Annotated in this window: 56 protein-coding genes (2 of these 56 only partly in view); 31 read left to right on the top strand and 25 right to left on the bottom strand. The window is 71.2% G+C overall.

All coding sequences use genetic code 11. The annotated features are described in order from the left end of the window. From O7617_RS14780 to O7617_RS14765, 4 genes are all read left to right on the top strand, one after another. Positions 1–1,378, top strand: partial view of a plasmid pRiA4b ORF-3 family protein gene (locus O7617_RS14780; RefSeq protein ID WP_282264206.1) — the 3' portion only. It extends 179 nt beyond the left edge of the window; only the last 1,378 of its 1,557 coding nucleotides appear in the window; its start codon lies beyond the left edge, outside the window; it ends in the stop codon at positions 1,376–1,378. Further along, a complete protein-coding gene (gene rhuM / locus O7617_RS14775) occupies positions 1,375–1,944 on the top strand; it encodes a RhuM family protein (RefSeq protein ID WP_282264205.1) in 570 nt (189 codons plus the stop codon). The genes O7617_RS14780 and rhuM overlap by 4 nt, the downstream gene beginning before the upstream one ends. After that, complete coding sequence (locus O7617_RS14770) at positions 1,944–2,195, top strand: hypothetical protein (protein WP_282264204.1); 252 nt, start codon at positions 1,944–1,946, stop codon at positions 2,193–2,195. The genes rhuM and O7617_RS14770 overlap by 1 nt, the downstream gene beginning before the upstream one ends. Positions 2,196–2,332: 137 nt before the next feature. After that, positions 2,333–3,019 carry a DUF4232 domain-containing protein gene (locus tag O7617_RS14765; protein ID WP_348774180.1) on the top strand — a complete coding sequence of 229 codons (687 nt, stop codon included), beginning with the start codon at positions 2,333–2,335 and terminating at the stop codon, positions 3,017–3,019. 10 nt (positions 3,020–3,029) lie between these two features. Here the strand turns inward: O7617_RS14765 and O7617_RS14760 are convergent, their stop codons facing one another. Both O7617_RS14760 and O7617_RS14755 read right to left on the bottom strand, forming a co-directional pair. After that, on the bottom strand, positions 3,030–3,893 hold the full coding sequence (locus O7617_RS14760; protein WP_282264202.1) for an ABC transporter permease subunit: 864 nt from the start codon (positions 3,891–3,893) through the stop codon (positions 3,030–3,032). Next, positions 3,893–6,757, bottom strand: a complete 2,865-nt coding sequence (locus O7617_RS14755; RefSeq protein ID WP_282264201.1) for an alpha/beta fold hydrolase — start codon at positions 6,755–6,757, stop codon at positions 3,893–3,895. The genes O7617_RS14760 and O7617_RS14755 overlap by 1 nt, the downstream gene beginning before the upstream one ends. Before the next feature lie 373 nt (positions 6,758–7,130). Between O7617_RS14755 and O7617_RS14750 the strand changes: the two genes are divergently transcribed. From O7617_RS14750 to O7617_RS14715, 8 genes are all read left to right on the top strand, one after another. Continuing rightward, positions 7,131–8,309 (top strand): hypothetical protein, encoded by a 1,179-nt coding sequence (locus O7617_RS14750; RefSeq protein WP_282264200.1) that lies wholly within the window; start codon positions 7,131–7,133, stop codon positions 8,307–8,309. Continuing rightward, complete coding sequence (locus O7617_RS14745; protein WP_282264198.1) at positions 8,296–10,857, top strand: nitrate- and nitrite sensing domain-containing protein; 2,562 nt, start codon at positions 8,296–8,298, stop codon at positions 10,855–10,857. The genes O7617_RS14750 and O7617_RS14745 overlap by 14 nt, the downstream gene beginning before the upstream one ends. Next, positions 10,854–11,330, top strand: a complete 477-nt coding sequence (locus tag O7617_RS14740; protein WP_197699335.1) for a roadblock/LC7 domain-containing protein — start codon at positions 10,854–10,856, stop codon at positions 11,328–11,330. The genes O7617_RS14745 and O7617_RS14740 overlap by 4 nt, the downstream gene beginning before the upstream one ends. Next, positions 11,327–11,812: a DUF742 domain-containing protein gene (locus O7617_RS14735; RefSeq protein WP_282264194.1), complete on the top strand. Its 486-nt coding sequence runs from the start codon at positions 11,327–11,329 to the stop codon at positions 11,810–11,812. The genes O7617_RS14740 and O7617_RS14735 overlap by 4 nt, the downstream gene beginning before the upstream one ends. After that, positions 11,790–12,548 (top strand): ATP/GTP-binding protein, encoded by a 759-nt coding sequence (locus tag O7617_RS14730; protein ID WP_282264192.1) that lies wholly within the window; start codon positions 11,790–11,792, stop codon positions 12,546–12,548. The genes O7617_RS14735 and O7617_RS14730 overlap by 23 nt, the downstream gene beginning before the upstream one ends. A 39-nt stretch (positions 12,549–12,587) precedes the next feature. Beyond that, complete coding sequence (locus O7617_RS14725) at positions 12,588–13,094, top strand: hypothetical protein (RefSeq protein WP_282264191.1); 507 nt, start codon at positions 12,588–12,590, stop codon at positions 13,092–13,094. A 36-nt stretch (positions 13,095–13,130) separates the two neighbouring features. After that, the gene (locus O7617_RS14720) at positions 13,131–15,341 is read left to right on the top strand and encodes an AAA family ATPase (RefSeq protein ID WP_282264190.1); all 2,211 of its coding nucleotides are present in this window, start codon (positions 13,131–13,133) and stop codon (positions 15,339–15,341) included. A 93-nt stretch (positions 15,342–15,434) separates the two neighbouring features. Further along, entirely contained in the window at positions 15,435–16,364 is a 930-nt protein-coding gene (locus tag O7617_RS14715; protein WP_282264189.1) for a superoxide dismutase, read from the top strand. A 189-nt stretch (positions 16,365–16,553) separates the two neighbouring features. Here the strand turns inward: O7617_RS14715 and O7617_RS14710 are convergent, their stop codons facing one another. The 6 genes from O7617_RS14710 to O7617_RS14685 all read right to left on the bottom strand — a co-directional run bounded on the left by O7617_RS14710 (position 16,554) and on the right by O7617_RS14685 (position 21,655). Then, complete coding sequence (locus O7617_RS14710) at positions 16,554–17,063, bottom strand: GNAT family N-acetyltransferase (RefSeq protein ID WP_282264188.1); 510 nt, start codon at positions 17,061–17,063, stop codon at positions 16,554–16,556. 104 nt (positions 17,064–17,167) lie between these two features. Next, a complete protein-coding gene (locus tag O7617_RS14705) occupies positions 17,168–18,028 on the bottom strand; it encodes a hypothetical protein (RefSeq protein WP_282264187.1) in 861 nt (286 codons plus the stop codon). Between the two features lie 163 nt (positions 18,029–18,191). Further along, positions 18,192–18,620 (bottom strand): DUF3263 domain-containing protein, encoded by a 429-nt coding sequence (locus tag O7617_RS14700; protein ID WP_282264186.1) that lies wholly within the window; start codon positions 18,618–18,620, stop codon positions 18,192–18,194. A gap of 104 nt (positions 18,621–18,724) precedes the next feature. Then, complete coding sequence (locus O7617_RS14695; protein WP_282264185.1) at positions 18,725–19,741, bottom strand: ABC transporter permease subunit; 1,017 nt, start codon at positions 19,739–19,741, stop codon at positions 18,725–18,727. Further along, positions 19,738–20,748 carry an ATP-binding cassette domain-containing protein gene (locus O7617_RS14690; RefSeq protein WP_282264184.1) on the bottom strand — a complete coding sequence of 337 codons (1,011 nt, stop codon included), beginning with the start codon at positions 20,746–20,748 and terminating at the stop codon, positions 19,738–19,740. Before O7617_RS14690 ends, O7617_RS14695 begins: the two co-directional genes overlap by 4 nt. Positions 20,749–20,869: 121 nt before the next feature. Further along, complete coding sequence (locus tag O7617_RS14685) at positions 20,870–21,655, bottom strand: DeoR/GlpR family DNA-binding transcription regulator (protein WP_282264183.1); 786 nt, start codon at positions 21,653–21,655, stop codon at positions 20,870–20,872. Between the two features lie 200 nt (positions 21,656–21,855). Here O7617_RS14685 and O7617_RS14680 point away from each other — a divergent pair, with 200 nt between their 5' ends. From O7617_RS14680 to nagA, 3 genes are read left to right on the top strand one after another with little or no spacing between them, the layout of a single operon-like run. Further along, a complete protein-coding gene (locus tag O7617_RS14680; protein ID WP_282264182.1) occupies positions 21,856–22,785 on the top strand; it encodes a sugar isomerase in 930 nt (309 codons plus the stop codon). Continuing rightward, a complete protein-coding gene (locus O7617_RS14675) occupies positions 22,782–23,750 on the top strand; it encodes an ROK family protein (RefSeq protein WP_282264181.1) in 969 nt (322 codons plus the stop codon). The genes O7617_RS14680 and O7617_RS14675 overlap by 4 nt, the downstream gene beginning before the upstream one ends. Further along, positions 23,747–24,856 carry an N-acetylglucosamine-6-phosphate deacetylase gene (gene nagA, locus O7617_RS14670; RefSeq protein WP_282264180.1) on the top strand — a complete coding sequence of 370 codons (1,110 nt, stop codon included), beginning with the start codon at positions 23,747–23,749 and terminating at the stop codon, positions 24,854–24,856. The genes O7617_RS14675 and nagA overlap by 4 nt, the downstream gene beginning before the upstream one ends. A 396-nt stretch (positions 24,857–25,252) precedes the next feature. On the opposite strand, the gene O7617_RS14665 is transcribed toward nagA, so the two are convergent. Continuing rightward, positions 25,253–26,476: a DUF4032 domain-containing protein gene (locus O7617_RS14665; RefSeq protein WP_282264179.1), complete on the bottom strand. Its 1,224-nt coding sequence runs from the start codon at positions 26,474–26,476 to the stop codon at positions 25,253–25,255. Positions 26,477–26,596: 120 nt separating this feature from the next. Between O7617_RS14665 and O7617_RS14660 the strand changes: the two genes are divergently transcribed. Both O7617_RS14660 and O7617_RS14655 read left to right on the top strand, forming a co-directional pair. Continuing rightward, on the top strand, positions 26,597–27,334 hold the full coding sequence (locus tag O7617_RS14660; protein ID WP_282264740.1) for a phosphatase PAP2 family protein: 738 nt from the start codon (positions 26,597–26,599) through the stop codon (positions 27,332–27,334). A gap of 11 nt (positions 27,335–27,345) precedes the next feature. Further along, a complete protein-coding gene (locus O7617_RS14655) occupies positions 27,346–28,596 on the top strand; it encodes an APC family permease (RefSeq protein ID WP_282264177.1) in 1,251 nt (416 codons plus the stop codon). A gap of 8 nt (positions 28,597–28,604) precedes the next feature. Here the strand turns inward: O7617_RS14655 and O7617_RS14650 are convergent, their stop codons facing one another. The 6 genes from O7617_RS14650 to O7617_RS14625 all read right to left on the bottom strand — a co-directional run bounded on the left by O7617_RS14650 (position 28,605) and on the right by O7617_RS14625 (position 36,244). Beyond that, positions 28,605–29,360, bottom strand: coding sequence for an ABC transporter permease (locus tag O7617_RS14650; RefSeq protein WP_282264173.1), 756 nt, complete (start codon positions 29,358–29,360; stop codon positions 28,605–28,607). Positions 29,361–29,386: 26 nt separating this feature from the next. Continuing rightward, positions 29,387–30,376, bottom strand: a complete 990-nt coding sequence (locus O7617_RS14645; RefSeq protein ID WP_282264172.1) for an ATP-binding cassette domain-containing protein — start codon at positions 30,374–30,376, stop codon at positions 29,387–29,389. Positions 30,377–30,406: 30 nt separating this feature from the next. Further along, a complete protein-coding gene (locus O7617_RS14640) occupies positions 30,407–33,256 on the bottom strand; it encodes a BTAD domain-containing putative transcriptional regulator (RefSeq protein ID WP_282264170.1) in 2,850 nt (949 codons plus the stop codon). Between the two features lie 68 nt (positions 33,257–33,324). Next, entirely contained in the window at positions 33,325–33,798 is a 474-nt protein-coding gene (locus O7617_RS14635) for a GNAT family N-acetyltransferase (RefSeq protein WP_282264169.1), read from the bottom strand. Between the two features lie 44 nt (positions 33,799–33,842). Continuing rightward, positions 33,843–34,133, bottom strand: a complete 291-nt coding sequence (locus O7617_RS14630) for a DUF1778 domain-containing protein (protein WP_282264167.1) — start codon at positions 34,131–34,133, stop codon at positions 33,843–33,845. 53 nt (positions 34,134–34,186) lie between these two features. Continuing rightward, positions 34,187–36,244, bottom strand: a complete 2,058-nt coding sequence (locus O7617_RS14625; protein WP_282264166.1) for an NAD-binding protein — start codon at positions 36,242–36,244, stop codon at positions 34,187–34,189. Positions 36,245–36,339: 95 nt separating this feature from the next. Between O7617_RS14625 and O7617_RS14620 the strand changes: the two genes are divergently transcribed. The 4 genes from O7617_RS14620 to O7617_RS14605 all read left to right on the top strand — a co-directional run bounded on the left by O7617_RS14620 (position 36,340) and on the right by O7617_RS14605 (position 40,328). Then, on the top strand, positions 36,340–36,822 hold the full coding sequence (locus O7617_RS14620) for an MSMEG_6728 family protein (protein WP_282264164.1): 483 nt from the start codon (positions 36,340–36,342) through the stop codon (positions 36,820–36,822). A gap of 27 nt (positions 36,823–36,849) precedes the next feature. Next, positions 36,850–38,403 (top strand): FAD-dependent oxidoreductase, encoded by a 1,554-nt coding sequence (locus O7617_RS14615; RefSeq protein ID WP_282264162.1) that lies wholly within the window; start codon positions 36,850–36,852, stop codon positions 38,401–38,403. A 66-nt stretch (positions 38,404–38,469) separates the two neighbouring features. Further along, on the top strand, positions 38,470–39,672 hold the full coding sequence (locus O7617_RS14610) for a hypothetical protein (protein WP_282264160.1): 1,203 nt from the start codon (positions 38,470–38,472) through the stop codon (positions 39,670–39,672). A 212-nt stretch (positions 39,673–39,884) separates the two neighbouring features. Next, a complete protein-coding gene (locus O7617_RS14605) occupies positions 39,885–40,328 on the top strand; it encodes an HNH endonuclease (RefSeq protein ID WP_282264158.1) in 444 nt (147 codons plus the stop codon). 69 nt (positions 40,329–40,397) lie between these two features. On the opposite strand, the gene O7617_RS14600 is transcribed toward O7617_RS14605, so the two are convergent. Both O7617_RS14600 and O7617_RS14595 read right to left on the bottom strand, forming a co-directional pair. Further along, complete coding sequence (locus O7617_RS14600; protein WP_282264155.1) at positions 40,398–42,035, bottom strand: serine/threonine-protein kinase; 1,638 nt, start codon at positions 42,033–42,035, stop codon at positions 40,398–40,400. Positions 42,036–42,132: 97 nt separating this feature from the next. Further along, positions 42,133–42,906, bottom strand: coding sequence for an enoyl-CoA hydratase/isomerase family protein (locus tag O7617_RS14595; protein WP_282264154.1), 774 nt, complete (start codon positions 42,904–42,906; stop codon positions 42,133–42,135). Positions 42,907–43,157: 251 nt separating this feature from the next. On the opposite strand from O7617_RS14595, the gene O7617_RS14590 reads away from it, so the two are divergent. Next, complete coding sequence (locus O7617_RS14590; protein WP_282264153.1) at positions 43,158–43,703, top strand: hypothetical protein; 546 nt, start codon at positions 43,158–43,160, stop codon at positions 43,701–43,703. Here the strand turns inward: O7617_RS14590 and O7617_RS14585 are convergent. The 5 genes from O7617_RS14585 to O7617_RS14565 all read right to left on the bottom strand — a co-directional run bounded on the left by O7617_RS14585 (position 43,691) and on the right by O7617_RS14565 (position 46,754). Then, complete coding sequence (locus tag O7617_RS14585; RefSeq protein ID WP_282264152.1) at positions 43,691–44,335, bottom strand: histidine phosphatase family protein; 645 nt, start codon at positions 44,333–44,335, stop codon at positions 43,691–43,693. The two genes, O7617_RS14590 and O7617_RS14585, sit on opposite strands and share 13 nt — an antisense overlap. A 68-nt stretch (positions 44,336–44,403) precedes the next feature. Next, positions 44,404–45,069 carry a DUF998 domain-containing protein gene (locus O7617_RS14580; RefSeq protein ID WP_282264151.1) on the bottom strand — a complete coding sequence of 222 codons (666 nt, stop codon included), beginning with the start codon at positions 45,067–45,069 and terminating at the stop codon, positions 44,404–44,406. Between the two features lie 11 nt (positions 45,070–45,080). Continuing rightward, positions 45,081–45,500 carry a VOC family protein gene (locus O7617_RS14575; RefSeq protein WP_282264149.1) on the bottom strand — a complete coding sequence of 140 codons (420 nt, stop codon included), beginning with the start codon at positions 45,498–45,500 and terminating at the stop codon, positions 45,081–45,083. Positions 45,501–45,535: 35 nt separating this feature from the next. Beyond that, positions 45,536–45,937, bottom strand: a complete 402-nt coding sequence (locus O7617_RS14570; RefSeq protein ID WP_282264148.1) for an AraC family transcriptional regulator — start codon at positions 45,935–45,937, stop codon at positions 45,536–45,538. Between the two features lie 466 nt (positions 45,938–46,403). Next, entirely contained in the window at positions 46,404–46,754 is a 351-nt protein-coding gene (locus tag O7617_RS14565; RefSeq protein WP_282264147.1) for a hypothetical protein, read from the bottom strand. A 1,227-nt stretch (positions 46,755–47,981) separates the two neighbouring features. Here O7617_RS14565 and O7617_RS14560 point away from each other — a divergent pair. Next, positions 47,982–49,679 (top strand): Eco57I restriction-modification methylase domain-containing protein, encoded by a 1,698-nt coding sequence (locus tag O7617_RS14560; protein WP_282264146.1) that lies wholly within the window; start codon positions 47,982–47,984, stop codon positions 49,677–49,679. On the opposite strand, the gene O7617_RS14555 is transcribed toward O7617_RS14560, so the two are convergent. Continuing rightward, entirely contained in the window at positions 49,640–50,491 is an 852-nt protein-coding gene (locus tag O7617_RS14555) for a PaeR7I family type II restriction endonuclease (RefSeq protein WP_282264145.1), read from the bottom strand. The genes O7617_RS14560 and O7617_RS14555 overlap by 40 nt on opposite strands. A gap of 670 nt (positions 50,492–51,161) precedes the next feature. On the opposite strand from O7617_RS14555, the gene O7617_RS14550 reads away from it, so the two are divergent. Further along, positions 51,162–51,725: an HD domain-containing protein gene (locus tag O7617_RS14550; RefSeq protein ID WP_282264144.1), complete on the top strand. Its 564-nt coding sequence runs from the start codon at positions 51,162–51,164 to the stop codon at positions 51,723–51,725. Here O7617_RS14550 and O7617_RS14545 read toward each other — a convergent pair. Beyond that, complete coding sequence (locus O7617_RS14545; RefSeq protein WP_282264143.1) at positions 51,713–52,183, bottom strand: NUDIX domain-containing protein; 471 nt, start codon at positions 52,181–52,183, stop codon at positions 51,713–51,715. The two genes, O7617_RS14550 and O7617_RS14545, sit on opposite strands and share 13 nt — an antisense overlap. 4 nt (positions 52,184–52,187) lie before the next feature. Further along, complete coding sequence (locus O7617_RS14540) at positions 52,188–52,946, bottom strand: XRE family transcriptional regulator (RefSeq protein WP_282264142.1); 759 nt, start codon at positions 52,944–52,946, stop codon at positions 52,188–52,190. Between the two features lie 176 nt (positions 52,947–53,122). On the opposite strand from O7617_RS14540, the gene O7617_RS14535 reads away from it, so the two are divergent. From O7617_RS14535 to O7617_RS14505, 7 genes are all read left to right on the top strand, one after another. Beyond that, positions 53,123–53,443, top strand: coding sequence for a hypothetical protein (locus O7617_RS14535; protein ID WP_348774179.1), 321 nt, complete (start codon positions 53,123–53,125; stop codon positions 53,441–53,443). Positions 53,444–53,723: 280 nt separating this feature from the next. Then, positions 53,724–54,599, top strand: a complete 876-nt coding sequence (locus O7617_RS14530; RefSeq protein WP_282264140.1) for a hypothetical protein — start codon at positions 53,724–53,726, stop codon at positions 54,597–54,599. A gap of 86 nt (positions 54,600–54,685) precedes the next feature. Beyond that, entirely contained in the window at positions 54,686–55,558 is an 873-nt protein-coding gene (locus O7617_RS14525) for an FtsK/SpoIIIE domain-containing protein (RefSeq protein ID WP_282264139.1), read from the top strand. Next, positions 55,555–55,764 carry a hypothetical protein gene (locus O7617_RS14520; RefSeq protein WP_282264138.1) on the top strand — a complete coding sequence of 70 codons (210 nt, stop codon included), beginning with the start codon at positions 55,555–55,557 and terminating at the stop codon, positions 55,762–55,764. Before O7617_RS14525 ends, O7617_RS14520 begins: the two co-directional genes overlap by 4 nt. An 85-nt stretch (positions 55,765–55,849) precedes the next feature. Then, entirely contained in the window at positions 55,850–56,290 is a 441-nt protein-coding gene (locus O7617_RS14515) for a hypothetical protein (protein WP_282264137.1), read from the top strand. Then, positions 56,287–56,589: a hypothetical protein gene (locus O7617_RS14510; protein WP_282264136.1), complete on the top strand. Its 303-nt coding sequence runs from the start codon at positions 56,287–56,289 to the stop codon at positions 56,587–56,589. The genes O7617_RS14515 and O7617_RS14510 overlap by 4 nt, the downstream gene beginning before the upstream one ends. Next, positions 56,586–56,797: the 5' portion of an RRQRL motif-containing zinc-binding protein gene (locus tag O7617_RS14505; protein WP_282264135.1), read on the top strand. The gene runs 193 nt beyond the window's last position; the window shows 212 of its 405 coding nt (coding positions 1–212); its start codon is at positions 56,586–56,588; its stop codon lies off the right edge, out of view. The genes O7617_RS14510 and O7617_RS14505 overlap by 4 nt, the downstream gene beginning before the upstream one ends.

Here is a 56,797-nt window from a genome sequence, read left to right as displayed (position 1 = left end):
GACAGATGACCCCATCGAGGCCGAGCTGTTCGCCGCGACGTTCCTGGCCGCCGGCGACCTTGCCGGCGAGGACTTCACCGAGGCCCTTGACGACGGGATGCTGCCGGCCTTCGCCGAGGTCGGCACGCCGGAGGCGCTCGCGGTGCTGCTCGCGGTCGACGCCGTCCGCACGGGCACCATCGCCGGAGCCGCCGCCCAGCGGCTGATCGACGAGGGCGTTGCGGCCCCGGGTTGGGCCGACGAGCTGCGCCAGCCGGTGCGGGTCGGCCCGTGTCGGCGGCTTGCCGACCCGGCGGGCGACGGGTCGATGCTCGTCTGCTCCTTCGAGCGAGCCGGGCGTTCGTACGGGTTCGTCGTCCACGTCGACCACCTCGACTGTGACGCGGCGGCCGACATCGTGCTCTTCCCCGCTGACGCCATGGACCAGGTTGTCACCACCATCCGGCAGAACGCAGATCGGGTCGGCCTGACGATCGCCGAGGAGGTGTTGGACCCTGACGAGTTCCGGTGGCAGGTCGAACGGGCCCTCGACGCCCGCGCCGACCACGACCGGGAACTCGACCCCTCGGAGTTCGACGACGACCTCGACGACGAGGCCGGGGCGAGCTACCACATGCTGGCGGTGCTGTTGCGCGCCCGGGTCCGTACGCTGCCCGAGCCGACCCGCCCACCAGCCGAGCACGCCGCTGGCGGCCGTCCACCCACCCTCGACCTGCTGGACATGATCTCCCAGATCGCCGGGCAGGCACAGCAGATCCAGAACCGTGGGCGACGGGCTGTCGGGGCGCGGAAGCTGCCGTCCAAGCGGAAGAAGTCCGCGCCACCGGCGCCCATCTACCAGATCAAGGTGGGTCTGCGCGGGGCGAAGCCGCCGATCTGGCGGCGACTGGAGCTGCCCGCCGACACCAGCCTGGCCGACCTGCACGACATCATCCAGGTGGCCTTCGGCTGGTACGACTCGCACCTGCACGTCTTCAACACGCCGTACGGCGATTTCGGGATCGCCGACCGAAAGTTGGGTCACCGCGCCGAGGCACCGGTGACCCTGGAACAGGTCGCGCCCGAGGTCGGTGACCGGTTGCGATACACGTACGACTTCGGCGACGACTGGGAGCACGAGATCACGGTCGAAAAGGTGCTGGATCGCCAGCCGGTCGGCTATCCGCGCTGCACCGGCGGTCGGCGTGCGGCCCCGCCGGAGGATTGCGGCGGCGTCTGGGGCTACGCCGAACTTGTCGAGGTGTTGGGCGATCCCGACCACCCCGAACACGGCGACCGGCTGGAATGGCTCGGACTCGCCTCGGCCGCCGAATTCCAGCCCGCCCGTTTCGACGCCGCCGAGATCACCCAAGCCCTCACCGGAAGGGGCCACAGGTGACCGATCCGGCGGGCGAGCTGATCCTCTACCGCGCCGACGACGGCGGCTCCGTCGTCCAGCTGCGGGCAGCCAAGGGGACGGTCTGGCTGACCCAGGCTCAGATGGCGGAGCTTTATGGCACCTCGGTACAAAACATCGGGCAGATCGTGTCTCGGGTGCTGGCCGACGCGGAGGTGACCGAGGCAACTATCAACTCTGAGTTGATAGTTCGCATCGAGGGCACACGGCAGGTGCGGCGTGAGGTCAAGGTCTACAACCTGGAGATGATCCTGGCTGTCGGCTACCGGGTCACCACACCTCGCGCCGTGCAGTTCCGGCAGTGGGCGACGACAGTGCTGTCGGAGTACCTGGTCAAGGGCTTCGCCATGCAGGACGAGCGACTCAAGGACGTCGCGGCGGCGGACTACTTCGACGAGCTGCTGGAACGCATCCGCGACATCCGCGCGTCGGAGAAGCGCTTCTACCAGAAGGTTCGTGACATCTTCGCCACCACCGAGCTGAACAGCCTGACGACGATGTTTCTCGACTTCGCCGAAGATCGGGCCCGCCGTCGGCAGCAGATTTGATGGCGGAGTGGGTTCAGCGAGCCGATGCGTTCCTGACCTTCAATGAGCGGCAGGTGTTGGGTGGTGCTGGTCGGATATCGTCGGCTGCCGCCGAGGCGCGGATAGGGCCGGTGTACGCCGAATACGACCATCGGCGCCGCGCTGTGCAGGCTGAGGAGGCACGCCGGCAGGAGGAGCAGGACCTCGCCGAACTATTGGAGCTCGAACGGCGCGACCGCCTCAATGAAGGATCACCAGACGGCGTTCCGTGATCCGGCGAGCAACGCGGCAAACTATTCAGCTCCAGGGCCAGGAGAGGTGCCCCGCCAGCACACGTGTGGGCGCAGGGAGAGCCGGCGAAGCCGAGGCCGGGCGGCGGTGCGCCGCTCACGTGCGCGAGGATCACCAGATGATCTTCCGCGACACGGCAGCGCTGCGACGCATCACCGCGACTGTCGCGATGACTCTCGTACTTGGCGGCTGCACTCGTGACCATCAGGGCCAGTCCGGAGACCCGAGCCGGCCTCCCCCCGGGTCGAGGGCGGAAGCAGGCCCAACCGCCAGCACCGAGCCGCCGGCCGAGTGCCCGACGAGCGGCGTGCGGATCCGGTCCACCGGCGGGGACGCCGCGATGGGCCTGCGCGCCCTCGGTCTTGAGCTGGTCAACTGCGGCGACCGCCCCTACCAGCTCAACGGTTACCCGATCCTGCACGTGTTCGACGAACAGCGCGAGCCGATCATGTTGCGCGTCGTCAACGGCGCCGGGGAGATCACCTCGGGCTTCGACCAGCCGGCCCGGCCGGTCGATCTCGCCCCCGCCGAGCGGGCCACGGCCGTGGTGCTCTGGCGCAACCTGGTCACCGACTCGACAGTTGTGGCCACCAACGGCGAGTTCCTGACCGTGGCGCCCGCCGCTGGGCAGCCTGCCGAAGAGGTCGACCCGGACGGGCCGATCGACCTGGGCAACACCGGTCGGATCGGTGTCAGCGCCTGGAAGAAGGCCGACCCGGCCACGCCGGTGCCGACGCGTCCGGCCCGGCCGCCGGCGCCGAGCGCGGTGCCGTCGTCGGTGAGCCCACCCGACAGCCGGCTGTGAGCCGACCCGGCTACGACGTGATGTCCTTGCGGGTGAAACGCCAGAACGCCAGCCCCCAGAACAGCGTCGCATAGCTGATCGCCGAGACGCAGCCTCGTACCACGTCGTCAGTTTGCACCGGGGTCGACAGCAGCCCCAGCCAGGCGGTGCTGAAGTGGGTGGGCAGGAAGTCGCGTACCGCGCCCAGGGCGGTGATCTGGTCCAGGATGCTGGACAGGATCCAGAGCAGTACCGCGCCACCCACCGCGCCCAACGCGGCGTCCGTGGTCACCGACAGCAGGAACGCCAGCCCGGCCACCACCAGGAGTACGACGGCCAGGTAGCCGAGCACCGCCAGCAACCGGAGCAGCCCCTCGGTGGGTTCCAGCTCGGCGGCGACGGTGCTGCGCAGCGGCGACCAGCCGTACCGCAGGGTCCCGACCAACAACGCGGTGCCGGCCAACAACAGCAGGGCCAGCCCCGAGTACGCGAGCGCGACCACCAGCTTCACCGCCAGCAACCGAGCCCGGGGCACCGGGATCGCCAACAGGTAGCGCAGGCTGCCCCAGCTCGCCTCGCTGGCCACCGTGTCCCCGCAGAAGAGCGCGACGACGACCACCAGCAGGAACGACGCCGACACGAAGATGGAGAACAGGGTGAAGTTGAGGCCGCCGGAGGTGGCCAACTCGACCAGGCTGGAGAACTCGTTGCGGCCGTTGTCGTCGTCGCCCGAGTCGAACTGGAACGCGATCAGGATGATCAGCGGCAGCAGCACCATGAAGCCGAGCGCCAACTGGGTCCGCCGCCGGGACGCCTGCCGCCGGAACTCCGCCGCGAAGGGCAGGGTGGCCGACGGCCGGTAACCGCGGGCCTCGCCCGCTTCGGACACCACCATCACCGGTCACCGCTTCCCCGAGAGTTCTCGCCCACCAGGGCGAGGAACGCGTCCTCCAGGCGGCGCCGGGGCACCACCCGGTCCACCCCGATGCCGGCGCGCACCAGCTCGGCCACCACCTCGCTGCGGGCCGTGCCGTTGGTGTCGACGACCAACTGCCCGTCGCTCTCCGGGAGCACCCGGACGCCGTGCAACCGGTCCAGCACCGCCCGTGCCGCCTCCGGGTCGGTGACGTCGAACAGCACGCTCGGCGACTCGCCCACGATCTCCTCCACCGGCCCGGACGCCACGATCCGCCCCTTGTTCACCACCACCGCGTGGGTGCAGGTCTGCTCCACCTCGGCCAGCAGGTGACTGGAGACCAGCACCGCCCGCCCGTCGGTGGCATAGCGCTGGAGCACCCGGCGCATCTCGGCGATCTGCGGTGGGTCGAGCCCGTCGGTGGGTTCGTCCAGCACCAGCAGCTCGGGGAGGCCGAGCATGGCCTGGGCGATGGCCAGGCGCTGCCGCATGCCGTGGCTGTAGTTCTTGATCCTCCGGTGCACCGAGTCACCCAGGCCGGCGATCTCCAGCGCCGCGTCGAACTGCGCGTCGTCCCACGGCCGCCCGGTGGCTCGCCAGTACGCCTTGAGGTTCTCCAGGCCGGAGAGGTGCGGCAGGAACCCGGGCCCCTCCACCAGCGCGCCGATCCTCGACAGCACCGGCGATCCGGGCACCAACCGGCGACCGAAGACGTAGATCTCCCCGGCGGTCGGCTGGGTCAGCCCCATCAGCACCCGCAGGGTGGTGGTCTTACCGGCGCCGTTGGGCCCGAGCAGACCCACCACCTGACCCGGGTGCACCTCGAAGTCCACGTTCGACACGGCGACGAAGCCGTCCGCGTACTCCTTGCGTAGTGAGCGCACGGCCAGCGGCGTGTCCGCGTACTCCGGATGCACGGAGCGGTCCTGGCGGCGGTGTCGGCGGCGGACCACGGCGACGACCACGACGAGCCCGACCGCGACGGCGACGAGCAGGCCGGCGAGCACCCAGCGCCAGAGGGTCGCGGCGGTCGGGATCGGCTCGCCGCTGACCGTGGGCACGGTGACCGCGCCGTCCGCCGCCACCGTGTAGACGGTCGGTTGCGCGGGGGTGGTGTACGCCTGGTCGGAGGTGGCCACCACGAGGCGCAGCCGGTGGCCCGCCTCCACCCGTCGGACGATCGCGGGCAGCGTCACGGTGACCGGCCGGGCGTCCTGCACCCGCTGCGGCAGGCCGGTGAGCCGGATCGGGGCGACCAACCCGTTGGGCAGGGTGGCCGCGCCGTCCGGGTCGACGTCGTAGAGCTTGACGAAGAGCACCGCCTCGCCGGTCGGCGACGCGGCCCGCACGGTGACGGTGGGTGCCCCGGCCACGTCGACCGCCTCGGTCAGCGGTGCCGACTCGAACCGGGCGTGCTGACCCGGCACGTCTCCGGCCACGCCGTCCAGCAGCGAGGCGAGACCACCGGCGAACGGGATCGAGGAGATGGCGGCCGGGTTGCCGTCGGGCGGGTTCGCGACCGGCTGGGCCGGACCGGCGACCTGGATCTCCCGGCGTTCGTCGCCGGCCAGGCCGGGGTAGTCGGCGCGACGGAAGGCGGTGGCGACGAGCCCTCGGTCGAGCGCGTCGAACCCGGCGATCCGGGACCAGGTGAAGTCGTCGCCGGGCGCGTCGCCCTCGCCCTTGACGTAGTGGTCGAGCCACTGGACCGTCAGGAACTTCACCCGGTCCTCGTCAGAGCGGGGTCCAGTGCCACCGTCGTGTCCGCCGGTGAACCAGGCGACGCGCACCGGGGTGCCGTTGGCGGCGATGCCGCGTGCGTTAGCGTCCGCCTCGCCGAGCGGGAAGAGCGTGTCCGCCTCGCCCTGCACCAGCAGGGTGGGCGCCTTGATCCGGTCCAGTACGCCGGCCGGGCTGGATCGGCGCAGCAGGTCCACGGCGGCCTGGTCGGCTCGACCGGTGGTGGCGATCCGCAGGTACGCGGCGCACACGTCGGCGGCGAAGCGACCGCAGGACGGGTCGGCGGCACCGGTCGGGGCGCCGGCGGGCCCGTTGCCCGGGCCCGCGCCGGGCTCGGGGCTGGGCGGTCCGGCCGACGCGGGTGCGCCCTGCGGAGCGGCGGCGGTCGCACCGGAGAGCCCGGCCGGCCCGGAGCCCACGCTGCCCCCACCACCGAAGAAGAGACCGGCCCAGCCCTTCTTGAACACGCCCTCGGTCGGCGCTCCGCCGGTGCTCTCCGGCAGGAAGGCCCTCGACAGGTCGTTCCACGTGATCATCGGGACGATCGCGTCGACCCGGCTGTCCTGGGCGGCCAGGAGCAGGGCCAACCCACCGCCGTACGAGCCGCCGACCACACCGACCTGGGGGTCACCGGCGGCGTTGGTGCGTACCTCCGGCCGGGCCGCCAACCAGTCCAGCAGCCGCTGGGCGTCGCGCACCTCGTAGTCCGGGTTGTCCAGATGGATCTGACCACCGCTGCGGCCGAAGCCCCGCGCGGTCCAGGTGAGCACCGCGTAGCCGCGCCCGGCGAACTCCTCCGCGTCGAAGCGGACCGACTCCTTCGTGCCGCCGAACCCGTGTGCCAACAGCACCGCCGGCACCTTCCGCCCGGACGACGCGTCGTCCGGCAGGTAGAAGGTCGTGTCCAGGTCGACCGGCTGGTCACCGGCCGGTCCGGAGCGGACGGTGAGCATCGCGTTCTCGGTGCGTACGTCCGGTCCCTGCGGCCACACCGCCCAGGTCACGGCGGCGGCCAGGAGCACGACGACCGCCGCCGCGGCGATCGCGCGACGGCGGGTGGGCAGGGCACGCCGGAACCACGCGGCCGGCGACGGCGATGTCATGCGGCACACGGTACGGCCCACAGCCTGAGCGTTGGCTGAGATCCGCCGTACGTCCGTCCGGTTGCCCCGATCGGTGGCGACCGGCGGTGCGAGCGCGCATCGTCCGACGCGACCCAGTGAGTTGACTTCGGATTCCGTGAATTCCGATCTTTTCGCGGATATCCATCTCGATCCCTCCATGTCACACCCATCGACGCGACGGAGCGTGCCCGGGACGCGGACAAATGGTGACATCGCTCGAAGTGACGCGAACCTGACTCGCCGACCGAGGTCGGACGAGTGGGGGGGTCGATTAGTTTTCCGGTCCGGTGCACGGGACTGTTCGGCTACCCGCGACCGCGCCAATCCGCGCCCACGCCGGAGGAGACAACACATGACAGTCCCCGCGCCGCGGGCCCGCCGACGGCCGTCCACCATGGGCCGTCTGCTGCCGCTGCTGCTCATCGGGGCACTACTCGCGCCGGTGGGTCTGCTGGTCACCTCCGCCTGGCGGCAGACCAGCGACGACCGTACCCTGGCCGCCCGCGAACGGCTCGGCGTGCAGTACCTCGCCGCTCTGGCCGGAGTCACCGACGCCCTGGTGGAGGCCGAGTCCGCAGCGGTCAACGGTCGCCCGGTCGCGCGGGAGGCGTTGGACCGGGCGGTCGAGGAGGCCGCCGCGGTGGACGCCCGCATCGGCGTCGAACTGCTCAGCCAGGAGCGCTGGGCCGGCGTACGGGCCAAGCTGGAGGCGCTGCGTGGACGCGGCACCGCCGACCCGGAGGCCGCCTACACGGCGTACGGCGAGGTCTCCGACCTTCTGCTGGCCCTGCACCGCAAGGTCCGGGAGAGTTCCGGGCTGGTCCGCGACCCCGTCGCCGACTCCTTCTTCCTTCAGGACAGCGCCGGCCAGGAGCTGCCCGAGGCGGTGGTGGCCGCCGGTCGGCTCGCCGACCTGGGTGCACTGGTCGCCCGCCGCCCCGCCGCCGAGCAACCGCGTGGCCTGATGGAGCTGAGCGGCCTGCGGGTGGCCGCGCTGGCCCCCGCCGGCGACCTCGTCGACAACCTCCGCGCCGCGGTGGACGGCTCGGAGAGCACCGACCTCGGCGCCAACGTGCTGACCCCGCTCGACACCTACCAACGCTCGGTGGAGGCGCTGGCCGCGTACTCGATCCCGGCGAAGGACACCGGTGTCGTGGACCAGGCCCAGTTGGCCGCGGCCGGGCTCAACACGCACCGCGCGGCGCGGCAACTCCAGCCGGTCATCCTCGCCGAACTCGACGCCCTGTTGGTCGAGCGCATCGACGAACTGGACCGGGATCGCTGGTTGATCACCGGGGCGGGGGTCGTGGCCGTGCTGATGCTGGGCTGGCTCGCCGCACTGCTGGTCAACGCCGCCGCCCGGGCCCGACGCCGGGCCGCCCGGGCCGCGAGCCACACCGACAGCCCGGACAGCGCGGTACGCGCCGATCCGTGGCAACCGCCGGTCGGCGAGCCGCGCGGGCTGCAACCCGCAGGCGCCGTCCGGGAACCGGAGACCGCGCAGTGGGGGGCGTTCGATGCTGCTCGGTAGGCTCCGCATCCGCGGCAAGCTCGCCCTGCTCGTGGTGATCCCGCTGCTCAGCATGGTCGGACTCGCCGTGCCGGTCATGCTCGACCGGGTGGCCGCGGCCCAGCGGGCCGGTGACACCGCCGAGCGGGTACGACTCGCCAGCCGGGTCGGCAGCCTGGTCCAGGACCTCCAGCAGGAACGCATCCTCTCGGTCGGTTACCTGCTCGGCCGGGTGGAGCGAAGTGAGCTGGTCCGCAAGTCCGCCGACGTGGACGACCGGGTGGCCGACCTGCGGGCCGCTCAGAGCGACGCGTTGACCGACCAGGTCGACCGGGCCCTCGACCGCGTGTCCGGCCTCGTCGACCTGCGGACGGCCGTGCTGGCCCGGACGGCAAACCCGGGTCAGGTGATGGACACCTTCGGCCCGGTCAACAAGGGAATCATCGAGTCGTTGCGGCTGCCGTTCAGCGTGGACACCAACACGTTGCCGGGTCGGCAGGTGCTCGCCCTCGACGGGTTGCTCCGCGCCGACGAGGGCCTGGGCGCCTGCGCCACCCTGAGCCTGCTGGTCAAGGCGTTCGGCAACCCGGATACCACCGCCGGGTACGTGGCCTGCATCGCCGCGCTCATGGTCGACAACGCCCGCTTCCGCAGCCTGATCACGCCCGAGCAACTCACGGTGTCCCAGCTCAACGAGGCGGCCGTGGCCGCGCGTACCAGCCCCGACTTCCTGGTGACCAGCGCCCGGGATCCGGCCGGCGCGGTCCGTGACGTGCCGATGGAGGCGCTCTTCCCGGCCGTCCGCACGATGATCCGGCTCGGCCAGTTCGTCGAGAAGAAGCTGGTCGCCGACGTCCTCGCCGAGGTGACGGCCGAGCAGCGGCGGGCACTGACCGCCGCGTACCTGGTCGGTGCCGCCGCGGTGTTGATCCTGACGTTGGTGGTGCTGCTCAGTGTGGCTGTCGCGCGGACGGTGGCGCGACCGTTGACCCGCCTCACCAGCTCCGCCGACCGGGTCGCCCGGGTTGCCGAGGCCGAGCTGGTCCGGGTCACCGACGACGAGACGGAGAGCCCACAACCGGTCCGGTTGGAACCGGTGGACATCCGGGCCAACGACGAGATCGGCGACCTGGCCCGCGCCTTCGACCGGGTGCAGAACACCGCGGCCCGGCTGGTCGAGCGGCAGGTCGCCGGACGGCGCAACGTGGCGCAGATGTTCGGTCACGTCGGGCGGCGCACCCAGAACCTGGTGGGTCGGCAGATCGCGCTGATCGACCAGCTGGAGCAGCAGGAGGCCGACCCGGGTCGGCTGGAGCACCTGTACCGCCTCGACCACATCTCCAGCCGGCTGCGCCGCAACGCGGGCAGCCTGGTGGTGCTGTCCGGCGCGGCCGGGGCCGACGCGCACACCGCGCCGGTGCCGCTCGCCGACCTGGTCCGGTTGGCGCTCGGCGAGATCGAGGACTACACGCGGGTCGAGGTACGGGTGCCGGCCGGCATCTCGGCCGCGCCGGCGGTGGTCGGCGATCTCATCCTGGCGTTGGCCGAGCTGATGGAGAACGCCACGGTCTTCTCACCGCCGCACACCCGGGTGCTGGTGGCCGCCGAGACGGCCGGGCTCGGCGCGCGGATCACCGTGGTGGACCACGGCATCGGCATGAGCGAACAACGACTGGCCGAGGAGAACGCCCGGCTCACCCGCCGGGAACGGCTCGACCTGGCCCCCACCGAGGTGCTCGGTCTCTTCGTGGTGGGTCGGCTGGCTCGGCGGCACGGCTGGGAGGTGGGTCTGGCCGCCACCACCGGCGGCGGGGTGACCGCACACCTGGAGATCCCGTCGACGTCGCTGGTGCTGCGCCGCGCCGACCGGGCCGGAGCTGCCGTGGCCAGGGCCACCGTGCCGGAACGGGACCGGCGTACGGCGTCGGCGGCGGAGACCGAGCAGGACGCCCGGTCCCGCACGGCGGCCATCGCCGCGCCGGCTCGATTCGACTCGGATCTGCTCACCCGAGCCACCCGCAGCCTGGAGGCCGGCCCGTCCTGGAACGCGTTCGGCCACAGCCGGCCCGAGCAGGCCGCACCCCCCGCACCTCCGGCACCGGAACCGTCGGCGACCCCGACCGGGCGGGTTCGGCAGCGGGTGCCCGGGGCCAGCCTCGGGACGTCCACCGCACCGACCCGGCCGGTGGACGCCACCGGGGCGGACCCCGCCGCGGCCCGCGCGTTGGTCGAGGCGTTCCAGGCCGGTGTACGGCGAGCCGAGGCGACCGGTGTCCGGTCGAACGTGGTCGACCCGGGCGAGACGGTCGATCTGCCGAGCACACCGGGAGGCGCGGGCCCCACGGTGAGCAACGGTGGCCCGTCGGACGGCACGCCCGGCCGTCCCCGGCTGAGCCGACGGGTGCCGGGGGCGAACCTCACCGCCGTCCCGGCCTGCCAGCCACCCAGTACACACCTCGGTGACCCGGCCGAGGTCCGGAACCTCATCAGCGAGTTCGAGGCGGGCGTTGCCCGCGCTCTGCGCGAAGTCAGCCCAGACCACCGGAACGAAGAAGGATCATCACGGTGACCAGCCCCTTCCTGCACGACAACGTCGAGCACCAGAGCCAGCCCGCCGCCAGTGGGGACCTCAGCCCGGAGGCCCGTACGTTCAACTGGCTGCTTGATTCCTTCACCTCCAGCACCGCCGGGGTCCTGGAGGCGATCGCGGTCTCCTCGGACGGCCTGCTGATGGCCATGTCGGCGATCAAGGACCGGTCCAACGCGGAACGCCTGGCGGCTGTCGTGTCCGGGATGACCAGCCTGGCCGGTGGGGCAGCCAGCTGGTACGCGCTCGGCGGCCTGAACCGGGTGATCGTCGACATGGCCGACGGCTACCTGCTGATCAGCGCGATCAGCAGCGGTTCCGTGCTCGGGGTGGTCGCCGACCGGTCGGCGAACCTGGGCACCGTCGCGTACGAGATGACGCTCTTCGCCGGGCGGGCCGGCGGTGCCCTGACCCCGCGGTTGATCGTCGAGTTGAAGAACGCCGTCCAGCAGTGACCCCCGAGGTCGCCGGCGAGGATGCGGACCCCGACCCGCGGGTCCGGATCCGCCCGTACCTGCGCACGCCGCCCTCCGCTGTGGACGGCGCGGCGACACCGGCGCTGCCCGAGCCGGAGGTGGGCGAGAGTGGGCCGGCAGGTCCGCGTCCGTTCGTGCTCACCTCCGGGCGGGTGGCGGGTGCCGACCCGGCGATCGGGCTGGAGACCCAGGTGACGGTCCGTACGGACAGCGGCTGGTGGGCCGGTGCGCCGGACGCCGTGACGACACCGGAGCTGCAGGCGATCATCGCGCTGTGCGCCGAGCCGATCTCGGTGGCCGAGATCTCGGCCCGGACCCGGCTGCACTTCGGTGTGACGCGGGTCCTGGTCGGTGACCTGCGGGCGGCCGGGCACCTGGACGTACACGTCACGGACACCGACGACGCCCTCGACCCCAACCTCATCCTGCGAGTGATTGATGGACTCCGTGCGATCTCCTGAATGGCCGGTCGCCCCGCTCGGCGGGGCCTCCGCGAACAGCGCAGCCGCCCGTTACGGCACGTCGCCGGGTACCGGGCCGATAGTCGGGCGGGCCGGTCCGCCGCCGACCGCGCCACCGCCGCCGTACCAGCCCTCGTCCGCCGCGCCGCCGACCCCGTCGGTCGGCAAGCCGGCCGCACCGCCGATCCCGGTCAAGATCCTTGTCGCCGGGGGCTTCGGGGTGGGCAAGACCACCACAGTGGGCGCGATCTCCGAGATCGCACCGCTGACCACCGAGGCGGAGATGACCAGCGCCGGGATCGGGGTGGACGACCCGGGTGCCCGGTTGACCAAGACGACCACCACGGTGGCGATGGATTTCGGTTGTGTGACCATCGACCGCAGTCTCAAGCTCTACCTGTTCGGCACGCCGGGGCAGTCCCGGTTCGGTTTCATGTGGGACGACCTCTCCCGGGGGGCGCTCGGCGCGCTGGTGGTGGTGGACAGCTCCCGGCTGGACGACTGCTTCCCGGCGATCGACTTCTTCGAGCGGGCCGGGCTGCCGTTCGTCGTCGGGGTCAACGCCTTCGACGGGCGGTTGGCCCTGGAACTCGGCGAGATCCGCTGGGCGCTGGCCATCGGCGACCAGGTGCCCCTGGTGCAGTTCGACGCCCGGGACCGGCTCTCGGTGCGGGACGCCCTGCTGGTCGTCCTGGACCGGGCGCTGGACCGGGCCACGCGGGACCGGAGGGCCTGAGCCGACCGGCTCCGGCCGTGGCGGGAAGGGAGTGATGTGGTGAGGGGTGACCTCGACGAGACGTTGGCCCGACTGGCCCGGCGCGAGGAGGCGCAGCGCCGACGGGTCAACGACCAGGACGACACCACACCGCCGTCGGGTCAGCCGGTCCTCGGGCGCGGCAACGCCCGATCCGGCCGGCACGATCCCCGCCACGCGGGGGCGGATCCCTCGGGCGACACCACCGGGTGGGGGCCGGTCGAGGAGGTGGCCGAGGCGGTACGCCAGGTCGTCGGCGCCCATCCGGGCCTGGCGGTGACCGTGCACGTGGAACACGACGGGCGGACGTACCCGATGCGGGTGTCCTGGGACGGGCCGGACGTCACTGTCGGCCCGGTGCCCCCGACGGCCCCGGTGGAACCCCCACCGACCTGGCCGCTGTCCGGCCGGACGGTGCCCGCCTGGGCTCCCGGCCCGGTCGGGTTGACCCCGGACCCGGCGGCCCGGTTGGCCGAGCTGATCCGCCGGGACCCGTCACTGTTGGACGAGTTGGATCCGCGGCGCTGACCGGCGGAGCTGGCTGACGACAGCTACGGTCGGGCGGTGGCGCAACCCGACCTGACCTTGACGGCGAGCCTACGACCGGCCGCGCTGGACGCCCGACGGGGCATCGTACGGCTGCACCCGGAGGCGATGACCGCCCTGGGCCTGCGCCCCGGTGACCCGGTCCGGCTGGCCGGTCGCCGGGAGACGGCCGGGATCGTGGCGGCTGCTGCCCCGGGCGCGAGCAGCGCCCTGCTCTACGCCGACGACCTGGTCCTGGGCAACCTGGGCCTGCGCGACGGTGGTCAGGTGCGGGTCAGCCCCGCACCGCTGACCCCGGCGGGTCGGGTCGTCCTGGCCGGGCCGGTGGGGGTGGTCGCGGCGGTCGGCCCGGAGATGCTCCGGCTCGCCCTGCTGGGCAAGGTGCTCACCGCCGGTGACGACGTGTCGCTGTTGCCGCAAGACGTGCTGCCGGACGCGTCGGTGCGTGGCCTGGTCGAGGCGGCTCGGCGCAGCCTCGCCAACACCGTCGGTTTCGCCTGGACCAGCACCCTGCTCAGGGTGGTCGCGGTCGAGCCGGCCGCCGGCGCGCTGGTCACCATGAACACGGCGGTCGCCTGGGAGCACGGCGCGACCACCCACGGGCCCGGCCCGGTCGGCGTCACGCCGCCGCAGCCACCCGGGGCGGCCGACGCGGTCGGGGTGGACGACGCCCCGGACGTGGACGAGCTGCCCGGGCTGCGGGCCCAGGCCGAGGAGCTGACCGAACTGCTCGACCTCGGCTTCCACCACCGGGAGGTGCTGGGCCGGCTGGGCACCACCATCTCGTTGGGGGTGCTGCTCGTCGGCCCGGCGGGCTCCGGGAAGTCGGCCCTGGTCCGGGCCGTCGCCGCCCGGGTCGGTGCCCGCGTCCACCCGCTCTGGGCACCGGAGGTGGCCGCGCTGGCCAACCAGGCCGCCGCCGACCGCCTGCGCGCCGCGACGACGGCGGCCCGCACCGCCGGACCGGCGGTGCTGCTGGTCAGCGACGTCGATGCGCTCGCACCGGCGGACGAGCCCGGCCCGGTCGCGACGGTGTTCCGGCAGGTGCTCGCGGAGAGCATCCGGGCCGGCGTCGCGGTCGTCTGCACCACCAGCCGACCGGAGGCGGTCGACAGTGCGCTGCGCGCCCCGGACCTGTTGTCGCTACGGATCAGCATCCCGCTCCCCGACCAGGCGCTCCGCCGCGAACAGCTCACCGTGCTCACCCGGCAGGTGCCACTGGCCGACGACGTCCGACTGGACGAGGTGGCCGCGCGTACCCCCGGGTTCGTCGCCGCGGACCTGGCCGCGCTGGTCCGGGAGGCCGGGGTACGCGCCGCGCTGCGACAGAAGTCCGCCGAGACGCCGACGGTGTCGATGACCGACTTCGCCGCCGCCCTGGAGGTGGTCCGGCCGACCACGATGGCGGCATCCACCCTGGACCTCGCCTCGGTGACCCTCGACGACGTGGGTGGTCTGGACGAGGTCAAGCAGACTCTCACCGAGTCGGTGTTGTGGCCCTTGACGTACCCGGACACGTTCGCCCGGCTCGGGGTGCAGCCGCCGCGTGGCGTGCTGCTCTACGGGCCGCCCGGGTGCGGCAAGACGTACCTGGTCACGGCCCTGGCCGGGTCGGGGCGGGCGAACGTGCTGTCGGTGAAGGGCGCCGAACTGCTCTCCAAGTGGGTCGGCGAGAGCGAGCGCGCGGTCCGGGAGTTGTTCCGCCGGGCCCGGGAGGCGGCCCCCACCCTGGTCTTCCTGGACGAGGTGGACGCGCTGGCCCCGGTACGCGGCCAGGCCACCGACGGCGGCACCACGGACCGGGTGGTCGCCGCGCTGCTCACCGAACTGGACGGGGTGGAGACGCTGCGCAACGTGGTGGTGGTCGGCGCGACGAACCGGCCGGACCTGGTCGACCCGGCGCTGCTGCGGCCGGGCCGGTTGGAGCGGCCGGTCTACGTGCCGCCGCCGGACGGGCCCGCCCGCGCGGAGATCCTGCGGGCCGCGTCCCGGCACGTGCCGCTGGCCCCGGACGTGGACGTGTCGACCCTCGGCGACGAGCTGACCGGCTTCTCCGCCGCCGACTGCGCCGCGCTGATCCGGGAGGCGGCACTGGCCGCCATGCGTGAGTCGCTCGCCGCCGCCACGGTCACCGCCGAGCACGTGGCGACCGCGCGGGCGCGGGTACGCCCGTCGCTGGACCCAGCCCAGGTGGCCTGGCTGGCCGCGTACGCCGCTGACCGACAGTGAGTGGACCGGCACAACCTTTCGTCGCATCCCAGCCGTCCGTAGAACGTCATGGTCCTCGGTGGAGTCGTCCACTCCGACGTCAGGCGGTGCTCCTTGCACAGACTCTTCTCTCTCCTCGTCGTCCCGCTGCTGGCGGCGGCGACCCTGTCCACGGTCGGCGCGGCGGCGGCGCACCCGCCGAAGCCGTTCCCGGCCCGGATCGCCCTGCCCGACGGCTTCACGCCCGAGGGGTTGACGATCGGCCACGGCACGACCGTCTACGTGGGCTCGGTCCTCGACGGCGCGGTGTGGCGGGGTGACCTCCGCACCGGACGCGGCTCGGTGCTGATCCCCGGCACACCGGGTATGCCCAAGGCGGGCCTCGAACTCGACCGGCAGGGTCGGCTCTGGACCGCCGACTTCTACACCGGCGGAGCCGGCGTGTACGACCCGCGCACCGGTGCCCGCCTGGCCCACCACCAGTTCAACGACGGGTCGAACACCCTGGTCAACGACCTGGTCATCACCGAACGGGCGGTCTACTTCACCGACTCGATCCGGCCGGTGCTGTACGTGGTGCCGCTGGCCCCCGGCGGTCGCCTGCCGGCCCACACCGCGTTCCGGGTGCTGCCGCTCACCGGTCCGGCCGCGACGCCGGACGCGTTCAACAACGGGATCGTGGCGCTGCCGAACGGCGATCTGCTCGTCGCGCAGATGCTGACCGGGCGACTGGTCCGCGTCGACCCGCGTACCGGCGGCAGCGCCCTCTTCGACCTCGGCGGCTACTCGGTGGACCGGGCCGACGGGCTGGTACTGCGGGGGCGCACCCTGCACGTGATCCGCAACCTGTCCAACGTCATCGCGGTGGTGCGGCTGAACTCCGGGTACACCGCCGGGGTGGTGCAGCGGGAGATCACCGGGCCGCAGCTCCGGTCACCGGCCACCGGTGACCTCTTCGGCTCGGCGTTGTACGTGGTCAACGGCCGCTTCGACGTCGAGTCCACGCCGAGCACCGACTACGACATCGTCCGCGTACCGGCCTGAGCGTGACGGTCGGCGGCGGCCTGCCCGGTCGCCGCCGACCTGACGACCATTCCGCCGAAACCGGTTCCAAACCTCTCGGCGAAAGGGGCCGACGCCGATCCGGAAAGGCGTGACGGGACGCCTCAGAACGGACCTCATGCGCCCTCCACCAGGGAGAACAACAGAAAAGGGGAAGCGCCTGAAGGAGCGTCAGAATGCGGGAGGCGTCGAATCCAGACTGATTTCGGCGCGCACCTTCCCAGCCTGCTCGTGCAATTTCGCGCCGCATTTTTCGAGGACGGCGACAGCGCCTACGTTGTCCGGAGTCGTCTCCGCCACGACGACTCGCATGCCCGCTCGCGCCGCGGCGTTCAACAACTCCCGCAGGGCGGCCGCGCCGATCCCCTGCCCGCGCGCCGAGCGACCGAGCCACATCCCGGTCTCCACCGTGTCGGGCTCGTCACAGCGCGTCATCCGCACCATGCCCACCACCTCGCCACCGGCGAGGATCGCGTACATCTGGGAGCGGGTCGGGCCGTCCAGCCCGCCGAAGCTCGCCCGGTGGAACTCCCGGAACGCCTCACGACGGGCGAGCGACCAGCCGGCGGGCGCCTCGACCGGCGGCATGACATCGCCGGGCTCCGCCTCGGCAGCCGCTACGGAGAGCAACGGCTCCAGGTTTCGCTCGTCCACCGGCTCCAGCCGGACCGCACCCGCCACGTGCCGCAGTCTGCCGCCCCCATCGGCCGAAGTCCACCCCAATGGCGATGCACTGGCGGTCCGGCTACCGGTCCCGGCCGGTCGGGCGGCCTGGGTGTTCCTCATCACGCTCTGTCGTCACCCGTTGGTGGTCGGCCGGTCGGCTCGAACTCGCAGAACACCACCGAGGCATCGTCGGTGGCCTTGTGCCGGCGCAGCCGATCGGGGTGGTCGCGCTCGGCGGCCCGGACCCGGTCGATCAACCCGCCCGGACCGTCCGCGCCCAGCAGGTCCAGCAGACCGGGCCAGTCGGTCAACCCGAACTGCTCCACCGCGCTGGACGCCCCGTCGCTGAGCAGAGCCGCCCGGCGTAGCGCCGTCGGGCCGTGCCGGGGCAGGGTCCCGGTCACCGCGTGGAAGGCCGCGTCGGGGTCCGCCGCCGCCACCCAGTAGCCGTGGGTGCGGTTCATCCGCTCCCGCTGGAGACTCACGGCGTGCCGGAACCGGGTGACCGGGTCCTCCGTCCCACCCGGCAGCGCGGCGACCGTCTCCCGCAACTCCGCCATCGCCGTGTCCAGCCGGTTGTCGGTCACCACGCTGACCTGACCGCCGCAGTCCAGGACCAGGGGGCTGTCGCAGAGCACCAGGTAATCGACCTGGTCACCACAGTCGCGCAGGAGGCAGACCGTACTGGACGGGGTGCCGGGATGGTCGAGGTCGCACTGCTCGCCGTGGTCGGCGCGCACGGCGAGGATGGCGGCGGCCAGGTTGCTGATCAGCCGGGCCGCCGGGCGGACCGCCTCCGCCACGCCCAGCCGGGCGGCCAGGTGCCGGACGTACCACTCCGGCCCGTGCACGCAGCCGGTGTCGAAGCCCTCCGGCACTGTCGCGCCGTCGAGGACGCCGACCAGGGGGCCGATCCGGAACACCAGGTCCTCGTTGACCGATCGGCCCGGGGCCGGCGCGGACGCGGATCGTACCCGCATCACCGGCACACCTGCCGAGGGTTGACACCCGTCACCGCCCGCTCCCTCCGTCGCCTACCGTCCAGCCACCAGCGATGCCGGATCGCCGGCCGCGTACCCCCTGGGTCGGGTGACATTCCTGGCCGGACGGCTCACTCAGGTGTCGAACGACCAGCGGAACCGTTCAGCGGCGACGGTTGCGGGCCCGTGACGAACGCAACCGGCGGAGTCGACCGATCAGCACGGGGTCGGCGGCGAGTGCGGCCGGATTGTCCAGCAGCCCGTTGAGCAGTTGGTAGTAGCGGGTCGAGGAGACCCCGAAGGTGTCCCGGACGGCCTGCTCCTTGGCCCCGGCGTGCCGCCACCACTGCTGCTCGAAGGCGAGGATGGCGCGTTCCCGCTCGGTCAACCCGGCTGCCGGGTCGACCGGCTGGACGTGCGCGGACTCGACCGGCGGCGCCGACTCGTCGGCGGTCCCGACCGGCTCGACGGGCAGCGCCGCTTCGTCGGCGGTCTCGATCGACGGAGCCGACCGGGGAGTCGGAACGGTCGCCCCGACGCCACCCGGACGAGCGTCGGCGGACGGCTCCGGGGTGGTGGCGTCGGCGGACATTCGCTCAGCCTAGCCAGCGAGGACCACCGTCGCAGCAGCCGGCGCGGCGGTGCCCGGACGCGCGAAGGCCCCCGGCGTGCGCCGAGGGCCATCGCAGGTGGATCTCAGGAGATGTCGCGGCGGCGCATCGCCCAGAGCGCCGCCCCGAGGATCACCACCAACCCGACCGAGAACAGCACTGACGACTGCTGCCAGGTGATGTCCATCGTCTCCGGCTTGCACTCGCCGTAGTAGGTCGCCTCGCAGGAGTTCCAGTTCTGCAGGGTGACCGTCTTCGTCATCCAGGCCAGCGCGTACGTGGGCAGCAGCCACGCCTCGGCGAACTTCACGCTCGCCATCGAGAGCAGGATGCCGAGGCCGAACTGGCCGACCACCATGAGCGCTACGACACCGCCCAGGGCCATCGCGGTGTGCCGCCCCAGTGAGGCCAGCGCGAAGCCGATGGTGGTGATCACCAACACCAGCGCCACGCCGCGCAACCCGGTCAGGGCGAACGACTGCCAGGCCCCTGAGGTCATCTCCTCCGTACTACCCCGGAAGGTGGCGACCGCCCAGAACCCGGCGAACCACAGCACCGCGGCGGGCAGCGTCACCGCCAGGATGCCGGTGAGCAGCGCGGCCAGCTTGGTCAGCAGTACGGTGAGCCGCTTCGGCCGCCAGAGCAGCAGGTTCATCATGCCGCCGGTGCTCCACTCGGCACCGACGAAGGACGCGCCGATCACGAACCCGACGAGCGCGAGGATCGCCGCGAACGGGACCAGCGTCTCGTCGAACGTCTTCCGGAAGTCGAAGGTCGACGGCAGGAACCACGCCGCCTCGATCTGCTCCCGGGGCGGTGGCGAGATCACCGAGCAGTCGTCGGGGTAGCGGCCGTCGTTCGGCGTGCCGGCCGTCTTGGCCTTCTCACACTCCGCGCGTTCCCGCTCGCTCCAGCGCACCTGCTCCTGGTACTGCTGGTCGGCCTGACGTTCGGCCCGGGCGAGCTGCGTGGCGTCGATCTTCTGGTTCGTGAAGAACACGCCGACCACCACCGCGGCCAGCACCACCAGGCCGAGCAGCGTCATGTACCTGGTGAAACGCCGCTTGGTGAGCCGGCGCAGCTCCGTACGATAGAGGCTCACGCGCCCCACCCTCCCCCGACGGCGCCGGGCTGACCCGTCCCGCCGACCTTCATGGACTCGTCGACCTGCCGGTGCTGGCCGGGTACCGGCGCGGTGGCGGTCAGTTCGAGGAAGACGCTCTCCAGATCGACGGCGATCGGCGCCAACTCGCTGACGTACAGGTTGTGCTCGGCGAGCAGCCGCGTCACCGCGGCGGGCTTGTCGACGCCGGCCAGCATCAGGTGGTCCGGGTGCCCGGTGACCCGGATCCCGGCCTTGGTGAGCGCCTCGGTGGCCACCGGCAGGTCGCTGACCGCCTCCAACCGGATCCGGACAGCACCCGACGAGTGCTGGGCGAGCACCTCGTCGACCGGGCCGAACGCGACCCGCCGACCCAGCGAGATGATGGTGACCGAGTCACAGATCAGTTGGATCTCGCCGAGGATGTGGCTGGACAACACCACGGTCATCCCCGACTCGGCGAGGTTGCGCATCAACGTGCGCATCTCCCGGATGCCACCCGGGTCGAGACCGTTGGCGGGCTCGTCGAGGATGAGCAGCTTCGGGTTCTTCAGCAGAGCCGAGGCCACGGCGAGCCGCTGCTTCATGCCCAGCGAGTACGTCTTGACCCGCTCGCCGGCCCGGTCGCGCAGCCCGACCAGCTCCAACACCTCGTCGACCCGGGTGGCCGGCACCTCGCCCGCCCCGGCCAGCAGGGACAGCGTGTCCCGTGCCGTGAAGTGCGGGAAGAACTGCGGGCTCTCCACGATCGCGCCGACCTGGCCGGCGACGGTGGGCAGTGCGTCGGGGACGTCGTGCCCGAGCAGCACCATCCGGCCGCCGTCGGGTCGGATCAGGCCGAGCAGGGTACGCAGCGTGGTGGTCTTGCCGGACCCGTTGGGGCCCAGGAAGCCGTGCACCTGCCCCGCGTCGACCCGCATGTCGAAGCCGTCGAGCGCGTTGCGGGTGCCGCGTCGACGACTCTTGTACGTCTTACGTAGACCTTCGATCTCCAGGACAGCTGGCAAGCTGCACCTCCCCCGATGGGTGGGCGTGACAGCCGACACCATACGCGGTATGCAGACGCACGCAATACGCGGTATGCATCGACGCGCCGAATGGACTAGTTCATCGACGGAGCGTGACCGCTCAGGCGCAGACGACCTGCACGCCGGCGGCGCGGAACGCCTCCACCACCTCCGGTGCGGCACCGGAGTCGGTCACCAGCGTCTCCACCCGCTCGACGGGGCAGATCCGGGCGAAGGCGTGGCCGCCCAACTTGGACGAGTCGGCAATGATCACCACGCGCTTGGCGCGGGCCACCATCAGGTTGTTCATCGCCGCCTCACCCTCGTGGTGGGCGGCCGCGCCGAGCTGCGGGTCGATCGCGTCCACACCGAGCAGCGCGACGTCCAGGGTGACCTCACGCAGCAGCGCCCCGCCCAGCGGACCGACGAGTTCGAACGACTTCGGACGCACCACCCCGCCGGCCACCACGACCTTCATCCGCGATCGCACCAGCAGCTCGTTGGCGATGTTCAGCGCGTTGGTGACCACGGTGAGCTGGGCACCCTCGGCGCTGGTGTTCAGGTCCGGCCGGACGGCGAGGGCCCTCGCCACCTCGGTGCTGGTGGTGCCGCCGTTCAGGCCGACCACGGTGCCCGGCGCGACCAGTGCGGCGGCGGCCGCCCCGATCCGCTGCTTCTCCGCCGAGTGCTTGGCCGTCTTGTAGCGCAGCGGCAGGTCGTACGAGACACCGTTGGCGACCGCGCCACCCCGGGTCCTCGTGATCATCTGCTGCTGGGCGAGCTGGTCGAAGTCACGCCGGATGGTGGCCTGGGAGACGTCCAGCCGCTCGGCTGCCGCCTCGACGCTGACCCGGCCGTTCTCGGTCAGCATCTCGAGCAGGGCGTTCCATCTGGCGTACCGGTCCACCGCGGAGGCCCTCCCAGCAACTGCACGGACGGTGATTGATTGCGTGCACACTAGTGCGCGAAACTAGGCGGGCGCAAAAGACTGGCCTGCGCGATCGGCTGGCTGGTTGCCACGGCCACCCGCGTTCGCGCAGAATAACGCGCGAAATGCGGGTCAAACGAGCCGTATTGCGCACCGGTCGCCCCTGCGAGGAGTTTTCCATGGCGTACGTGGACGCGGAGATCGCGAGCCAACCCGACTGCTGGCGGGAGGCGGCCGAGCTGGCCGGCGTCGTTCACGGTGACCTGCCGCGTCCGGGTGAACGAGTCGCCGTGGTCGGTTGCGGCACGTCGTGGTTCATGGCCATGGCGTACGCGGCCCGCCGCGAGCAGGCCGGGCAGGGTGAGACCGACGCGTTCCAGGCGTCCGAGTTCCCCACCGGCCGCCACTACGACCGGCTGATCGCGATCACCCGTTCCGGCTGCACCACCGAGGTGCTGGAACTGCTCGCCGCGCTGCGCGGGCGGACACCCACCACGGTCATCGTCGGCGACCCGGCCTCCCCGGCCGTCGACCTCGCCACCGCCGCGGTGACCATGCCCTTCGCCGACGAGCGATCGGTGGTGCAGACCCGCTTCGCGACCACCGCGCTGGCTCTGCTCCGGGCCCACCTCGGTGACCCGGTGACCGCGCTCGTCGCCGACGCCGAGGTGGCGGTGCGCTCCCCGCTGCCGATCGACCCGGCCACCATCGGGCAGGTCACCTTCCTCGGTCGGGGGTGGACGATCGGGCTGGCCCAGGAGGCGGCGCTGAAGTGCCGCGAAGCGGCGACGTTCTGGGCCGAGGCGTACCCGGCCATGGACTACCGGCACGGGCCGATCTCGGTCGCCGCCCCCGGTCGGCTGGTCTGGGCGTTCGGCGACCTGCCCGACGGGCTACCCGAGGACGTGGCCGCCACCGGCGCGGCCTTCGTGCACAGCCGCACCCACGGTTGGCGCACGGTGTTGGGCAGTTGGTCAGCCGGTCGTACCCCGGTCGACCCGATGGCCGACCTGATCCTGGCGCAACGCTTCGCGGTCGCGCTGGCGACCAGCCAGGGCCTCGACCCGGACGCCCCCCGGCACCTGTCCCGCGCCGTGGTGCTGGCGTGAGCGGCGACGCCGCGCCCACCGATCCGGTGGTCGTCGCACTGGACGTCGGTGGCACCGGCATGAAGTGCGCCCTGGTCCGGCCGGACGGCGTCGCGGTACGCACCGAGCGGCACCCCACCGACGCCGCACGCGGCCCGGCGGCCGTGGTCGCCACCATCCTCGACGTGGCCGAAGGGCTCGCCGACAAGGCACGCGCCGACGGCCTCACCCCGACCGCGGTCGGCATCGCCGTCCCCGGTGTGGTGGACGAGGCACGTGGAGTCGCGGTCTGGTCGGCGAACGTGGGCTTCCGGGACGTACCCCTGCGGGACCTGGCGGTGCGACGGCTCGGCCTGCCGACGGCACTGGGCCACGACGTGCGGGTGGGTGGTCTCGCCGAGGCCCGGCTCGGCGCCGGGCGCGGCACCGGGCACGTGCTGTTCGTGGCGATCGGCACCGGCATCGCCGCCGCGCACGTCGTGGATGGTCACGCCGCTGTCGGCGCGCACGGCGCCGCCGGGGAGATCGGCCACATCCTGGTCCGGCCGGACGGGCCGCGCTGCGGCTGCGGCCGACCCGGCTGCCTGGAGGCGGTCGCCTCGGCCGCAGCGGTCGGACGCCGTTACGCGGAGCTGGCCGGCGAGGCTGCCGACGGTCCGGTGTCCGCCGCCGAGGTGGCCGAGCGGGCCGCAGCCGGCGAACCGCTCGCCGGTCAGGTCTGGCGGGAGACTGTCGAGGCCCTCGCCGACGGTCTGGCCAGCGGGCAGGCGCTGTTCGACGTGGCGACGATCGTGCTCGGCGGTGGCCTCGCCCAGGCCGGGGATCGGCTGCTGACCCCGCTGCGGGCGGCGCTGCACGAGCGGATGACCTTCCACCGGGAGCCGCGGCTGGTCGCGGCAGCCCTCGGCGACGAGGCCGGTTGCCTCGGTGCCGCCCTGCTCGCAATGGACGCCGTGCGCGGCCACGACCACCAGGAGAAGCGATGACCGTACGGGTGAACGGCCGCGTGGTGACCCCGACCGGTGTCATCCGACAGGGATGCGTCGAGTGGGACGGGGATCGGATCACCGCGGTCGCCGAGTACCCGTCGGTCCGGGACGGGCACTGGATCCTGCCGGGCTTCGTGGACATGCACACGCATGGCGGTGGCGGGCACACCTTCACCACCGGCGATGCCGCCGAGGCGCGGGCGGCGGCCGACTTCCACCTCGCGCACGGTACGACCACAGTGCTGGCGAGCCTGGTCAGCGCCCCCTTCGAGTTGATGCGCTCGTCGACCGAGGCGTTCGCCCCGCTGGTGGAGGAGGGCGTGCTGGCGGGTGTCCACTTCGAAGGGCCGTACCTCTCCGCGGCGCGGTGCGGCGCGCAGAACCCGGAGTACCTCCGCGACCCGTCGACCGACGAGCTGACCGAGCTGATCAAGCTGGGTCGGGGCGCGGTCCGGATGGTCACCCTCGCTCCGGAACGCGAGGGCGCGTTGGAGGCGATCAGGCTGCTCACCTCGCAGCGGGTGGTGGCGGCGGTCGGCCACACCGACGCCACGTACGAGCAGACCCAGGCCGCCGTCGCCGCCGGTGCCAGCGTCGGCACCCACCTGTTCAACGGCATGCGGCCGGTGCACCACCGCGAGCCGGGCCCGGTGGTGGCCCTGCTCGACGCGCCCACCGTGATCTGTGAGCTGATCGCCGACGGGGTACACCTGCACGACGGCATGCTGACCTACGTCGCCGCGACCGCCGGTCCGGACCGGGCCGCGCTGATCACCGACGCGATGGCCGCCGCCGGCATGGCCGACGGGGAGTACGAGCTGGGCGGTCAGGCCGTCACCGTGGCCGACGGGGTGGCCCGGCTCGCCCGCGACGGCGCGATCGCCGGAAGCACCCTGACCATGGACGCCGCGCTGCGGCACGCCGTGAATGCCGGAATCCCGATCGCCGACGCGGCACGGATGGTGGCCACCACCCCGGCCCGGGCCATCGGCCTGGGCGACCGGGTCGGCGCCCTCCAGGTCGGCCTCCGCGCGGACCTGGTGGTGCTGGACGACGACCTCAACGTGGTACGGGTGCTGCGCGCGGGCTCCTGGGTGGAGTGACACCCGGGCAGACCAGCGGGCGAACCATGCCCGTCCCACGCGTGAGGGCAGCTCGGCAGGTCCATCTGGGATGCCTTTGGAGCTGAATCGTTTACGACATCAGTGACGTCACCGGCCTGCTCGGCCACCGCGACGAATCAGTGAAAGCTCCTCGGCGACCCAGGAGCGCGGCCCGGTCGAGGCGACCAGCCCAGCCCTACCGACCAGGGCTGAATCGTTTACGACATCAGCTCCAAAGGCAGCGGGCAGGTAGTCCGGTAGCCGAGCCGACCGTTCGAGCCGGCCGGAGCCACCAGACCCCGGACAACCAAGGCCCGGACAACCAAGGCCCCGACAACCAAGGCCCCGACAACCAAGGCCCCGACAACCAAGGCCCCGGACAGACCAACCGGGGTCTCAGCTCAGGCCGGCGACTTCCACGCCGAGGACGGCCTGCTCGTCGGGGCGGTGCACCAGCACGTCGGTCAGGTACGACTGGACGGCGTGGCGCATTCCGACGTCCCGGCCGGCCTGCTCGGAGAGCAGCCACTTGTGCTCGATGATCTGCGCGAACAGCTCCTGCGGCTCCAACTTGCGACGCAGGTGCGCCGGAACGGCCCGGACCACCGGCTCGAAGACCTCGGTGAGCCAGCGGTGCGCGGCCTGCTGCTCGTCGATCAGGTCGCTCTCCGCCCGGTAGGCGTCCAGGTCGTTGAGCAGCTTGCGCGCCTGGTTCTCCTCGGCGTCCAGGCCGGTCAGCCGCAGCAGCCGCCGGGTGTGGTAGCCGGCGTCCACCACCTTCGGCCGGACCAGGAAACGCCCGTCCTCGCCGCCCGACATGGCCACCTCGGCCACGTCGAAGCCCAGCTCGTTGAGGCGGCGGATCCGCCCCTCGATGTCGTGCCGCGCCTCCCGCTCGATCGCCTGCTCGTAGGTGATCTCGTGCCACAGGCGCTCGTAGCGCTGCACGACCTCCTCGCAGACCACCTCCGGGTCGATGGACTCGTGCAGCAGGCCGGCGGCCTGGAGGTCCAACGCCTCGCCGAAGATGTTCACCCGGGCGATCTCCAGGTCCTCGCCGCGCTGACCGTTGGAGAGCGAGTTGTGCAACGCACCGGTCTCCGCGTCGACCAGGTAGGCGGCGAACGCGCCCGCGTCCCGGCGGAACAGCGTGTTGGACAGCGAGCAGTCGCCCCAGAAGAAGCCGGTCAGGTGCATCCGCACGATCAGGGCGGCGAGCGCGTCGAGCAGCCGGCTCATCGTCTCCGGTCGCAACGTGTGCGAGAAGAGCGCACGGTACGGCAGCGAGAACTGCAGGTGCCGGGTGATCAGCACCGATTCGAGGTGCTCCCCGTCCTCGGTCTGCCGGTCCGCGACGACCGCCACCGCCTCGACCGAGGGGAAGTCGATCCGCTCCAGGGCCCGGAGCAGGTCGTACTCCCGCTCGGCGATCCGCTCCCGGGTCTCCTTGAAGGCGTAGACGTAGTCACCGAGCCGGACGAACCGGACGATGTGTCGGGAGATGCCCTGTGGCAGGGCCACCAGATGTTGGGCAGGCCACTCCTCCAGCGGAGTCGACCAGGGCAGGTCGAGCAGCGCCGGGTCCACGAGGGCAGACGTGATCCGCACGGGCACAAGCATGACGCCTCGCCCCCCGCATCCGCCTCACATCGTGGTTGGGCCCACAGCGCCGAACACCCCGGACTCGCACCGGGCCGGTAGCGTGGTCGCGTGCTCAAACCGACGGCGGTACGACGTGACCTGCGGCTACGGCCGGTCCGCCCGGCCGGCTGGTGGTTCGACGCGCTGCTGCTGGTCGGATTGGTCGGTTTGACGGTGGCGCTCGCCGCCGATCAACTCTTCGGATTGGACCGGGCCGTCGCCGACTGGGCCGACGCACACCGACCGACCGCCGCCTACTGGGTCGCCCGGGTGCTGAACTTCCTCGGCCAGGGCACCCCGTTGACCCTGATCGGCGTCGGGCTCGGCGTGCTGCTGGCCGTCCGGCTGCGGTCGGTGCGGCCGATCCTGCTGCCGGTGGTCGGGTTCGTGATCACGACCTTCACCATCGGCCCGCTGAAGGTCTGGACCGCGCGGGCCGCACCGAGCGCCAGCGTCAAGGAGCCGTTTCTGTCGCCCGAGCAGACCCTGCCGCTGTTCCACGACGACCTGCCGGTGCGATTCGCCCAGTCCTACCCGTCGGGGCACGTCGCCAACGCCATCGTCTGGTACGGCGTCATCGCCCTGCTGCTCGCCCCGCTGGTCCGCAGCTTCGGCCGGCAACTCCCGAGTCGGCTCGTCACCGTGATCCGCATCGTGCCGCCGTTGGTGGTCCTCACCACCACCACCTACCTGGGGTGGCACTGGCTGACCGACTCGGTGGCCGGGCTGCTGCTGGGCCTGCTCCTGGACCGCTTGCTGCACCGGGTCCCGTGGGACGCCCTGCCCCTCCCCGGCCGGTTACGCGAGTGGGACCGGCCGTTCACGTCGTACCCCTAGGGTTTCGGTCCGTGGATCAACTGGCGCGGCGGCTCGGCGTACCCGATGCGGTTGTCATCGGGTTGGGCTCGATGCTCGGTGCGGGCGTCTTCGTGGTCTTCGGCCCGGCCGCGGCGGCGGCCGGTGGCGCCGGTCTGCTGCCCGCGCTGGTGCTGGCGGGTTTCGTGGCCTACTGCAACGCGACCAGCTCGGCGCGGTTGGCGGCCCGCTACCCGGAGTCGGGCGGCACCTACGTCTACGGGCGGGCGCGCCTCGGGCCGTTCGCCGGGTTCGTGGCCGGCTGGGGGTTCGTCGTCGGCAAGACGGCGAGTTGCGCGGCGATGGCGTTGACCATCGGGGCGTACCTGTGGCCGGGGCTGGCCCGGCTGGTCGCGGTCGGCGCGGTGCTCGCGGTGACCGCCGTGAACCTGCGCGGCGTCGGCAAGACGGCCACCGCCACGAAACTGCTGGTCGCGCTCGTGCTCGCGGTGCTGACAGTGGTCGCTGTCGTCGGCGTGCTGGATGGGCCGGTGCACCTGGACCGGCTGACCGAGCCCGGCGGCTCCGCCCGGGGCGTGCTGACCGCCGCCGGGCTGCTGTTCTTCGCCTTCGCCGGGTACGCGCGGATCGCCACCCTCGGCGAGGAGGTCCGCGATCCGCAGCGGACCATCCCCCGGGCCGTGCCGCTGGCGCTCGGGCTGGTACTCGTGATCTACCTGGCGTTGGCGGTCGTCACGCTCGGCGTGCTCGGCGCCGACCGGCTGGCCGGGTCCGCCGCGCCCCTGGTCGACGTGGTGACCGCGGCCGGGCTGCCCGGCCTGGCCTGGGTGGTCCGCGCCGGGGCGACGATCGCGGTCGTCGGCGTGCTGCTGTCCCTGGTCGCCGGGGTCGGTCGGACCACCCTCGCGATGGCCCGCCGTCACTACCTGCCCGGTGCGCTGGCCGCCGTCCACCGGGTGCACAAGGTGCCCCACCGGGCCGAGATGGCGGTGGCCGCCGTGGTGATCGTGGTGGTGCTGCTCGGTGACGTCAGGCAGGCGATCGGCTTCTCCAGCTGCACGGTGCTGGTCTACTACGCGATCACCAACGCGGCGGCGCTGACCCTGGGCCGGGACCCGGACCGGCGGTCGCCGGTCCGGGTCCTCGCCGGGTTGGGGCTGGCCGGCTGCCTGCTGCTCGCCGTCAACCTGCCGCTGGGCAGCGTCCTCGCCGGGTTCGGCGTGCTCGCCGTCGGAGCCGCCTGGTACGCGCTACGGACGGGCCACCGGCGGCCTGGTCGATAGCGACACGGTCAGCGGCTCAACCGCCGGTAGCGGCGCACCGCCAGCGGGGCGAAGATCGCGATCAGCAGCACCGGCCACAGCACCGCCAGCAGCATGGCGTGCTCCGCCGGCCAGGAGTCGCCGCCCAGGCCCGGGTTGCCGAACAGCTCACGCATCGCCGCGACGGTGGCCGACAGCGGATTCCACTCCGAGATCGACCCGATGACCGGCGGCATCAGCTCGGGCGACACGAACACATTGGAGATCGCGGTGAGCGGAAACGCGGCCGGGAAGACGATCACGCCGACCGTGTCCGGGTTGCGGACCAGCAGCGCCAGGTAGATCCCGATCCAGGTGATCGCGACTCGGAGCAGCAGGAGCAGCCCGACGGCGAGCAACGCCTTGCCCACACCGTGGCGCCACTGCCACCCGACGAGCAGGCCGCAGACCAGCAGGGTGGACATCTCCAGCAGCGCGCGGAGCAGATCGGCGGCACTGCGACCGGTCATCAGGGCGGACCGGGCCATCGGCATCGACCGGAACCGGTCCACGACACCTCGGCTGAGGTCCAGCGCCACGCCGGTCGCGGTCGCGCCCAGGCCGTACAGCATCGTCATCACGAAGACGCCGGGAACCAGGAATTCGCGATAGTCGCCACCGCCGGCCACCTGCATGCCGCTGCCGAACACGTACCCGAAGACGAGCACGAACATGATCGGCAGCGAGAAGTAGAGGATCAGCTCCTCCGGCGAGCGGATCACGTGGATCATGTTCCGCCTGGTCATCGTCCAACCGTCGACCACCGCCGCCGTCATGCCACGTCCGCCTTCCGTCCGGCTCCCACCGGCTCGCGGGCCTCGTCGGGCCGGTGCCCGGTCAGGTGGAGAAACGCCTCGTCCAGCGTCGCGCGCCGCAGACCGATGTCCTCGACCGCGATCCCGGCGTCGTCCAACGCGCGCACCACGTCGACCAGCCCGGCGACCCGGTCGGCCACCGGGACGCTGAGCCGCCGGACCTCCGGATCGACAGCGGGCTCGACGGCGCAGATCGACGCGACGACGCGGGCGGCACGGATCAGGGCGGCGGCGTCGCGTACCACCACCTCGACCCGGTCACCGCCGGTCATCGCCTTCAGCTCGTCCGGCGAGCCCTCCGCCACCACCCGCCCGGCGTCGATCACCGAGATGCGGTCGGCGAGCTGGTCGGCCTCCTCCAGGTACTGCGTGGTGAGCAACACCGTGGTCCCGTCCGCGACCAGGGCGCGGACCAGGTCCCACACCTGGTTGCGGCTTCGCGGGTCCAGGCCGGTCGTCGGTTCGTCGAGGAAGAGCACCCGCGGGGTACGGATCAGGCTGGCGGCGAGGTCCAGTCGGCGGCGCATCCCACCGGAGTACTCACCGGCGGACCGGGTGGCCGCCTGGTCCAGCCCGAACCGCTCCAGCAGCTCGTCGGCACGTCGGCGGGCCGCCCGTCGGCCGAGCCGGAACAGCCGGCCGAACAGTTCCAGGTTCTGTCGGCCACTGAGGGTCTCGTCGACCGCCGCGTACTGCCCGGTCAACCCGATCCGGGCGCGCACCTCGTCCGGTCGGCGCAGTACGTCGTACCCAGCCACGCTGGCCCGGCCCGCGTCGAAGCGCAGCAGCGTGGCAAGGATCCGTACCGCCGTCGTCTTACCCGCGCCGTTAGGCCCCAGCAGCCCGTGGACCGTGCCGGTCGGGACGGTCAGGTCGAACGAGTCCAGCGCGCGGGTGGGGCCGTACCGCTTGCCCAGGCCCTCGGCGACCACCTCGAATGTCGTCATGCCCCCACAGTGCGGTGGTCCGCTGACGGGTCACGCACCGTCCGCTGACGGCGGCGCACCGGACTCGGCCTTCTCCGCCTCGGCGATCTGGTCGAGAACGAACATGACCTCCGTCCGGGTGGCCTCGCCGACGTACCAGCCGGTGAGTCCGCCGGTCAACGCCGCTTCGCAGAACCGCCTCGCCTCGACCAGGTCGCCGCGCAGCCGGGCCACCTGGGCGAGGCCGAGCCGGGCACCGGCGACGAACTCCGGCGCACCGCTGCGCTGCGCGAGGAGCAGGGCGGCGGTGAAGTCGTCGCGCGCCGCGGCGAGGTCACCGGCGCGAAGCCTGATCTCGCCCCGGGTCCGCAGCATGTCGGCCTGGTCGACCACCGATTCGAGTTCCTCGGCCAACGTCATGGCCTGGTCCATGCGGGCGCCCGCCGCTTCCGCGTCACCGCGCCAGGCGGCGAGTTCGCCCAGCACACCCAGAGTGATCATGCAGCCCCAGCGGTCCCCGGCCTGCCGGAACCCGTCGAGCGCGGTGGCCAGTGCCGCCCCGGCCTGGTCCCACCCACCACTCCACATCTGCGCCGAGCCGCTCCCCATCGCGGCCAACGCGTTGATCCACACGTCCGAGCCGACCAGCTGGCGCAGCTCCCGCATCAGCTCGTTGACGTGCTCGGACCCGCCCGACGGCGGGCCGGCCGAGATCCCCGACAGGTACAGCAGGAAGGGTTGCCGGGGCGGTCGGTCGAGACTGCGGATGACGGACCGCTGCGTACCCAGCGAGTCCAACGGCCCGGATCCGCCGAGGGAGGCGTTGTAGACGCAGAGCGCGTACTCCTCGCGCAGCCCCGGAGGCGCTTCGGCGCCGAACAGAACGAGGACGTCGGCGGCCAGCCGGGCCCCCTCCCCGCGCATGCCACGCAGCCACCAGTAGAACGACAGGGCCGCGACCATCCCGGCCGCGTCTGCCGCGTCGCCGGCTGCGGTGGCACGGCGCAGCGCGGCGTGGAGGTTGTCCCGTTCGGCGTCGAGCCGTCGCAACCAGTGCAACTGCTCCGCGCGCCGCAGGTGGTCGCTGGCGGTCCAGGCGAACTCCAGGAAGTACGCGGTGTGCGCCCGACGCAGGTCGTCGGCCTCGCCCGCGTCGGCGAGGCGTTCGGCGCAGAACGCACGGACCGTCTCCAGCATCCGGTACCGACCACCGGCCAGCTCCACGAAGGACTTGTCGACGAGACCGGCCAGTGCCTCCAGGAAGTTGCCGCCGAGTAGGCCGCAGACCTGTTCAGCCGCTTCGAGGGTCGCGCCACCGGCGAAGACGGTGAGGCGACGGGCCAGGCTTCGTTCGGCGTCGTCGAGCAGGTCCCAACTCCACTCGACGACCGCCCGGAGGGTGCGGTGTCGTGGCGACGCGGCGCGGCTGCCCATCGACAACAGCCGCACCCGGTCGTCGAGGCGGGCGGCCACCTCGGCGACGGGCAGCGCCCGCAGCCGGGCGGCGGCCAGCTCGATCGCCAGCGGCAGGCCGTCGAGGGTGCGGCAGATCCGCAGCACCGTGTCGACGTTGGCCGGCGTGACGGTGAAGTCGGGCGCGACGTCGGCGGCCCGTTGGGCGAAGAGACGGACGGCGGCGAAGTCGTCGGCGTGCTCCGCGGACGCGCCGGACGGTGGCACGGTGAGCCCGGACAGCGGGCACAGCGCCTCGCCGGCCAACCCGAGCGGCTCGCGGCTCGTGGCCAGGACACGCAGCGCCGGGCACGCACCCAGCAGTCGGGCGGCCAGCCGGGCGACGTCGGCGATGACGTGCTCGCAGTTGTCGAGCACCAACAGCAGTGGGCGCTCGGCGAGCGCCTCGACCAGCCGGTCGATGGGTTGCCGGCCCGGCGCCGCCGGAGCACGCAGGCCGGCGTCGCGCAGGCCGAGCGCGCTCAACACCGCCTGCGGTACGTCCGACCCGTCGGCCAACCCGGCCAGTTCGACGAAGCGGACCTCCCCGTCGAGGCGGCCCGCCGCCTCGATCGCCAACCGGGTCTTGCCCGCTCCCCCGGGGCCGATGAGGGTGACCAGCCTCCGGTCGCCGAGCAACACGCCGACGCGCCCGAGTTCCTCGTCCCGCCCGACGAACGTGGTGAGCTGGCTCGGCAACGCCCGTCGGGTCGACCCGCCCTCCGCACCCCGCAGCATTGCGAGGTGAATCGCTGCCAGCGCCGCCGACGGGTCGGCACCGAGTTGGTCCGCGAGGGTGCGCCGGGCGTCCTCGAACTCGGCCAGCGCCTCCGCCGGCCGACCCAGTGCGGACAGGGCACGCATGAGCTGACCCCGTGACCGCTCCCGCAGCGGATGCGCGACGACGAACTCCCGTAACTCGGCGACCAACGCGGGCGACGCACCCGACGCCAGGTCCGCGTCGACCCGATCCTCGATGGCGGCCAGCCGTAGCTCGTCCAGTCGGGCCGCCTGCGCGGGCGCGCCCGGCACATCGGCCAGGGCGGGGCCACGCCACAGCTCCAGCGCCTCCCGCAACACGGCCGCGGCCCGGGACCACTCCCCGGCGGCGAGTGCGCGCCGCCCCGCCTCGGCGCATCGCTCGAACCGGTACGCGTCGACATCCTCGGGGTCCACGGCGAGGCGGTAACCGGCCGGGTGGAACTCGACCGGGTTCTGCTCGGCGGGCAGAGCCTGACGCAGACGCGACACCTGGGACTGGAGCGCGTTGGCCGCACCCCGGGGCGGGTGCTCGCCGTACAGGCCGTCGATCAGCCGGTCGGCGGGGACGACGCGGCCCGCGTCGAGCAGGAGAAGCGCCAGCAGCGCGCGCAGCCGAGGGCCGCCCACGAGGATCTCGCGCCCGTCGGCCAGCAGCACCTGGGTCGGCCCCAGGATGCGGAAACGCATGCCATGGATTGTCGCTCAGCGACCGCGATCGGCCGACCGCTGCCATCAGCAGTCGGCGGTGCGTCGCATCAGCCGCCGAGTGCGCGGCGGAGATCCTTCATCAACAACAGCAGGTGCATCGGATCGGTGGGGCTGGCGTCGAACTTCGCCAGCCGCTGGTAGAAGTCGCGGGCGGCGTCCGTCTCGCAGTGGATGAGCACCGCGCGCACGCCGATGACCTCGGCGGCGGCCGCGATTCGCCGCAGGGCGTCGACCACCAGCGCCCGGCCGAGCCCGATGCGCTGGGCGCTGCGATCGACCCCGAGCCGGGTCAGGATCACCACCGGCTGGTGGTAGCGCCCAGCTCCCTGCTGGAGCCGCGGTGAGGCATCCGCCGGGGCGACGCTACCGGCGGCCAGGGCGTAGTAGCCGATCACTCGCCGATCCGGGTGCTCGTCGTCGCGTACCACGTACACCCGCGACAGGCCCGCCCGATGGGCTTGCAGGGCATGCTCGACCAGCCACACCGACTGTGCGCGTGACCCGCAGTCGAACCCGTTCACCGAGAACCCAGCCGACAGCGGCTCGACAGCCGAGAAGCGGGGACTCACTGGGACTGGCCATCGATCGGCGGGTCGAGCACCGTTGGGCCGGTCAACAACTCCCGCAGCCCGGCGACGTCCTGCGCCGGCCCTTGCAGGGCCTCGTCGAAGACCTGCCAGGCCTCCTCGTCCAGCAGGAACGCCCGCCGGTCGGCCAACACGTCAGCCGCCGCCTCGGTCGCAGCCTTCAAGACGAACGTCGACACGCTGTCCCCGGCGGCTTCACTCGCCGCCTCCAACAACGCCTTCTGCTGCTCATCTATCCGCAGATGCAGCCGCTCCGCCTTAGCACTCACCCGCCGATTGTACGCACAACGTACGCCATCCTGCGACGCCTACTTCACAACGGTCAGCCCGACCGTGTCGCGCGGGGATCAGGCTCGTCCCTGGTGCGGCCGCCTTCGGCCGGCTGGCCGGGCCACTCGGGGTCGCCCGCGCTCTGGGCCGGTGGCACGGCCCCGACGATTGGCGAGCGGGACGGTGCCACCGGGTGGGCCGCGCCCGGGGCCGAGGCCGCCACCTCCTGATCGCTCGGCCCGGCCGCCGAGTCGCGCCCGGCGGGGACGGGCAGCGATCGGGCAGCACCTGGTGCCGCCGGTACGGGCCGGGGCATCGAGTCGACGTGACCTGGCGGCGTCAGCGTCCCACCCGGGACGGGTGGCGCGCACTGCCGGGTCAGCCAGTCCAACCCGCGCCGCCGGGCGACGACCGTCAACCGGTCGCCCGCGAAGATCACCTGGCGGGGATCGAGGTCCTTCCACCAGATCGTCCTGCCACCGCCGGCCGGGGTCCGGGCGATCAGCCGGACCTGCCCGTCCCGGTTGACCACGTCCAGCGGTCGTCCGTCCAGCTCGGAGCCGGCCGCGACCGGCACCTCGGCCACCGGCAGCGCGTGCCGGTCGACCGGAATGGTGGTGATCACCGCACGTTCGGTGAGCGCCCCGATGAAGGCCGGGGCGGCCAGGTAGGAGACCGACCGGGACACCCCGAGGGCGAAGGTCTCCTCCACCCGCTCGGCGAAATCACCGTCGAAGAACCGCAGCACCACCCGCAGGTCGCTGCGCAGATCGCGAGCGGCGAGCGCCGCCTCCAGGTTGGCCACGTCGTCGGTGGACGCCACCACCAGCGCCTGGCAGTCCGTCACCGACGCGGCGACGAGCGTTTCCGGCAGCGCGGCGTCACCGACGACCAGCGGCACCTCCAGTTGACGGGCCAGGGCGGCGCCGCGCGGCTCCGGATCCTTGTCGATCGCCACCACCTCGACGTCGTACTCGCGCAGTTGCGCCACGACCCGGGTGCCGACGTTGCCCAGGCCGATCACCACGACGTGCCCGGCCCGCGCCGGCTGCAACCGGCCGGTGTGCAGGGCCAGCCGGGCGTTGACGATGCCGTCCACCACCACGGCGGTGATCAGCGGGATCAGCGCCAACCCGGCCAGGTTGAGCACCACCTGCATGATCTGCGCGTCCGCCGGCTTGGCGGTATCCGGGTCGGCGCCGCTGAGCGTGGTGACGAGCGTCAGGTACAACGCCTCCAACGGAGACACGTTCTCGGCGCGGGAGATCAGCGCCCCCAGCACCGCGATCAGCGCGAGCACCAGCATCACCGCGATGCCGATCTTGCGGGTGGCGAAACCACGTACGGCCCGCACCAGTACGGCGACCGGACGCCGCCGTCGACGGGCCCGGACCAGCCGACGGGCGGCCACCTCGGTGCCCGGTGGCTGCCCGGTCGCCTCGGCGAGCACCAGGTCCGCGCCGGCCTGCTCGGCCGGCAGTAACTCCACCCCCTGCGCCTCGGTGAGGTGGGCCAACGCGCACACCACGTCCTGCGGTCGGACGTCGGCCCGCCGCGCCACCCGCAGCGTCTTGTCCCGATGTTGGAAGGAACTGGGGTCGACCTCGCCGAGCGCGGCGGCCACGAAGGCCGGCGCGGCCATCTCGGCGTCGGAGAGCACCTCGACCGGTGCCTTCAGCAGTTTGCGCACGCCGTCGGCGAGGGTGCCGTTGAACATCCGCAGCACCTGCCGGACCCGCTGGTCGACGGCCTGCGCGCAGAGCGCGGCGTGCAGGTTGCCCACGTCGTCCTGGTGCAGCAGGGCCAACCCGGCGGCCCCGGCCAGACCGGCGGCCTCGAAGGTGGCCACGTCCAGCCGATCCGAGCGGACCACCCGGACCCCTCGCAGCGCCGCCACGTCCGGGCCGTTGCTGCGGTAGCGCTCCGGCACCACGACCGTCACCCGGGCCCCACCGACCGGCAGGTCGGATTCGAGCATCGCCCGGGCCACGTAGTAGGCGAGCGCGTCCTTGCCGCAGACCACGTAGTGCGGGCGCGGATCGCCGACCGAGCGCAGTCGCCAGTTCCACTCGACCGCCCGTCGCGCCCGGTCCCGCCACGGCTCTGCCATGCCCGGATCGTAATCAGCGCTGCTCTGCTGGGCGACCCTGTCCGGATCATCCCCCGGCCAGGCATGCCCGACCCGGCGACGGGTAGAGCAGCGGCATGCAGACGTTCCTCCCGTACCCGGACTTCCTGGCCAGCGCCCGCACGCTGGACCAGAAGCGGCTGGGCAAGCAGCGGGTGGAGGCCATCCAGGTGCTGCGCGGGCTCACCCGACCCGACTACGGCTGGCGCAACCACCCGGCCGTGAAGATGTGGGCCGGGTACGAGGAGGCGCTCACCCGCTACGGGCTGGACATGTGCGCCGTGTGGACCGAACCGGGGCGGGCGGACACCTGCGCCACCACGATGACGGCCGACCTCGCCGCCGCCTGCGGGACCGCTGTCGTACGCACCCAGGCGGAGCTGGATCAGGCCGGTGAGCTGCCGCCGTGGCTGGGCCGCGACGACCTGCACCTGAGCCACCGCTCGTCGTTGCTGCGCAAGGACCCGTCGCACTACCGCCCCCTGTTCGGCGACGACGTTCCGGAGGACCTGGAGTACGTCTGGCCCGCCTCCGACCGCGAGCGCCGCTGCCTGCCGTAGGGGAGACTGGGCCGACGGAGGTGTGCCATGGCGTTGTCGCAAGTGGTGGGTCGGCTCATCGGCGTACGACGACACGTGGTGGACCCGGGCGGTGGTGGCGTGGACCGCGTGCCGCAACCCACCACGGCGGTGGTGGTCGGTGGCGGCATCGCCGGCATGTCGGCGGCGGTGGTGCTGGCCGAGCGGGGTGTGACGGTCACGGTGCTGGAGGCCGCATCGACGCTCGGCGGCCGACTGGGCGCCTGGCCCGAGGCGCTGCCCGACGGCAGTCAGCAGAACGAGCACGGCTTCCACGCGTTCTTCCGGCAGTACTACAACTGGCGGTCCATCCTCCGCCGGATCGACGGTGACCTGGGCTTCCTCAAGCCCATCCCGGGTTACCCGATCCTCAGCGCACAGTGGCCGACCGAGGAGTTCGGCAGGCTGCCGCCGGCACCGCCGACGAACCTGCTCGCACTGCTGCTGCGCAGCCCCAGCCTGCGCCTGGCCGACCTGCGACTGATGGACCGGGACGCCGCGTTGCCGCTGCTCACCTACGATCCGGTGCGCACCTACGCCGAGCTGGACGACACCACGGCCGACGAGTTGCTGGCCTCGCTGCGGCTGCCGGACCGGGCCCGGGCGATGCTGTTCGAGGTCTTCTCGCACTCGTTCTTCAACCACGAGGCCGAGATGTCGGCCGCCGAGATGGTCGCCCAGTTCCACTTCTATCTGCTCGGCAACCCGGAGGGGTTGGCGTTCGACTGCCCCGACGAGGACTACGCCACGGCGATCTGGGAGCCGCTGACCCGGCACGTCGAGAAGCACGGCGGCCGGGTGCTCACCGGCTCCGCCGCGACCGGGGTGCACCGCGACGCCGACGGCTGGCGGGTGACGACCACCGACGGCGGCAGCCACCCGACCGGTCACGTGGTGCTGGCCGTCGACCCGCCGGCGCTCGCCGCACTGGTCGCGGCCTCTCCCGAGCTGGTCGAGCAGGCACCGGAGCTGGCGGCGCGGATGCCCGCGTTCGGTCGGCCCGGCCCGCCGTACGCGGTGGCCCGCTACTGGTGTGACGGGGACGTGGCCGCCGAGCGGGCCGTGTTCAGCGGGGTGTCCCGGCAGCCCACTCTGGACTCGGTGACGCTCTACCACCGGCTGGAGAACGAGCCGCGGCGTTGGGCGCGGCAGACCGGCGGGTCGGTCGTCGAGTTGCACGCGTACGCCTGCGAGCCCGACGTGCCGGCCGACGAGCTGGCCGAGCGGATGCGCCGCGAGCTGGTCGCGCTCTGGCCGGAGGCCGGCGACCTGCGGGTCCGCGAGCTGCGGGCCCGGGTCGAGGCGCAGGCCCCGGCGTTCACGCCGGGCAGCCACGCCTGGCGTCCGGGGGTACGCACCGACGCGCCGGGTGTCTACCTGGCCGGTGACGGCATCGCCACGGACTTCCCGAGCGCGTTGATGGAACGCTCGGCGGCGACCGGGATCATCGCCGCGAACCACATCCTGCGCGCGGCGGGCGCGGCGGCCGAGCCGGTGCGCTCGATCCGACCACGAGGGCTGCTCGCCGGGCGGGGCAAGCCGAATCGACAAAACCCGACATAAGCCCCATAAGCTGCCGTACGCTCGAATGATCAACCGTCGATCGGCCGGGCGGGAGGGCAGCGGACGATGTCACCACTGCACCGCGCCGGTGGGGAGAGCGGGCCACCGGTCGACGAGATCGGCCGCGACGACGCGTACCCGCTGGTCCGCGACGAACGCTCCTGCATCGTCACCGCGTTGCGGCTGGGCTGGTGGATGGCCGACGCCTACCACCACGGGCAGCACGCGGAGCTGGGCGTTCCCGCCGAGGCGCGTCCGGCCGTACCGCCGGCCAAGCTCTCCAATCTCACCGAGATGTCCCCGCACCGACGGATGCGGATGTACCTCGACGGGGTGGACGTCGCCCTGGCCCAGATCGCCGAACTCACCAGGCACAACGGGCCGGTACCGGACACGGCCGCAGCCCGGGCCCTGCTGCCCGACCTGGACCGACCCGACACCGCCGACCCGGTGCCCCTGCTGCTCGCCCTCGACGACCTCAACGTGGAGGTACTGCGCTGGGCGATGGCCACCAACCACCGGGTCGGCCTGGCCTACCGGCTGGGTCGATCGGTGGCCGACACCGTCCGAGCCGGTGACGCCACGCAGTTGCTGCGGCAGTTCGGCGGTCGGCAGATCCAGATCAGCAGGTGGTTGGACGAGTTGGCCACCGTCCTGCCGCCGTACTCCGCCGCGGTGGTACGCCGGTCGCTGGCCGCCTGGTCGAGCGCCGTCGACCGGGCCGGGCACGGCGACCCGGCCGGGCCGACGCCCGCCGAACTGAGCCGGGCGCTACGCGGTCAGGGTGACCTCTGGCGCGACGTGCTCACCGGCGGTCTGCACCCGCGCGACCTGCTCGACGAGGAGGACTACGCGGTGATCGCCAGGAACCTGATGATCCGGGACCGCCGACTGGTCGCGCAGGCGGCACGGGGCATCTTCTGGCCGGTGCTCGTACCCGTGCTGCTGGTGCTCTTCGTGGTCGTCGGCGTGAGCGCCGCCGCAGCCGCCGGCTCACCCACCACCCGGGCCACCGTCGCCCTGGTGGGCCTCGGCGCCGGGCTGGCAGCGATCTGGCGGTCGGTGTCCGGGCCGGCGCTGGCGGTCGCGGGCGAGGTCAACCGCCCGCTGCTGGACAGCGAACTCACCGCGCGGATGGCCGTGCGGCTGAACCGACCACTGACCACCGCGCAGGCCCCGCCCCGAGCGACGACCCGCCGCCAGCGGCGTCCCGAGGACGCGGGCCGATCGAAATACGTTGCCGGTGTCTCCCCCGCCGACCTACCGTGATCGCGCACGGTCAACCACCACCGCGGGAGCAGCACATGGCGATGTCGCACGTCACCACCGTGCCGTCGGTGCTGCCCGGCGACGGTTGCCGAGCGGAAGGTCCCCGGGCGGGCCGGCCCGACTGACGCGTACCCGTACGCGCCGAGCCGCCCGTCCGACAGCCGGACCGGGCGGCTCTTCGCTGTCCGGTCACCATCTGGAAAGGAGTCCCGGTGGACGCCGTCCTCGTCGTCAACGCCGACCTCGGCCCGCTGCACCGGGTCACCGTCCAACACGCCGTCCGGATGCTCTGCCGCCGGGTGGCCGAGATCCACGAGGCCGAGCCGGACCGGGTGATCGGTGTCTTCCCGATGCCCCGGGTGGTACGGCTGGTCCGCTACGTGGTCACCAGGTGGCGTTTCAACTCCGGACCGGCCTGGTCCCGCTCCGGTGTGCTGCGCCGCGACCAGAGGTGTTGCGCGTACTGCGGCAGAGCGGCCTCCACCATCGACCACATCCTGCCCCGCTCGCGCGGCGGCCGGAACACCTGGCGGAACACCACCGCCGCCTGCTACGCCTGCAACCAGCGCAAGGGCGACCGGACTCCGGCGGAGGCGGGTATGCCCCTGCTCCGGGAACCGGTGAACCCGGGCTGGGGCGCGCTGGCCGGGCGGTGACGGACCGGCCGGCGGGAACGGGGGGCCGTGTCCGGGTACCGCCCGGGCACGGCACCCGCCGGCCCCCGATCAAGCGGCACGCTCCTTGACCTTGGACTTCGGGCGACCGTTGGGGCAGTTCAGCCGGATCTCACTGCGGTGCTCCGCGGAGGTCAGGTCGACCTGGACCTGCTTCGCCGGGCCGGGGTCGTACGCCTCGGCCCGGAAACCGGGGGCGGGCGTCACCGCGAGCACCTCTACCGACTTCCCGACGCACCGGAAGGTGACGGTCCCGCCGCGTGCGTCCGCCGACGTGTCGCCACCGGGGGCCGGCGTCGGCGCGGCACCGGTCGGGCTCACGGTCGTGCTCGGGGCTGGACTGCTGGCGGACGGGCTCGGCCCGGCCGGAGGGCCCGACCGGGAGGCAGGCGCGCCGGTCGGGGCGGGCGGGACCACGGCCGGTCCCGTGTCGTCCACGACGACCGGCTCCTCCCTGCTCGGCATCCCCACCGTGGTGGTGCCCGGGCCGGTACCCGTCACAGGCCCCTTCGGGCCGGGTCGGCGGTTGTTCGAGTCGCCGAGCGACCCGGCCATCGCCACCGCAGCCAGTACCGCGCCGCTGACCGCCACCATTGCCCGTCGCCGACGCCACGTTCCCCGCAAGTAGATCGGGGCGGCGCTCGCCAGGGCGGTCGGATCGGCGCGCGGTGCGCGGTCCTCTACGGTGCCGCCAGCCCCCGCGTCGGCGGCCGTCCCGCCCGCGTCGATGCCTGGCGTGCGGGCCATCCCGCCGGTGTCAGCAGCCGGTCCGGCGGCCGTCCCGCTCACCCCGGCGGCCGTCCCGCTCACCTCAGCAGCCGTCGCCCTCGCTTCAGCGGCCGTCCCGCTCACCGTCCCCCTCACCTCGGCGGCCGGGCTGGCAGCGGCGGCGTCGAGCAGGATTCGGGCCGCCTCGACGGCCGGCGGTCGATCGGCGGGATCGCGGGCCAGACACCAGCGGTAGAGCCGGTGGACCTCGGGCGGTACACCGTCGATCGTGGGCAGTGCCGCCGGTTCGACGTGCGTGTGGGCGCGGAGCGCCCCACCCTGCGCCTCGGGGTGCCACGGCAGTCGGCCGGTGAGCACCCGGCGCAGCAGCAGGCCGAGGGCGTACACATCGCAGGCCGGAAGGACCTTGCCGGCCTCCAGCCGCTCCGGCGCCAGGTACGCGGGCGTACCCAACAACCGCCCCTCGAAGTCGATCTCCGAGTCACCGGTGGCCGCGGCGATGCCGAAGTCGAGCACCTTGGCCCCGGTCGGCGTGAGCATCACGTTGCCCGGCTTGATGTCCCGATGTACCAACCCCCGCGCGTGCGCGTCGGCGAGCGCGGAGGCCACCTCGGCGCAGACCCGCAGACCGGCCCGCGGCGGCAACGGCCCGACCGCCAACCGTTGTTCGAGGGTGTGACCGCCGAGCAACTCCATCACCACGAACGGAACCAGGACACCGTCGACAGTCGACTCGCCGTAGTCGTAGACGCTTGTGACGTGCGGATGAGACAGACGGGCCGCCGCCCTGGCCTCACCCTGGATCCGCTGCCGCGCGCCGGCGTCCGCTGCGACCAGCACCTTCACCGCGACATCCCGTTCGAGCACCTCGTCGTACGCCCGGTGCACCGCCGACATGCCACCACTGCCGAGGCGCTCCAGGAGCCGGTAGCGGCCCGCGAGCAACTGATCACGCTGCACGACCGACAGCCTGCCGTACCGGCCCGATGACGGGCCACCCGGGATCGAGGCCTCGCAATGGGTGCAGCTCAGCCCGATCGCGCGCCGACCCCTGTGGTCAGTCGCCGGTGGGTGGCTGCCAGGCGAAGCGGGGCGTACGGCGCTCGGCTATCGCCGCGACACCCTCCCTGGCCTCACCGGTGGTCACCACCTTCCGGTGCCACCAGGCCACGCGCGTCGGCCCGGCCCGGCCGTCGATGATCTCCTTCGCGGCGGCGACGCTCACCGGCGACCGTTGGGCGATCGTCGCCGTCAACTCGTCCACCCGGGCGGCGAGCCCGTCGCCCGGCAGCACCTCGTCGACCAGACCGACCCGCAGGGCGCGTTCGGCGCCGATCAGCTCGGCGGTGAACAGCAGATGCTTGGCGGCGGACGGGCCCACCAGCCGGGCCAGGCGGCGCGTGGTCGGCCCCGGATAGACCAGACCGAGCCGGGCCGGCGGTACGCCGAAACGGGCGTCGTCCGCGGCGATCCGCAGATCGCAGGCGACCGCGAGTTGGGCGCCCCCGCCGACGCAGGCACCACGGATGGCCGCCACGGTCGGCTTGGCGAAACGGGCCAGCCGTTCCTCGGCGTCCACCGCGATGCTGGCGTCACCGGCGTCCAGCAGTTCGGCCAGATCGCCGAGGTCGGCACCCGCGCAGAAGGCGTCACCCGCACCGGTGAGCACCAGCGCCCGTACGCCGGGGTCGGGTTCCAGCCGATCGAGCAGTTCGGGGAGCTGACGCCACATGGCGGCCGTCATCGCGTTACGCCGAGCCGGGTTGTGGATCACCACCGTCGCGACCGGTCCGGTCACCTCGACTGTCAACTCCGCGTCCGACACGCCCACCTCCCCATCCGCGCCACAGTGCGAACCGACGCCGACCGGCCCGCGACGCTCCCGCCTGCCCCGCGACGCCGACCGACCCGCGACGCTCCCGACGCCGCGCGCCGGTCCCGGCGACCATAACCGCGCCCGCCCGCGACCGGTCGGCCAGGGCCGCCGCAGGCGTTGTGCTGGGCACGGCACCGGATCGACGACGCCGTCCGGAGGATGCCCTTGCCGGGGAACCGACGCTGCGGGCCGAGCGTCCGACGAGGATGAGAGCCACGTCGACAACCGGCGTCACCGTCGCGCTACTGGTAGCCCTGCTGGCCGGATGCACCAGCACCGACCGGGCCGGCACCGCCGGAGATCCTCCTCCGCAGACCCCCGCCCCGACGGCCACCGCCCCGGCCACCGGCACCCTCCTGCCGACCACCGCCCCGACCAGCCTCGCAGCGACCAGCGCGGCACCCCAGGTGACGCTACGGATGTCCGGCGGCTTCGCCGGGCGTGGTGACTCCATCACCGTCGAGCCGGACGGCCGGTGGACCATGGTGGACCGGGCCGGCAGTCGACGCAGCGGCAAGCTCACTCCCGCCGACCTGGGCACCCTGACCAGCCTGGCCACCGACCCCCAGCTGGCCGCCGAGGCCGGACCGCCACCCACCTCGACCAGCTGCTCGGACGTGTTCCACTACCGGCTGACCGTCGGCACCAACGAGAGCGGGTACGCCGACTGCCCGGCCGACGCCAGCCCGCCGCCGGCCACCCAGGCGGTGGTCAAGCTGCTGTTGCGGGCCACCGGCACCTACACCAGGTAGTCCGGGGGCAGGCCGGTGCCCCGCAACTCCGGCGGAAGGTGGGCCACGTCGTTGACGGCGAGCAGATTCGGCGGGCCGGAGGGGCTGTACCGGATCACGGTCAACCCCGCGTTGTGCGAGTTCAGGCCCAACCATCGCCGCTCCGGCGCGTCGAGGGCGTGCCGTACCAGCCAGCCGATCAGGAAGGTGTGCGTCACGACCAGCTCGCGCACCGCCTCGTCACCGGCCGTCGCCTCGCCTGCCGGTCCGGCGAACCGCCGCACGGCCGCCGCCGTCACCTGCGGCCCGCCGGCCCGCTGGGCCGCCGAGAACTGCGCCAGGAACGTCGCGTACGCGGGCGGCAGGCCGCTCGGATCGGTGTCGTGTGGGAGGTGGTCACCGGCCAACTCCGTCTCGTACACCGGAACCTCGGGCAGCGACTCGGCGACCAGCTCAGCGGTCTGCGCGGCCCGACGCAACGGCCCGTGGTGGACGGCGGCGAACCGCCGGCCCCGCAGCCGTTCGCCGAGCAGGGTGGCCTGGCGCCGGCCGCGCTCCGACAGGCCGGAGTCCGGCTCCTCGGTCGCGGTGCCACTCAGCTCGGTCAGGTCCTGTTCGGCGTGCCGGGCGAGGTACAGCAGTCGGGTCACCATGTCGCACACCTCAACACACCGGGAGGCGCGGTTGCGACCCCGCGCCTCCCGGTCCCGCGCACGTCGGCTCAGTCGGCCTTTCCGGACGCCGCTCGCGCGAAGGTGACCGACACCCACAGCCAACCGGCCGAGACCGCCAGGCCGAACGCCACCATCACGGTCGGTGCCGGTCGGACCATCAACGCGACCCAGCTCACCGCGAAGAAGACCCCGGTCGCCAAGCTGTACGCGGCTCGACCACCTGCCCCCTGCCGTGCGGCCCGGCGGGCCGCCACCACCGTCGCCACGATCAGCGACACGAAGGCGACCGCCGCCACCAGGAAGTGCAGGCCGCCGTGCCAGCTGATCTGACCGGCGCCCCGAGGCGTGCCCACCGGGAAGCCGTCGGCCGGATCGGCGCTGAAGATCGCCGCCCCGATCAGGCCCAGGCCGTACAGCGCGAGCAGCCGAGGCAGCCACACCGAGCCTGCTTCGGTACGGCGTCGCAGCGCGTTCGCGGCCAGCGCACAGAGCACTCCGCTGAGCAGAAACGTGACGATCTGGATCCAGCCCAACTCGCCGGTGCTCAACACGCTGACCGGATGCCGGCGGAAGTCGAAGCCCTCGCGGGTCGACGCCTGCACGATCGCCGAGACGGCGAAGAGCGGACCGGCGAGCACTCCGGCGATCAGCAGTGCACGGTCCCGACCGACGGCGGCCGGTCGTACCAGGGGGAGATGTGCCGCCTGACTCATCGTCCGCTCCCCTACGCCCGCGGGAACATCTGGCCGATGCGGATCTTGTTGCCGAACGGGTCCCGGATGCCGAAGTCGATCCCGTACGGGCGCTCGGTCGGCTCGTCGGTGATCTCGACACCCTTCGCCACCAGGTCCTCGTGCGTCTTGCGGGCGTCGTCGGTGGTCATGAAGAGGTAGCCGCCCAGGGCACCCTTGGCGAGCAGCTCACGGACCTGCTCGGCGGTGGCCGGGTCCAGTGCCGGCGGGCCGGGCTTCTCCAACAGGATCTCCCGCTCCGGGTCGCCGGGGAGGTTGACCGTCAGCCACCGCATGAAGCCGAGATCCTGATCGGTGTTGACCTCCATGCCGAGCTTGTTCACGTAGAAATCGAGCGCCTCGTCCTGGTCGAGGACGTAGATCTGGGAGCGGCTGATCGCGTTCATCGTCATGCCCATAACGCTAGAGGCCTGCCGTGACCTGCGGCTTATCCAAAACTGCTGGGTCTGGTCCAGGCCTTGGCGAAGCAGGACGGCACGTTGGCCGCGGCGACGCGATGACGCCGGAAATCCGAGGGTGACTCACCGACGATCTGGCGGAACGTCCGGCTGAACGTGCCCAGGCTGCCGAAGCCGACGGCGTAGCAGATGTCCGTCACGTCGCGGTCGGTCTCCACCAGGAACGTCATGGCCCGCTCCACCCGGCGACGTTGCAGGTAGCGGTGTGGGGTCTCACCGAACGTGGCCCGGAAGGTACGGATGAAGTGCGCCTCGGAGACGTGCGCGATCCGCGCCAGCGCGGGGATGTCCAGGGGCTCGGCGTACGCCCGGTCCATCGCGTCCCGGGCGCGCAGCATCGCCCGGTTCGACTCCTCCACCGCCCGACTCATGGGCCTCCGTCTCGCCCGGTCGACCGTTACGCCCACCGATGCGGGATCGGGGGTATAGATGGAGCCCCCGGCCGGGATCGAACCGGCGACATCTCGCTTACAAGCTCTGTGCAGGTCGTCCGGCCTGGTCCATCCGCGTTCGCGGTCTCGGGCGATTGTACGCGCGTTGCTGTCGCCGGACGTCCTCGGTCGGGCCGGTTGCTGTCGCCGTTGCTGTCGATCAACGACCAGTGCGAACCCCGCCGAGGGGATGCGGACTGATACTGCCTCCTGCTGTCATCTGGTTCGGTGTCAACAGGCAGGCCCGGGGCATCGTCGGCTGATCTTCGGAATCGACTCGTGCTGGCCTTCTCGCCGCTTCCTTGCTGTCCGGCACCCCCGTCGCGCACCACGCAGCGGAGCGGTCGCCCACCATCCGGTGGACGACCGCTCCATGCTGTAGCTTCGGCCGGTTGAGCGGCCCCGATCACCGTCGCCGATTCAGGTGAACGAGGTAGATGGCCAGCGAGATGGCGAAGGCAATGCCGCTGACCGAGAGCGTGATCTCGGCCGACGCCTTCGCCTTGATGCAGGCGATCAAGGCGATCACCGGCCAGACGGCGGCCGCGATCACCTCGACCAGGTAGCACCAGCTCGCCGACGTGCGGCCGGTTGAATCCCGGATGCGAACCGTGGCCTGAACCCCGCCGGGACCGCTGAGCTGAGCCTCGGCCTCGATGTCCTGGCTCCACCCTCGCTCGGTGAGCTCGCCCTCCGGGTTCCCCGCCGCCGTCAGGTCATCCTGGACCTGCCGCTCAGGCCGGGTGGGACTTGTCATGCGTTCCTGCACCTTTCAAACAAGGGCCATCCCCACCGAGCCCTCCCCCACAGCCCCGCCCCGGGGCTACGGTCAGTCACACTAGCACCTCCAGTCACAGGACCTACGCGAATCGGCCGCATATCCACCGTACGTTTGTACGGTCTTCGCGACGCCGGGACGAAGGTGGCCGCTGTGGCCATAAGCGGCAAAGGCGGCAGTTGACCTTGAGTCATCATTTGTTCACCGTCAGCCATTGCTCCCCGGTGCGTTCAGTCGTTAGGTCAACCGTAAGAAGCTTCCAAGGTGGATGACACTGTGTGGCCCGTATCATCCGCGTGTTGCCCTGCCCCTCGAGGCCGCTCGAGGGCCTGCTACCTTGCCCCAGCTGTCTAACCCCTAGTCGTATGTGTGTCAGTGTGAGACATTGGAACAGCGAGAGCTGGTACATACAACGTATGACTGGGACAGCAAGGCAGTGCTCCTGGCGCGGCAAGAGCTAGACGGCTCGGGCCGCCAAGGAGGGCAGGTACGACCCCCGCCTGCCAACAAATGAAGGAAGCAGCGATTAAGCCGCAACCACCAGGAGAAGGAGTACATCGTGGCTAAGACGGGAAGTGTGCTGCACCGCCCAGACGCGGGACTGGGACGGCAGCTCACTACCCCTGAGGACCTGGAGGGAGCGGATATGAGCAGCGGGCAGACCCGCGGTCGCGACAGCACGTCTGCCGCGCAACCGGCCGACTCTGGCAGCTCTCGCCTAGGTCACACTGGCGGCGGAAGCGGTGGGGGAGGCGGTGGCGGTGGCGGAAGTTCCCTTGTCCGCGTAACTGTCAACCTCGCGCCTCGCTCAGTGGAAGCCCTCGATCTTGCCTGCGAGAGGACCGGAGACAGCAAGACCGACACCATCAACCGCGCCCTAGTTGTGTACAACCTTGTGCTAGAGCTTCTTGAGCGGGGCGGCGGCAGACTACGGCTTCAAAATCGCGACGGCGAGACCGAGACGATCCACATCCTTTAATCTTCGCTAGCCTGCCGCGACCCATAACACCCCTCAACCAGTGAAGCCCGGCAGCCGTCGGGCTTCACTGCTACGCGGCCCCTGCCCGCCCACTCCGCCAGATGCGGCCGGAAGCTGCCAGGCACTGGGAATCCGCGCTGGCGGTCGCCGTCGCTCGACACGCACAGTCCGTCGGCCGGCCATAGCGGCAGATCCTCGCCCGGCCTTCGGTGCCGTACGCTGCCCTGATGGCCATTTCATCGAGGGGCGAAGCACTCATGCTTGATGTTGGGATGTCGGCTCTAGCGCCCATCCCTGCTGAAGCGGTCGTGCACGGTGAGGTGTTCACCCGGCGATGGATTGTGGATTTCGTCCTCGACCTGGCCGGCTACACGGCTGATCGCGACCTCGCCGACCTCGTTGCCGTCGAGCCAGCTTGCGGCACGGGCGCCTTTCTCGGACCGATGGTCGAACGCCTGAGCAGGTCGTGCCACATCCATGGTCGACCTGTAACCAGCGCCGCCACCTCCCTTCGCGCCTTCGATCTTCTGTCGCGCAACGTCGAGCTCAGCCGCCGCCTCGTCGAAAAGGTGCTTGTCGACGACGGATGGTCATCCGAGGACGCGGCAGCGCTTGCCCAAAGTTGGGTGCAGGAAGGCGACTACCTACTGCGCGATAGAGACAGCGAACCTGTGGACTTTGTCCTCGGAAATCCTCCTTATATCCGATTGGAGGACGTGCCGGCCGATCGGATGGCCGCCTACCGCGCCGCCTGCCCCGCCATGATCGGACGCTCGGACATCTATGTCGGGTTCTACGAAGTCGGATTGCGATCGCTCAAGGCCGGAGGAGCACTCGGCTTCATCTGTGCCGACAGGTGGATGCGCAACCAGTACGGAAGACACCTGCGGGAACTCATCGCAGCGAGCTACAGCGTCGATGCGACGATCACAATGCACGACGTGGACGCCTTCGATCAGCAGGTCTCCGCCTATCCCGCGATCTCGATCCTCAGGCGAGAACAGCAGGGCCCCGCAGTTGTCGCCGACACCACTCGCGCCTTCGGCCCCGCTGATGCTGCGGACCTACTTGCATGGGTCCAGCAGCCGGAAAGCCCGTCGGTAGTGAACGACCGGTTCGAGGTCAGCCGCCTCCCGCATTGGTTTGAGGGGTCGGAGTCTTGGCCCACTGGCTCACCAGCGACCCTTGCAATGATCGAGGACTTGAATGATCGCTTTCCGCTCCTAGAGGATCCAGGCACCGGCACCCGCGTTGGCATCGGCATCGCTACCGGCGCTGACAGCGTGTTCGTCACAACGGCCGCAACAGTCGAGCCTGACCGTTTGCTACCCCTGTCGATGGTCCGGGACACGGTATCGGGATCGGTATCCTGGTCCGGCCACTGCCTCGTCAATCCCTGGGATGCCGGCAGGATCGTTGACCTGAATGAGTACCCGCGACTCCGCGCCTACTTCGAAAAGCATGCCGTCGCCCTGCGAAGGCGTCATATCGCGGTGAAGCGCCCAGCGAATTGGTATCGGACGATCGACAAGGTCGACCACAACCTCACCGCCAGGCCAAAGCTACTTTTCCCAGATATGAAAACGCACATCCATCCAGTATTGGAAGAGGGCGGCCTTTACCCGCATCATAATCTTTACTACATCGTCTCAGACGAGTGGGACTTGCGGGTACTGGGGGGTTTACTACTGTCAGCGGTTGCGGAAGCTTTCGTGGCGGCATATGCGGTTAGAATGCGTGGGGGAACGCTGCGCTTTCAAGCCCAGTACTTGCGCCGGATTCGGGTTCCCCGACCAGAAGCAATCTCCACGATGGATCGCTTAGCGCTCGCCGATGCTTTCGACCGCCGAGACAGGAAAGCGGCCACGGAAGCCGCATTCCGCATCTATGGCATCGGCAGTGCGGGCGTACTACCGGAAGGGTAATACCGCTTCACCTGAGCTGTTAGCGCTGCCGCAAAGCTCCCATAGCCCAGCGACTCAGGATCCAGTTCCCACCACGCGAATTCATGGACATGCTCCGGAGTCTTAGTCTTTAGCTGCGGACAGTTTTTCGGCTTAATTACACCGGGGCAGTCAGGCCTACTTGTTGCTACCGCCCACGCAGAATCGTAGTGCCCATCCTCTACTAGGCGCTGACTGAGTAGCCGCACTCGATGGACGTACGACCAGTCAGCAAAATAGCGATCCTTGGCGTAACGACTAGAGTCCTTTCCGGACTCGTTCTTGCGGGAAAATATGTCATCCTCAATTATGAATGCGTATCCGATCCAAGGACTCCCCTGAATTAAGCCGGCCTTACGAGCACGAGAAAAGTCCACCGCACTGCCAATAGCTTCTTCGACTCGATTATTGGCGTTGTTTCCGTAAGAAGGACCGTTTTGGCTCTTCAACTCAACGACGATGATCGGGACATCGTGGTGGTGAACAACCAAATCCCACTGCTTCGTGGGCCGATAGTAGCCCGGCAATGTAGTGTTTCTTCCGACTCCGGACCGTCGATTCGGATCACCTTCCGGAGCCTTGTACCACACCTCGTTCAGTGGTGCTCCTGCATCGAGACAGACTTTCGCCAAGAGTCTGGCGACTTCGTCTAGGTGACCGCCCGAGGTCACATTAGCCCTGCCTCCAGCATCCTGCACCTCTCCTCGCTCGGCCTGGCGGAGAGCTGCTCGCTCTCGGCTGGTCCAGTAGGCAAACATGGCGGCGTTGACGTCACGGTCCTGCTCAGGGGTCATCCTCGTCCTCAGCGTCTTGGGCTCTTATGGACAAAAAGATCATGATAGATAGCTCCGAGTGGAACTGCTATCCCGTCTGCCATCGGCCCGCCCTCCTGGGGAGCGGGCCGCCGTCCGGCCCGCCACGTCAAGCGCACCTTGACGCACGTCCGGACGCTGGCGGGTCGGGCGGTGGGCTGCTCGGCTTGCCCGGGTCGATGGCAGACGGGATGGCTCACCGCAACCACCCACTAACCGTGACCCGCCGACGAAGCGCCGGCCATCCTGGAGCCGGAGTGCTCCCGCCGGAGGCGCAGTAGCCGCGACCCTGCGATCGCCGACAGCTCGCCGACGCGGCCGACGTGCGCTCCCCTGCGCCGCGCGGGCTCGTGGCCGCGTGGCCCGGCCGGCTGCCGGCTCAGCCCTCACCGGTTGACGGCCTGTCGTTCTGCGGCGGCCCCTTGGGCTTTCGGCTTCCGCGCCAGCCGCCGGGCGTGTTGCGTGGCCGGAGTCGGAGCGCCAGCGGAGCGACGGACGCGCGCCCAGGCGGCGGCGCGTGCGGCCCGTTCAGGGCCGCCTTGAAGACGTACAGAAACTTTGAACCACTTTGCCGGCAGTCCGGCCGCCCTCGTCTCGTCGCCTGGCTGGTCACGGGATAGCGAGCAGGGTGGCGGCTCCGTACCCTGGCGTCATGGCCGCCCTCGTCGATAGCGCCCGCGAAGTTGCGCGACACCTGTTGGAGACACCGCTACCCCGTCGATGGAGTCACGTCCAGGCGGTCGCCGCCAAGGCGGACCGGATCAGCGGCGCAGTCCCGAACGAGGATCGCCAGGTACTTGTAGCGGCAGCTTGGCTACACGACGTGGGTTACAGCCCGGACCTGGTCGACACCGGCTTTCACTCGCTCGACGGTGGCCGCTGGCTACGCCGCGAGCGCTTCGACGAGCGCATTGCAGCCCTGGTCGCTCACCACTCCTGCGCCTGGCTCGAAGCCGACGAACGTGGACTTGGTGAGGTCCTGGCCGCCGAGTTCCCTCGGGAGGAGACAGCAGTAACCGACGCTATTTGCTGCGCTGACATGACGACCGGGCCGGATGGCCAAGACTTCGAGGTCCTGGACCGGCTGGCAGAGATTCGGTCCCGCTACGGACCGGAGCACCTGGTGACCCGGTTCATCGGCAGGGCGGAACCCGAAATGGTTGCCGCTGTGCAGCGGACTCAGCGCCGGCTCGCTGGCGCCCGTCAGCCGATGTAGGGATTTTGGCGTTCCTCGTAGCCGTGGTTGATGCGGAGCAGAGTCGACGGATGGATGTTGAGTGCGGCCAGCTCGTCGCGTGCTACCCACCGGGCCTCGTGTGACTCGTCGCTCGGGGTCGGAGTTCCGCTGATCGGTCTGGCCCGGAAGCAGAGCGAGAACTGTTGCCGCACCTCGCCGTCCGAGTACTCGATGACATGGCTGGGGTCAGAGTAGACGCCTACCATTCCAGTCACCTCGACGCTAATGCCGGTCTCCTCGTGGACTTCTCGGACGGCCGTCTGGGCGACCGTCTCGCCGACCTCCTGGCCGCCGCCGGGCAGAGACCACAGGCCGTTGTCAGTGCGCTGGATGAGTAGCACCCGGCTGTGCTCGTCACGAACAAAGACGGAGACGGCGACAACGATGCTGTTGGCCTTCGGCGCGTTCGGGTCGTGGTAATGCTCGGTTCTCGCCATGTCTCTAGGCTGCCACCTCGTCGCTTGGCCACGGCTTGGAGGCATCAAGGACGCGGTCGAAGCTGTCGGAGTAGGTGCGGAAGAGGTCGCCACCGTTGAGCTTGCGGAGGTGCATCACGGGCGCGTGTGGCGCTGGAAAACCGAGGACGTGCATGTTGACCAACATCTCGTCATCGAAGCGGTAGATCGAGTTGTACAGAGTCGTGTCGTGACAGACCACCTTGACCCCAGGCGCATCACCAAGCCGGCTGTAGTACTGCTGAACCTGCCGGATCTTTGCGGCCATCACGCCGGGCGCACCTTCCTCGACGCTTCTCCGCTCGATGGCGGGGCTGGTCGGATCGCCGAGCAGGATATTGACCGCTACACCGTCAATGCCCTTTTGACGTAGGACATCGATCAGTCTCGGGTCTTGCTCAACGAGGAACAGTCCGGCGTAGGCGAGCACGTCGATACGCTTCGTGGCGCGTTCGATCAGCCGACGCCACAGGTCCGACGGCACCGAGGATCGCCGTGAGTAGAGCTGAACCATTTCGCTCTGCCCGATCTGCGACGCCTTTTCCGGGGTGACTGCGTCGGGCCACAGGTACGGCACGTCCTCCCGCACCATCGCTGCGATGGCGTGCCGATGACGCGGGTACGGCGTCCGGTCCTGCGTGATCCACCGCTCCACAGTCTTTGCGTCAACCCCGATCCTCTCGGCGACAGCAACCGGGGTCAGGCCGTTGCGCAGGATCGCATCACGTAGCCGCTCGTTCGGCATCCGACACTCCTCAAGGGACAACTAGGGACGAGTTGAGGTTAGCCGAGACGTCCCCAGTCGTCTAGCCCATCGGATGGGTCGTCCTCTGGAAAGCGGGAGCCTTATCCACAGAGGCCACGAGCAACAGTCCACCGGGGACTAGCTCAAGCCCTGGCCAAAGACCCAGGAGGTTTGTCGTGAAGTTGTACGTGGACATCCAGAGCAAGCAGGTTCAGGTGACGAGGGACCCGGAGCCGAAGAACGACCAGAACGGCAATCAGCGGTCGGAGAAGAACACTGGCCGGCTCATGTGGTCGACCCAGGTCTTCGTGCTCGACGAGACTGGCGGCGAGATCATCACCATCACCACGGCGGGTGAGAAGCCGGGCGTGACGGTGGGACAGCTCGTCGCTGTCGAGCAGTTGGAGGCTATTCCGTGGGCAACCAACGGGCGTAACGGCGTCGCGTTCCGTGCGATCTCGCTGAAGCCGAAGGCTGGTAACTCGGCGGCGAAGTAGGTCCCTCGCTCACCGCTCTGTGTGAGCCCTGGTGTCTGACGCAGGAAAGCGGCCGATGGTCCGCTGAGATTCATGGTCCGGGAGTGGTTCCGACTCCTACATTCCCGGCCCGTCACCACCAGTGGTGGTGGCACCTCCCGCAAGAGCTGGCGCGGGGTCGGTCCGACTCCTACATCTGCCGACCCCGTGCCCTCCACTCATCCACCCCAACTCGCGATTGGGAGGACTCGTCGTGTCCAAGTCTAGCCCCCGCCGTCCCTTCGGCGGCAGATCCGGAACGGTGACGGTCATCGAGGCCAAGGTCCACCGTTCCTCGGCCCGCAACGCCCGGTTGGCGTTCGTCCTCACGGCGGTCATCGTCGGCCTCCTCTCGGCCGTGGTGGCCGCTTCTTCCATCCACCCGATCCTTGCCGTGTTCGTCGGCGCTCTCATCGGCATCCCGTGTGGTGCTCTGGCCTGGGTGCTGGTGCGGATCTGGCCGGTTATCCGGCTGCTGTGGTGGTGGAGCACCGAAATCGTGCTCACGGTCCTGCTGCTCACCTTCTGGGTGCAGCTCGCCAACCACACCCCGACCCTGGTGACCCTGCTCGTGGTCGCCCTGGTCGTCGGCGTCCCCGCCGCCAACCACACCATCCGCCGCCAGGTCGTGGCCTGGGCGTGGTGCCTCGTGGTGCGGCATCGGCTGCGCGTGTGCTTCGCGCAGTTCATCATCGCCAACCAGTCCGGCAGCCTCCCGCTGATCCTCTGGGCTCGCCCCACCCCGGTCGGTGAGCGGGTCTGGGTCTACCTGCGCCCCGGCCTGTCCATGGCCGACCTGGAAGGCCGCCTCGACAAGATCGCCGTCACCTGCCACGCCTCGACCGCCCTGGTCGAACGCGCCTCGGACGGCAACGCCGCCTACCTGCGGTTCGACATCAAACGCCGCGAAGTCCTCACCGCCCAGGTGAACTCGCCGCTGGTCGACGTCATCAACCCGGACACCCCCACCGCCGACCGGCCCGCCCCGGTGATCCCCACGGCCCTGGACTTGCCCGACGTCGACGCACCCACCATCACTCTGCCGGCCCAGCCCAAGAAGCCGGCCACCACCGCCAACGGCAGCAAGCCCGCGGCTTCCTCGGCAACCGACGCCGAGGACGTCTCCGACTGGATCTAACCCACCCATCGCCCGGACGCGGGGAGCCTCTTGCGGCTCGTTCGTGTGGCTTCCCGCGCCCACCTACCGCCCAAGGAGGGCACCCAATGACCACCACAACCGACCCCGCTGCGGGGGTTCCGGTGGGGCCTGGCCTGTCGATGTTCGACCCCATCTTCGTCGGCATCGACGAATTCGGTCAGCCCGTCTACATCACCCTCGCCTACCGCAACCTCCTCGCCGGCGGCGAACCCGGCGGAGGCAAAAGCGGCCTGCTCAACGCCATCGCCGCCCACGCCGCCCTCGCCGTCGACTCCCGCCTCGTCCTCCTGGACGGCAAGCTCGTCGAACTCGGCCAGTGGGAAGACTGCGCCGACGCCTTCATCGGCCCCGACATCACCGCCGCCCTGACCGTCCTTCGACGGCTCCAGCAGGTGATGAACAACCGCTACGCCTGGCTCCGCGCCCACGGGCGCCGCAAACTCACCGCCGCCGACAACCTGTCGGTCATCACCGTCCTCGTCGACGAGATCGCCTTCTACTCCGCCACCGTCGGTGCCAAGCAAGAGCAGGAAGAGTTCGTCGCGCTCCTGCGCGACCTCGTCGCCCGAGGCCGTGCGGCCGGCATTCCCGTCGTCGCCGCGACTCAACGGCCGTCGTTCGACATCATCCCCACTAGCCTGCGGGACCTGTTCGGCTACCGGGCCGCTTTCCGCTGCACCACCCCTAACAGCTCGAACATCGTCCTTGGTCACGGCTGGGCCGAGCAGGGCTACTCCGCTACCGACATCTCGCCCAGCAACCAGGGCGCGGCCTATCTCATCGCCGAAGGCGGCATCCCCCGCCGCATCAAGGTCGCCTACCTGTCCGATGCCCAGATCGCCGGCATCGCCGATTACGCCGCTTGGATCCGGCGACCCCGCCGGTTACCGGACCGGGTTCCGGACCTCACTCACGTCGACTTCGGGATCGCGGCATGACCACCCGCGAGCGCGCCTACGCCAAGGCCAACAACCAGCGGGCCGCCCAGTTCACCGAACTGTGGGTCATCGGCCGTCCCGAGGACATCGCGGTGATGGTCCGTGCCGCCTCGGCCAGCGGCCGACTCGTCTACCTGTCCCCGCCGACCCCGATGGGCGGCGACGACAACCGCCACCGCCGCTACCTGCGGCTGCGCACTCACTGATCGGCCGACAGGACCGGGACTTCGCCTGGCAGCAACTACCGGTCCTGCCGACCTCCACCAACAACCTCGAAAGGACGTGGTTGCCATGAAGGCTACCCAGAACCCACCCACCGCAGCACCGGTCACACCTGCTGACCTGCTGCGGATGGCTGCCCTCTACCTGCGCCGCCACGGCTGGCACCAGGGCACCTACTACGCCCACACCACCGACACCCTCACCCCGCCGGCCTGCGCCGCCGGGGCCATCGGCATCGCCTGCGCCGGACACCGTGTCGAGCACTTCTCCCAGCTCGACCCCGACGCTCTCGCCGACTACCTGAACGCGCTGGGCGTGTTTGTCGACTACCTCGACACCACCGCGCCGATGTTCTTCGTCGACGAGGACGGCTACCTGCTCGACGAGCACACCTCCCCGTACTCGTGGAACGACGACCCGACCCGCGCCGCCGAGCAGGTCATCACCGCCCTTGAGGCGGCTGCCACCGAGTGGGACTCCCTCCGCAAGGCGGAAGGGGAGATCCGATGAACACCGTCAAGAAGACCTTGACGCCCAACCTGCCCCGGCAACGGCGTCGGGACGTCGTCGAGAACGACGCCTTCGCCTCGTTCGCTCGGCGCATCATCCGCGCCCACGGCCGTCGCGTCGCCACCGGAGACGTTGAAGCCCTCCGCGACCTCATCGCCCTCTCCTCCGTCATCGACGACGCCATCGGCGAAGCCGTGATCGGTCTGCGGGCCTTCGGCTACTCCTGGGCCGAGATCGGCTCTCGCCTCGGCATCTCCCGTCAGGCTGCCCAGCAGCGCTGGGGTGGTGACAAGCCATGACTGACCTGCGCAGCCGCGACCTCGACAACCTCGCTGAACGCACTGGCATCCGGGTCGAGTTCTACGACCCGCTCGGCACCCGCTACGGGTTCCCCACCTTCCCCTACCAAGGCGCACCTGACGGGCTGGCCACCCTGCGGCAACTGCGCGCCGCCGGCCTTCGCCCCGGAGGGCACGACCCTGTCGCGCAGATCTATTGGCGGCACCG

Source organism: Micromonospora sp. WMMD1155 (assembly GCF_029581275.1).
Classification (GTDB): domain Bacteria; phylum Actinomycetota; class Actinomycetes; order Mycobacteriales; family Micromonosporaceae; genus Micromonospora.
This window is presented reverse-complemented; position numbering and strand designations above follow the sequence as displayed.

Coding starts and splice junctions, on each gene's coding strand:
- O7617_RS14650 (WP_282264173.1), bottom strand. CDS start 29,360: ATGACCAGGCGGAACATGATCCACGTGATCCGCTCGCCGGAGGAGCTG.
- O7617_RS14560 (WP_282264146.1), top strand. CDS start 47,982: ATGGCCATTTCATCGAGGGGCGAAGCACTCATGCTTGATGTTGGGATG.
- O7617_RS14575 (WP_282264149.1), bottom strand. CDS start 45,500: ATGACGATGAACGCGATCAGCCGCTCCCAGATCTACGTCCTCGACCAG.
- O7617_RS14585 (WP_282264152.1), bottom strand. CDS start 44,335: ATGGTGACCCGACTGCTGTACCTCGCCCGGCACGCCGAACAGGACCTG.
- O7617_RS14510 (WP_282264136.1), top strand. CDS start 56,287: ATGAACACCGTCAAGAAGACCTTGACGCCCAACCTGCCCCGGCAACGG.
- O7617_RS14640 (WP_282264170.1), bottom strand. CDS start 33,256: ATGCGTTTCCGCATCCTGGGGCCGACCCAGGTGCTGCTGGCCGACGGG.
- O7617_RS14550 (WP_282264144.1), top strand. CDS start 51,162: ATGGCCGCCCTCGTCGATAGCGCCCGCGAAGTTGCGCGACACCTGTTG.
- O7617_RS14615 (WP_282264162.1), top strand. CDS start 36,850: ATGGCGTTGTCGCAAGTGGTGGGTCGGCTCATCGGCGTACGACGACAC.
- O7617_RS14700 (WP_282264186.1), bottom strand. CDS start 18,620: ATGTCCGCCGACGCCACCACCCCGGAGCCGTCCGCCGACGCTCGTCCG.
- O7617_RS14745 (WP_282264198.1), top strand. CDS start 8,296: ATGCTGCTCGGTAGGCTCCGCATCCGCGGCAAGCTCGCCCTGCTCGTG.
- O7617_RS14680 (WP_282264182.1), top strand. CDS start 21,856: ATGGCGTACGTGGACGCGGAGATCGCGAGCCAACCCGACTGCTGGCGG.
- O7617_RS14525 (WP_282264139.1), top strand. CDS start 54,686: ATGACCACCACAACCGACCCCGCTGCGGGGGTTCCGGTGGGGCCTGGC.
- O7617_RS14755 (WP_282264201.1), bottom strand. CDS start 6,757: ATGACATCGCCGTCGCCGGCCGCGTGGTTCCGGCGTGCCCTGCCCACC.
- O7617_RS14570 (WP_282264148.1), bottom strand. CDS start 45,937: ATGAGTCGGGCGGTGGAGGAGTCGAACCGGGCGATGCTGCGCGCCCGG.
- O7617_RS14590 (WP_282264153.1), top strand. CDS start 43,158: ATGAGAGCCACGTCGACAACCGGCGTCACCGTCGCGCTACTGGTAGCC.
- O7617_RS14705 (WP_282264187.1), bottom strand. CDS start 18,028: ATGCGGGTACGATCCGCGTCCGCGCCGGCCCCGGGCCGATCGGTCAAC.
- O7617_RS14760 (WP_282264202.1), bottom strand. CDS start 3,893: ATGGTGGTGTCCGAAGCGGGCGAGGCCCGCGGTTACCGGCCGTCGGCC.
- O7617_RS14540 (WP_282264142.1), bottom strand. CDS start 52,946: ATGCCGAACGAGCGGCTACGTGATGCGATCCTGCGCAACGGCCTGACC.
- O7617_RS14645 (WP_282264172.1), bottom strand. CDS start 30,376: ATGACGACATTCGAGGTGGTCGCCGAGGGCCTGGGCAAGCGGTACGGC.
- O7617_RS14515 (WP_282264137.1), top strand. CDS start 55,850: ATGAAGGCTACCCAGAACCCACCCACCGCAGCACCGGTCACACCTGCT.
- O7617_RS14580 (WP_282264151.1), bottom strand. CDS start 45,069: ATGAGTCAGGCGGCACATCTCCCCCTGGTACGACCGGCCGCCGTCGGT.
- O7617_RS14565 (WP_282264147.1), bottom strand. CDS start 46,754: ATGACAAGTCCCACCCGGCCTGAGCGGCAGGTCCAGGATGACCTGACG.
- O7617_RS14730 (WP_282264192.1), top strand. CDS start 11,790: ATGGACTCCGTGCGATCTCCTGAATGGCCGGTCGCCCCGCTCGGCGGG.
- O7617_RS14555 (WP_282264145.1), bottom strand. CDS start 50,491: ATGACCCCTGAGCAGGACCGTGACGTCAACGCCGCCATGTTTGCCTAC.
- O7617_RS14665 (WP_282264179.1), bottom strand. CDS start 26,476: ATGCTTGTGCCCGTGCGGATCACGTCTGCCCTCGTGGACCCGGCGCTG.
- O7617_RS14620 (WP_282264164.1), top strand. CDS start 36,340: ATGCAGACGTTCCTCCCGTACCCGGACTTCCTGGCCAGCGCCCGCACG.
- O7617_RS14750 (WP_282264200.1), top strand. CDS start 7,131: ATGACAGTCCCCGCGCCGCGGGCCCGCCGACGGCCGTCCACCATGGGC.
- O7617_RS14625 (WP_282264166.1), bottom strand. CDS start 36,244: ATGGCAGAGCCGTGGCGGGACCGGGCGCGACGGGCGGTCGAGTGGAAC.
- nagA (WP_282264180.1), top strand. CDS start 23,747: ATGACCGTACGGGTGAACGGCCGCGTGGTGACCCCGACCGGTGTCATC.
- O7617_RS14520 (WP_282264138.1), top strand. CDS start 55,555: ATGACCACCCGCGAGCGCGCCTACGCCAAGGCCAACAACCAGCGGGCC.
- O7617_RS14765 (WP_348774180.1), top strand. CDS start 2,333: ATGATCTTCCGCGACACGGCAGCGCTGCGACGCATCACCGCGACTGTC.
- O7617_RS14770 (WP_282264204.1), top strand. CDS start 1,944: ATGGCGGAGTGGGTTCAGCGAGCCGATGCGTTCCTGACCTTCAATGAG.
- O7617_RS14610 (WP_282264160.1), top strand. CDS start 38,470: ATGTCACCACTGCACCGCGCCGGTGGGGAGAGCGGGCCACCGGTCGAC.
- O7617_RS14545 (WP_282264143.1), bottom strand. CDS start 52,183: ATGGCGAGAACCGAGCATTACCACGACCCGAACGCGCCGAAGGCCAAC.